This window comes from Mucilaginibacter sp. P4_C11 (genome assembly GCF_056402115.1).
The window spans coordinates 1-53,986 of record NZ_JBFUIA010000043.1 but is presented as its reverse complement, the minus strand read 5'-3'; the positions used below and the strand labels follow the sequence as shown (position 1 = coordinate 53,986).

The window sequence follows — 53,986 nt, the reverse complement described above, 5'->3', positions numbered from 1 at the left end:
TTTCACTCGTTCTTAATCAAGAATATTCGTTAGTTCGAAATCAACATCAAAAAACTACTTGAAATCGATTTATCCGCCGTAAAATAAAAAGACCGCATCATTTGATTTATGATACGGCCTCTTCTTATTTTAGTAAACAATTAAATCTATAATGGTCCATCATCTTAATTTCTATACATCGCATAATCAATTCTATATTTTTGACAAAGGTTCTGAGGGCGATACTGCATCTGATAATTTTTGGACAGCGGAAGCTTTTGATGATAGGCTTGCAATTGAAGATGGCGTGTTAGGGGTCAGTACCGAATGTTACGGACCAATAAAAGGCGAATTAGAATTAGTAGATACCAAAAATACATCGTTAGATTTAAGTGACTTTGATCATGTTGTGGAAGGAGGCTTGGTAGTAAAATCGGGGATTATACAAATACTCTATTGCCCAACCTCTGCTGTTTAATTAGAAATCAGGGTGCACCCAGGTACTTATAGCGTAAGAGTATATTCGTCAAACCTTGAGTCGGTAGTTGGAGATGCCGGCGATGATTTTTATAGGATAGAGATTTGGCCGGAAGACAAGATGCACAGAACTGTATTCAAGAGGTATCTTTAGTAATTTGATAAACATGTTAAAACCATTTGCCTTTACCTTATGATCTTCCTTTTTTAAATGCAAAAAACAAACAATGCCTCAGTAATTATACCCGACATTGTTTGTTCAATATTATTTACAGCAGGCTAATAATTAATCCTGAATATGCAACGCCGCTTTCAATTCATTATAGTTTTTCAATTTGACGGCAGCTATGTGTACTCCGCCAGGTATAATCACATACCTGTAACTATGGGCATTTGAAATACTGCCATAAACGTTGTTGTTATTTTTCATGCTGATTTGCACATTACCCAATGTATAAAGGCCCGACCAGATATCAATTTCGGGGGTTGTACCGCTTAAGTAATTAACTACAACAGGCAATGGCGACACCTGGTCTGTTGGCCAGATCACGGGGTTGTAGCCATTCAACTTGGCATAAACCACCACAACGCCTTTATCTAATATATCCTGGGTTATTTTGGGTTCAACAACATTGTATGTAAAGGTGCTTGTGCTAAAAACGGTTGTTTTTACATACGATGGCGGTGTAAACCAATCAGAGTAAATAACATTTGCAGTACCGGGATCGCCTTTTGGCCCTTTCAGGTTAATTGGGGCCGGCCATGTACCGCCAATTTTGGGCCCGTAAAATAAGTAGGTAGCAGTGTTCAAATAATAGTCGCCATCGGCACCTACTGCTGCACCGGGTGCAACATTGCCGCTTTTAATGGTTGAACCATCGGCCCCGGCCGCACCAGTCGCGCCGGTTGCGCCTATTGCTCCCTTTAAGCTAAAAGGCGAACCCCAGCCAGCGGCGGTTTTGGGACCATAAAAGCCACTTGTTGCGGTATTGATGTAAAAATCGCCATTGATACCGAGCGTTGCCGCAGGGGCAGTAGTGCCCGAGTAAATTTTGGTTCCATCGGCACCGGTTGCGCCTACTGCTCCGGCAGCACCGGTTGTACCTTGTGAACCGGCAGGCCCGGCAGGGCCTACTGCTCCGTCTTTACCGCAAGAAGTTATTGCCAATACAACAACCGCCAGTAACTGTAATAAATAGATCTTTTTCATTTGGATAGATTTTAGAGATTTTTAATAAATAAACTTATGCTGATTGAAACAAAATTTCTTTATTGTTTAATCAAGGGCTAAAGTCGGCAGGCGCCGAAAAAAATCTATCAGGAGATTCACGCAAACGCGAACGTATTATTACCTGTTTTACATCGCGTATAAGTGCTTGCCTTTTTAGGTAGAATTACCAAAAGGCTTTTTGGGGCAACGAAAACACTATTGACCATAGTGCAATATTATATACAGGAAGACAGTATACTTAAATGTAGAGTTGTGGTTTAAACCTCCTGGCCAACAAGCCTGTAGCTAAATCAGGATCAATGTCGGCAACAATCACCCCTATTTTACCATAAATTTCGTGAGCTACGCATGTACCATCCGGTGCAATAATACAGCTGGCCGAATCGGGATATTTAAATGCGTAGTTCGAACTGGCGAAATAGATGGTATTTTCCATTGCCCTTAGCATAATGGCCTTTTCATAATATGGATTGTCCTTGCTGCCCCATTCCGTAAGCTCAACGCCCTGCATATTACTGCCTGTACAATGCGGGTGAAATACTATTTTAGCATCATTGCGGGCTGCCCACCGTACCGATTCGGGGTAGCGGAAACCTTCGTGACATATGGTGATACCAAATTTAACGCCATTTACTTCAAAAATTTGGCGCTCGGTTCCGGGGATCCAGATGTTATCTTCAGTAGGATCTAACTGGTTTTTGGTTTGATAACCCAACACCTCGCCTGTTTTTGATATTACATGGGCTATGTTTAAAACACCGCCAATGGTATACCAATCCATGGGCATTATAATAGTTATTGAATTTGTTGCCGCCATGGCGCATACTTCTGCTAAAGCCACACGCATTTTTTCGGGGGAACTTGCCTCTACCCCAAATTCTTCAGCAGGGTAACCGGGGATATAAGATTCGGGAAAACAGATGATCTCTGCCTGTTGATTTGCAGCTTCCTGGATCAAAAATTCGGCCTGTTGCAAACCCTCTTTAATAGATGCCGGCATTGGTGGCGAAGCTATAGCAATTTTCATCTTTCTAAATTATATCTTAAAATTAGCAAATCCAATAATGTGTACGTTATACCTTTAAGTAAGCCTATCCCCTTTTTAAATAAGCATTGGGTACATTATTTGGTAAGTAATCAATTCCGTACGCGTGTTTCAACAACAAGCTTACTATTTCCATTACAGTCGCCTCTTTACGGTGAACCTGGGGTAACGAGCCCATCATGGCGTAACTTAACGGGTTAACAGCTGGCATCAGCGTTTCCCACTCATACCCTTTACCCCAAATAAGGCCTTTAACAGTGATTGATAAATCGGCACCATTTTGCAGCAGGAGGTGGAGCATATCAATTGAGCTATTGCCATTTTGATTTACCGTATGGAATATTGGTGTATGGCCGCCAAAACCGTATTGGTCAAGGGCAGCTTTGGCATTAACATCGGCACCGTATTGCAACAGCACTTCGGCACAGGCAAGGCTATTATATTCGGCGCAGTAATGCATCAAAGTTGCGCCGGTAAGTGGCGTATAGGTATTATGGTGTATCGCGTATGTTTTTGTTATAATTTGTGGATCATTAATAATGCACGATTTTAACTTTTCAACATCATGCGCCAGCACAGCCAAAAGCGACTGGTCTTCAAACTCCAAACCGGCATCAATAAACGCCCGGATACAATCTTTAAATTTGGGGCTGCGGTAATACATCTCGACCATGGTGGTAAAAAGCGGCACGCCATCATGAACGTCGTTTGGGCTTCCTCCATCAATAAAATATTGCTTAATTCCTTCAACGGAATGCACTTCGGTGGCGTAAAGGATTTGGTTGTAATCGGGCATAATTCTTTGGTTTTAACGTTTACAATAACAATTTATCCCTGCCGTCTTTTATAAACTCATCAAGCCATACAACAGTAGATAGTGTATTAACTTCCGTTGCGGCCTTAACAAGCGGAACAAATTTTCGAGGTATCCACGCATACAATATTCGCCCCCAATTATTCCTGGCCATGTAAAACCAGGTATCAATGGGCGGACAATCGCGTTTATCTATTATGCCAAGTGATTCCTTCTCCGAAAATCCGTCGACTATTACACAATCTACCTCTGCAACTACTATTTCACCCTGATATACTTCATTTGAATTCAAAATGCTAACGGCTTGCATTTTGTGCGCCAATTGCAGTTGAAACAATTTATCATAAATTATTTCATTCCCGTTTTTTGTGGGATCTATATTCCAAATTACCCTTGTTTCTTCTTCAGAGTTACCGAAGAACCTTACTCGTCTGAAAGAAAAAATAGCTTTTCCATTAATTACGGGGTTAATACTTCTCAATATCTCACCTGCCGGTTTACCTTCGGTGTTGAGTTTCATATCACAATAAACCTGTGTAAGCAAAAGTTTTTTTTGAAATTCGTCCTGGTTTATGTGGATCATGGTATTGATTACTTTAGCAACTTACTATCAAATTTACGAAGTTTAAAAAACTTCATAAGTTTCGTTTTGATATTGTTCATTCTAAAAGTCTAATTCACACAAATTTGGATAAAGGCCCCAGAACTTTATTTTAACCTTCAATCATCTGCACATTTGAAATCTGAAATCTGCACATCTGCAAAACAAACCATCACACAACACTGTCTTTACAATGGCTTTTTGTATTTTTGCCGCTCAATTTAATTATGGAAAATAAACCCATAGCCCGCAAACTTCGTTTACTATCGCCACTCATGGAATTGCATGAGGTTAACCCGTTTAAAATTAAGTCGATAGCTAATGCTGCTTTTAAAGTTGATAAGCTCCCCTTCCCTATTGCCGGTAAAACACTGGCCGAACTGGAAAAGGTTGACGGCGTTGGCAAAAGCATTGCCGGCAAAATCATCGAGCTCCTGGAAACCGGCACCATGGCCGAAATGGAAGAAATGCTTGCCCAAACACCCGAAGGCGTGGTAGAGATGATGCACATTAAGGGCATCGGCCCAAAAAAAGTGGCTATTATATGGAAGGAGCTTGGGATTGAAAACACAGGAGAACTTTTTTACGCCTGTAACGAAAACCGCCTGATTGAGGCCAAAGGTTTCGGACTGAAAACACAGGAAGAAATCCGTAAAGCAATCGAGTTCAGGATGGCCAGCAACGGCAAATTCCTGTTTGCCCAGGTCGAAAAAGAAGCTAACGAACTGATGGACGCAGTGAAAGCTGTATTCCCCGGCGCATTGAAACATTTTGCAGGCGAGTTCAGGAGGCTGAATGATATCATTACCGAACTTGTAATTGTTATTGGCAGTATAGATCAGCAGATTGCCTATGATGCTTTTTTAGCATCGGAAATATTACAAAATGTGGCGCAGAACGAAAATCATATTTCGGGCGAGCTGAAGAATGGCTTACTGGTTGATATTGTTTGTGTAGAAAAAGGTGATTATTATTTAGAGCTTTTTAAAAATACCGGCACTGATGATCATGTACAGGCTGTTTTAGATCGCATTAATACTCCGCTTCAGCAACCCGAGACTGAAGAACTCATATATACCAAAGCAGGCCTGGCCTGGATGCAGCCCGAACTGCGCGAAGGAACCATGTTTATTGAAAAGGCCGAAACAAACACGCTGCCAACACTTATAAACTGGCACGATTTAAAAGGCAGCCTGCATAACCACAGTACCTGGAGCGATGGCGTAAACACCGTGGAAGAAATGGCCCTTTACTGCCGGGATACCCTGAAGCTGGAATACCTGGGCATGTGCGACCACAGTAAAAGCGCTTTTTATGCAAAGGGGCTGACCATTGAACGCGTGCTGCAACAACAGGAAGAAATTGACCACCTGAACAAAAAGCTGGATGGCTTTCATATATTTAAAGGTATCGAATCGGACATTTTGTACGATGGCGCATTGGATTACCCGGATGAGATCTTGAAAAAATTCGATTTCATCGTGGCGTCGGTACACTCCATATTAAAAATGGACGAGGCCAAAGCTACATCAAGGCTGATAACTGCCATTGAAAACCCTTACACCACCATACTGGGCCACCCTACAGGCAGGTTGCTGTTAAGCCGTAAAGGTTACCCTATTGATTATAAAAAAGTAATTGACGCCTGTGCCGCCAACAATGTGATAATTGAAATAAATGCCAACCCGCTAAGGCTTGATCTTGACTGGCGCTGGCACCAATACGCGCTGCAAAAAGGTGTTATGCTATCCATAAACCCCGATGCCCACCGCCTGGAAGGCCACCTGGACATGCATTATGGTATTTTAGCAGCCCGCAAAGGAGGTCTGTATAAGGAAATGTGCTTAAACGCGTTATCATTACCGGAGATTAGCAAGGTATTTGAAAAGAAGAGAAATGGTGAAAGGTAAAGGCGAAAGGTAAAAGGTAAAACGCCAATTGACAGCGCAGCGAAATGACTAATGACATCGAAGCGAAATGACCAATGACAAGCGCAGCGATAATGACTAATGACAGCGCAGCGAAATGACCAATGACAGCGCAGCGAATGACCAATGACAAGCGCAGCGAAATGACTAATGACAAGCGCAGCGATAATGACTAATGACAGCGCAGCGATAATGACCAATGACAAGCGCAGCGAAATGAACCAGTGAACTAATGAACTTAAAAGATAAAGTACACGCTATACAATCATCAGGTGCAAAACCACAAATACTCGTTATAGGAGATTTGATGGTTGACCATTATATAATAGGTGGTGCCACAAGGCTTTCGCCAGAGGCGCCCGTGCCTATTGTAAATGTTAAAAAAGAAACCTACACCCTTGGCGGTGCAGGCAATGTAGTGCAAAACCTGGTATCCCTTGGCGCGGGCGTTTCTGTGGCAGGTGTAATTGGCGATGATACGGCAGCTACACAGGTATTTGATATCCTGGCTAACGAAGGCGTACAAACCCTTGGTATTATCAAGGATAGCAGCCGCCCTACTACGGTTAAAACCAGGGTATTGGCGGGCAGTCACCAATTGGTGAGGGTAGATAGGGAAGTAACGGATACCGTTTCTGCAGCTATTGAAGATGAGCTGATTGATAAATTAGGCAGTTATATTGAACAGGCGGATATGGTAATATTGTCCGATTACAACAAAGGTCTTTTTTCACCATCATTAACTCAGCGGGTTATCATCCAGGCCACCAAATACGGTAAAAAAGTAGTAATTGACCCCAAGGGGCTCAATTACGAAAAGTATAAAGGTGCATTTATTATCAAACCAAACCGCAAGGAACTGGCCGAAGCGGCTAAAGTAGAAAAGATAAATTCTATCGAAAGCCTGCAAGAAGCATCAAATGTTATCTTTGACCAAACAGGCACCGAGTATATAGTAGTTACCTTATCCGAAGAAGGAATGGTAATACTAAGCCAATCAAAGTATACAGCGTTGCCTGTAAAAGCAACCGAAGTGTTTGACGTAACCGGTGCAGGCGATACGGTTTTAGCAACCATGGCTTATTTTATTGCCTCGGGCCTGTCTGTTGAAGAAGCTTGTGAATTAGCAAACCATGCGGCAGCAATAGTGATACGCCACGTAGGCAGCGCCACAACAACCATCGACGAGATTATTAAAGACATGGAAAGAAGCTGAAGGCTTAAAGCTATAAGCAGAAAGCTAAAAGCGAAAGGATTTTTTAGAACCAAATAAGAATATCCGAAAACTAAAAAATTAACAATTCAAAACTATAAAATGGTTTTAAAAGAACTTATAGATCATCAAAACACGATAAAACTGGTTATTGATACACTGCAAAGCGATATTGAAACTGCCTGTGAGATGATTACCACGACTGTCAAAAACGGCAATAAAGTTTTATTTGCAGGTAATGGCGGCAGCGCGGCAGATGCACAACACCTGGCAGCCGAATTAACCGGTCGTTTTGTAAAGGAACGGAAAGCATTACCAGGGATAGCTTTAACAGTAGATACATCAGCAATGACGGCCATTGCCAATGATTACCATTACGATAGGGTATTTGCGCGCCAGGTTGAAGCCTTTGCCAAGCCCGGCGATTTGTTTATAGGCATATCTACCAGTGGCAACAGCCAGGGAATTTTAAACGCATTTGAAACGGCTGCTCAATATGGCTGCAAAAGTTTAGGATTATCTGGCCGGGACGGCGGTAAAATGAACGGAGCCTGCGATTTAAACATCGTGGTACCATCAAACACTACAGCCCGCATCCAGGAAATGCATATCCTGATAGGTCATATTATGTGCCAGGCGGTTGATAACTTGTTTGATTAAAAAATGTAGAGACGCATATTTACGTCTCCTGCCAAACATTCATATTTGCATACGGAGACACAAATACGTGTCTCTACCCCAAAGTAACATCATGAGAATCGACCTCGAAAAAACACTTACCGGCAAAATCAATGACCTGACATCGCTTAAAAGCCTGGTACAAAGTTGGCAAAGTGAAGGACAAAAGGTGGTATTTACCAATGGCGTGTTTGATTTACTGCATATTGGCCACATCACCTACCTGGCCAAAGCTGCCGAACTGGGCGATAAACTGATTATCGGGCTTAATGCCGATAGCTCGGTAAGGCGCATCAAGGGCGAAAGCAGGCCGGTTAACGACCAGAATAGCCGTGCAGCGATATTAGCAGCTTTGTTTTTTGTAGATGCGATAGTAGTTTTTGAAGAGGATACACCGCTAAATTTAATCAGCACCCTGCTGCCCGACTATTTGGTAAAAGGTGCCGATTATTCGGTAGAGAATATAGTTGGAGCAAAAGAAGTGATAGCCAACGGCGGCGAGGTTAAAACCATTAATTTTGTGGAAGGCTATTCCTCAACTTCGATAATCAACAAAATCAGGAGCCAAATTTCCTGATAAGGCAGCAACATGAAGATACTGGTAATCCGCTTTAGTTCGATGGGTGATATTATATATACAACACCCGTTGTACGTTGTATTAAAAAGCAGGTGCCCGATGCCGAGGTGCATTTTTTAACCAAACCGGGGTTTAAGTACATTTACGACAATAATCCTTATGTTGATAAACTACTGCTGCTAAAACCTTCACTTTCAGACACGATTAACGAGATTAAGGCCGAAAAGTACGATCACATTGTAGATTTACACAACAACCTGCGCACCGCCATTATTAAACTGCGCACGGGTATAAAAGCCACCACCTACAAAAAGCAACCTATAAGGAAATGGCTCAGCTTAAAGTTTAAACTGAAGCTTATCGCCCCTACACACCTGGTCGATAGGTACCTGGAAGCCGCAAAGCCCCTGGGCGTTATCAACGACGGAAAGCCGATTGACTACTACATAAAAGCAGAGCATCAGCTAAGCAAACTACTCCCTCCATCTCATCAAAACGGCTATATCGCCTTTGTAATAGGTGCCACGCATTTCACCAAGCGTATGCCTAATGAAAAAATAATCAGTATTTGCAGTCGGCTTAAATTGCCGGTTGTGCTATTGGGCGGTAACGATGTTAAAGCCAATGGCGATATTATCGCCACAGCCATTGATACTCATATTTATAATGCCTGCGGGCTCACCTCGCTGGATGAATCGGTTTACCTGGTATCCAAGGCCGAAACCATCATAGGTTTTGATACCGGCCTTACCCACATTGCCGAAGCTTTTAACAAACCTATTGTATCTGTTTGGGGCGGCACCGTGCCCGAGCTACTGGGCGTGCAACCCTATATGGTTAAAGATGTGCTGGTTGCCGGCATTGAACTTGATTGCCGCCCATGCTCAAAATTCGGGCTGGAGAAATGCCCGCTGGGGCATTTTAAATGCATGAATGATATGCCTGATGATGGTATTATTGATTTTATAAACCGGTAAACTCTATCGTCAGTAACTGTAATATCCACAGGCTTCATATTTTGATGGATTGAATAAAAATACGGCTGAAAAGCAACCATCTACCCAGGGAAATCGCTTTTGAACTTTTTCAGCTACAGACGGTTGACCTTTACAAAATAATACACTTTTAAGCTGCCTCGTAGAGGCTACATGTTTGTAGAAAACGAATAGTTCAACCCTTTTTGCTCCTTAGGAGCTACCTTTCTTCAGGATCAACTTTTAAAAGCGATTTCCCCGACCATCTATCCTAATTTTTTATTTAGTATTATTTATACATTTGTTTTAACCTGTAAACCATTGCCGCTACATGAAAAAAACTTTCCTTGCCCTGTTTTTATCTTGCTCGTCATTAGTCGCCTTTGCGCAGCTGCCATCAATCGGTATAAAGGGAGGCGTAAATTTTGCTACCATGAGCTCATCCGGTACCCCGGCAAATATGGTTGCAGGCTCTGATATTTACGCCCGGTCAAAAGCGGTTACATCTTTTAATGTTGGTGTTTTTGTGGATGTTAAACTGGGGCATTTCTCATTACAACCCGCCGTTAATTTTACCGGCAAAGGTGGTAAATTTGATGGACCAACCGGTCAGCTTCCAAATGGTTCTGTAAGCCAGGTTGGTACAAAGTATAATTTATATTATGTGCAGGTGCCCGTTAATATAGTTTACCATGTACCTTTTGTGGTAGGCGAATTTTATATTGGCGCGGGCCCTTTTGTGGGTATTGGGGTTTACGGGCGCAAAAATCTATCGGCAGATAACAATAATAATGGAGTACATACAGCCATTTCCAGCAGCAATAAAATCACCTTTGGCGATAATGGCGATATCCGATCTGACGAGTATGGCGCCGGTGCCATCGCGGGTATCAAACTGAAGGGCGGCCTGCTCTTCAACCTCAATTACGACCTGGGCCTATCAAACGTGGCACCAGACCAGGCTGGCAACAAATTCAAAAACCATGTTTTCGGTGCCTCAATTGGTTTCGTTTTTTTATAATTTTCCGCAGCCAAACGTCAAACAAAAAACAACCTCAATACTTTAATAAATAAAAGTAGAAATCCAGTAAATTCGTTTTGTGATGAAAAAATTGTTGCTTATCCGCCATGCAAAAGCCACCCATGAAAGTGGCTATGTTGATTTTGACCGACCATTAAAACAAGTGGGTAAGGAGGATGCCTTACTCATGGCATCGATATTAAAAGGACAATCCATTATACCGCAAATAATAGTAACCAGTCCGGCCCTCCGTACGCAAACCACAGCCGATATTTTTACCGCACAAATGCAGCTGTCCAATGCCGGTACCGATAAAAGAATTTACGAAGCTAACGAATACACCTGGGTAAAAGTGATTAACGGCCTGCCCAATGAGTATGATTTTATTGCTGTTGTAGGCCATAACCCCGGCATCAGCCAGGTATTATATTACCTTACCGGCCAATACCGCGATTTGCCAACCTGCGCCGTAGCACTCATCACTTTTGATAACGACACCTGGGAATCAATCAGCGGCGAAGACGGCCATTTAACTTTTTTTGATTCGCCGAAGGGATGATCCGAGTGTATATTCGGTGGAAGTGAGAGCCTTAAGGGTTCCGTAATATCTTCTCCATCTTCCTTCCTTTCGCTAACTCATCCACCAGCTTATCTAAATATCTAACTTGCTGCGTCAAAGGATTCTCGATTTCCTCCACACGATACCCGCAGATTACTCCGGTAATGAGGTGTGCATTTGGATTTAGCGAAGCCACCTGAAAGAAGGCTTCAAAAGTCGCTTTTTTTTCAATCAGGTCTTTTAGTTTGTCGTTATTAAAGCCAGTTAGCCAAGCTATAACCTGATCTAATTCTTCCTTTGTTCTACCTTTCTTCTCCACCTTTGCCAAATACAAAGGGTAAACCGAGGCAAAGCTCATTTTTGCAATACGCTCATTGTGTATATCGATCTTGTTCATATCTTATATCAAGCGACTTATCTTCTTTATACCAAAAATATCCATAAACTTTTTTCTATTCGCCGAAATGATGAAGAAGTTCTACGTTGAACGTTATAAGTTGTACGTCGATTTGTACTATAAATAAAAAACGTATAACGTATAACGTCCCACGTATAACCTAAACGCTCAATTCACCCTATAAGTCTTCCCCGGTAAACTGCGGATATAGCCCTGCATTTCCATGTTGAGCAGGTTCATGGCCAGCGAGCTCATGGGCATATTGGCCTTTATGGTAAGTTCGTCAATAGCCAACGGGGCTTTATGTTGTTGTAAAATATCAAATATCAGGCTCTCGTCTTTGGTTAAATCCAGCGGCAGCATAAACTGTTCGGTGGGTTTCAGGTTTTCGTCCTTTTCCCAGCCAAGGCTAAAGGCCAGGTCGGCCATGCAGGTAAGCAGTGCGGCTTTATTGTTGCGGATCAAAAAGTTACACCCTTCGGAGTACACATCATCCAGCCTGCCGGGGAATGCAAAAACATCCCGGTTGTAGGAGTTGGCAATTTCGGCGGTTATAAGTGCACCGCCCTTAAGGCCTGCCTCAATTACTACTGTGGCATCGGCCATGCCGGCAACAATGCGGTTTCGCTGCGGGAAGTTTTCCCTGTCGGGGATAGTGCCGGATGGGTATTCGGTAAGCAAGCCACCGTTCTCCAACATTTTATCGGCAGTTGCACGGTTTTGGCTGGGGTACATCCTATCGAGGCCGTGGCCCAACACTCCTACCGTTGGCACATTCAGCCGCAGGCACTCTTTATGGGCAGCCACATCAATGCCGAGGGCAAGACCACTGGCTATCAAAACGTTGTATTGCTGTAATTCCTCTATCAGTTGCCTGCATAATTGTTTGCCATAATCTGTAGCGTTGCGGGTGCCAACTATACTGATCACTTTGGGCATGTTAAGTTCCATTTTACCCTTACTATATAATAGTATAGGCGAATCGCCACAATTTTTTAACCGTCTTGGATACCGGGCATCGGTATAAAATATCAGTTCGATGCCTTGTTTAGCGGCAAATTCTAACTCCTTTTCGGCCAGGCGCAAAGCTTCATCAAAATCCCATTGGCTTGCCCGTTTTTCGCCAATACCGGGTATGGTAGCCATTTTTGAGGGCGATGTTTTAAAAACYTGATCGGCGCTGCCTAAATAGGCCATCAATGATTTAGCCGCAACAGGGCCTAAGTTTTTAACAAATGATAAAGCGGCGCCGTGCAATGTGGTCATTTATATGTGCAGATTAAGTACAGATGTGCAAATTTCAAATGTGCAGATATGCAAATTAAAACCCGCTATCGATGCCACGAATATACAAATCCTAAAAATATTAGCAAATATTAATTTCAGATGTGCAGATTTCAGATTCCAAATGTGCAGATGTTGTCTGAACCTGAATTCACCGAATTAGTCGAATTTTCAGAATTTCAAAATTCGACTAATTCAATTAATTCTAAAAATTCAGGTTCAGACATCTGCACATCCGCTAATTCATTTTCAAATCTTCAAATTAAAAAATAAAAAACTATAAAAATAGTTTGCAAACTATAAAAATAGTTATACCTTTATCTAACTATAAAAATAGTTTACTATGAATGTTAAAGAACTAACCAAAGCCGAGGAACAGATTATGCAGATTCTGTGGCAGTTAAAGGAAGCTATTGTAAAAGATATCATTGAGCAAATGCCCGATCCTAAGCCAGCTTACAATACCGTATCAACCGTGGTGCGTGTACTGGAAGGCAAAGGTTTTATCGACCATAAGGCCTATGGCAACTCGCACGTTTACTTCCCGCTTATCAGCGATGACCAGTATAAAAAGTTCACGTTTGATAAGATGATGAAAAACTATTTCAGCAATTCGTACCAAAGCCTGGTATCGTTTATTGTAGACGAAAAGAAGATCAGCGTAAAAGAACTGGACGAATTAACCTCACTGATTGATAACCTTAAAAGCAAAAAACAATCATGAACTGGCTACACTACTTACTGGAAGCAAACATATACCTGGCCGTTTTTTACGCCTTTTATTGCCTGTTTTTAAATACAGAAACGCACTATACCCTTAACCGGGTATACTTGTTGTTAAGCTGCACTATGGCATTTATTTTACCATTGATACAGGTAAGCGCACTTAAACCCGCTGCCGAAAGCGCCCAACACACCTATATAACCATTGCCGCCAACAGCCACAATAACACGGCACCGGCCCTGGTAAACTACCGGCCACTGGTAAGCCATTTTACCATGCAGGATGCCATTTTATACCTGTATATAACAGGCATGACGGTAATGGCCTTGCTACTGCTTATCAAAATTGGAAAACTCATTAAAATGACCACCAGGGGTAACACCATACTGAATGATAAATACAAGTTGGTAGGTATCGAAAGTTCAAACACTGCTTTTTCATTTTTCAATTACTTGTTTATCGGCACAAAAATAAACGGCAGCGATACCATCATCCGGCACGAGCTGGTACATATCAAACAAAAACACTCGGCCGATATTATTTTCATGGAGATACTGAGGATCATCAACTGGTTTAATCCCATCATTTACCTTGTGCAGATAAGCCTTAAAACCGTTCACGAATATATTGCCGACGAGCAAACTGCCGCGCATGAAACCGATGCCATCACCTACTCGTCGTTTTTGGTTGATAATGCTTATGGCATAAACGGCTCATCCATTACACATTCATTTTTCAATTATAATCTACTAAAAAAGAGAATCATTATGTTAAACCAAAAACGTTCGGGGAACTTAGCAAGGCTAAAATACCTGGTGGCTGTGCCTATTTGCGCAGGGATGCTTTGTGCATCAACCCTTGCCTTCAGCAAAAATTACGCGCTGATTGACCTTGCGCCCGGGCACCATCAACCAGCTTTACCCACCCTGGCAGATAGTATACCCAAGGTAAAATTGCAACAAAACGACACGCGCCTGCAGCCTCCGCCTCCACCGATAGTTGTTAAGGATACTTACGTCGACCTTTTCAATTATCTGAATAAAACCATAGTTTATCCTAATGAGGCGTTAAAAAGCGGCAAAGCCGGATTGGTTGGTGTAAGCTTTAATGTTAAGGCCAATCATAAAATTACAGATATCAAAATCACCAAAAACGGCCCTGCCGAATTTAACAATGAAGTTTTACAGGCCCTGAACGCATATAATGGCGTGGTTAACGAAACAGCAGGCTCACATAAAATGATAGTTTATTTTTGCACCGACTATTACAAGTTTGTAAAAACGCCCGTTGCCGCAGAGCTAACAGCACCTGGGTACGATTTTAATATGATGGTTTTTGGGGCCAACAAATATCCTGTAATGGCACCGTATAAAGCAGATAAAAAAGCTGCAAATCTGCCTGCTGCCCCGGTTGAAATTAAAGATGCCACCAAACTCCCCCCTCCACCGCCGCCTGCACCACCGGTTAGTATGCAGACCGATACATCAATCCGCACAACAACCGATGTTTTTTGCAAATATGTAGCCAGGAACGTCCGATATCCTGCTATCGACCGCGATAAGAAAATCGGCGGCAGGGTAATTGCAGCCTTTGATGTGGTTGATGGCAAAATCACCGATCCTCAAATTGTAAGGGGTGTAGAACCGGTGATGGACGGGGAGCTTTTACGTGCTATTAAGGCATATGACGGTACACTTGATTTAAAAAACGGGCATTATTCAATCCCTACGTTATTTCAGGTGGTTGATTATAAAGGCAGCAATCAGGTGGTGGTTTCCCATTTACCAGAAGCGAATACCGCTGATAAACCTATCAAACAATCCGCGGGCTTTTCAACTGCGGTTAGTTTAAATGAAGTTGTGATAGTTGCTTATCCTTCACAAACTAAATAAAAGCACTATGAACTGGCTGCATTATCTCCTGGAGGCAAATATTTACCTGGCTGTATTTTATGGCGGCTACTGCCTGTTCCTGAAAAAGGAGACCCATTATACACTTAACCGGGTATACTTGTTGCTAAGTTGTGTGCTGTCGTTCGTACTGCCTGTTATGCAGGTAGGTGCGTTAAAACCAGCAGAAAAGGTTCAGGAAATCACACTTGCCGCCGGTACAAACCCGGCGCTAACCATAATGGCAGCCGGTTCAGCCACCGTGCAGGAGAATGCAGCTGATTACATTACCTGGGATAATGCTTTATGGGCTGTTTATATTGTTGGCATATGGGTATTAGCTTTATTACTGGTTATCAAATTGTTTAAACTGGTAAACCTAACTACATCAGGTAAAAGGCTTGTTGATAATAAGTACAAGCTGATAGATATTGAAGATGCAGATACAGCCTTTTCATTTTTTAACTACCTCTTTATCGGCACAAAAACCTGCGCCAGCGACATTATTATCCGGCACGAGCTGGTACACATCCGCCAAAAACACTCGTTTGATATTGTTTTTATCGAGGTTATTAAAATCGTAAACTGGTTTAATCCCATCATTTACCTGTTGCAAATAAGCCTTAAAACCGTACACGAGTATATTGCCGATGAGCAAACCGCAGCGCATGAAACAGATGCACTGGCCTACTCGTCGTTCCTGGTCAACAATGCTTACGGGCTCAATGGCTCGTCAATCACGCATTCATTTTTCAATTATAATTTGTTAAAAAAGAGGATCATTATGTTAAACCAACAACGTTCGGGCAATTTAGCAAGGCTAAAATACCTGGTGGCCGTACCCATATGTGCGGGGATGCTTTGCGCATCAACATTGGCGTTCAGTAAAAATTATGCCTTTATTGACCTGGCGCCAAAAACCGCAAAGCCAACCCTTACAGCGCCTAAAACAGCCACAGCCGATACATCTAACCGCAAGATGAGAACAAGGGCCACTACATCAAAAGGCTATGCTTATGATGAAACCGGCTACCTTATTAATAATAAAACCGATTTCAGGGTAATTATTACCGATAAAAACGGCGATCAAAAGGAGTTTTACAAAAGCAAGGCAAAACCAACAGAACTGGCCATGCTGAAGGAAAAATATGGTTATTCGTTTCCTAAAATGATGATCTACCCTAAACTTCCGCCACCGCCGCCCATGCCACCCGGCGCGCAGCCAGACATGGACAGAATGCCACCGCCGCCACCACCTGCACCACCAAAACATGGGACTAAACACCTGCGCATGCCGCCCCCGCCGCCGCCCACCCCACCGGCTGGAGGAGCAGATGTAAACAGGACGCCACCTCCTCCCCCGCCTGCGCCTCCGGTTGTGTCACGAGATATCAACAAAATGCCGCCGCCACCACCGGTGCCTCCGGTTGGATCAGGAGATATAAACAGAATGCCGCCGCCGCCGCCAGTACCGCCTGTTTACTCAAAAGATACAGTTGGAATGCCTGTAGCGCCTCAGCCCGGCACACAGCCACTATCACCAAAACCTGCTAAAACTTTGAAGTTGAAACCGGTATCAACAAGCCTGAGCCCTAAAGTTACAGGGTTAAAGTTTGCTAAATTGAAGTTAAAACCAATGTCGGTAATCTTCTATCCGAAACCAACTCCAGCTGTGTCCCCCGCTGAGGCCACACCGGAGGCAAATTAGCCATCAGGAAACAAACTAATTACCCTCGAACCCAATAGGTCAAAAATTGCTGAACGGTAAAACCCGCTTCGGCATTTTTCTGTGTAAAGCACTTCTACTTTTTAGCAATCCCCCGCTGTATGATTTCCTGATTACAGAATAGCTAAAACCAACAATCAACTCAAGCGTATCCCTGCCTTTTACATCTGCTTAAATAATAATTAAATAAAGTATACACTTACCGTTTAAACTTATTAAATTTGATATACTACTCAGTTGATATACAGTGCCTAAAATACCGATTGGGTATATCATTTAAATTTAATCATCATGAAAAAGTTTGGAATTATTGTAGCCATTTTGGGTATTGCGCTGTTTATTACCAGCAACTTTTTTTACAAAAAAACATCAAATGCTGTTGATAGCGGCGGCAGTAAAGAAATTGTTACCGGCCCCAATGGCAGCTGGACATTTAAACTACCAGTGTTTGCCGGCGGTGCGCTGTTTGTAATTGGTTTAATATTCTTCGCCGCATCGCGAACTGATAACCAACACCACGATCACTTGATTTGAGCAAAATCAAGTGAACTGTTCCTCCCATCAACCGGGAAAACATCCCGAATAAGCTTGCTATGCACTTTTTTGAATTTTGACTTCTAACTTTTGACTTAAATATGGCGTTGCCCCCACCGGTAGAAGTGTGGGCCGCGCTTTACGCTTATACTACACAGGCCTTAGGCGCGAGGCTGGTATCCGCTGCAATCGCTAACGTGAAAAGTTGCTGATGTTCGAAGCCTCAGAACAGCAGCGGTAAATTAACCAAACCCCGTTTCTGATATTCAAATCTGTGGAAATAGATTTATAAGCCATTGTCTCGGCCTAAAATTATTAAAACAATTTAATTTGACTTTTTGAATCTTTTCTTACCTTTCACTAATACACACACCCTATATTAAAGTCACCGGAGGTAGTTGTGTTCTTGTTGCTTCTTTTGATACTACTGATAATGTTTCTGAATAATCCCAATTAACGGACTTCATAAAGCCACTTGTGCTTCTATTACTATTTATATGACTTTATCAACTTATTGATAATAAAGCCATTGATACTATTCTACCTCAATTAAGAGGTTTTCCTATTTAACAGCTAAATATTTTTACAACAATTTTAATGTGATACTTACTTCAAGTAAAAACATTTGATATTACTATTCTTTTTGCCGTACTCAAAAATTTCAATAAAATAATTTGTATCATGACCTCAATCAATGTAACCATCACATCAAAAAGTTGTGATAAAAAAGGCGCCGTTATAGGTGCCTTTAAAAATGGTCGTTTGGATATTAGTTTCTCCAGCTTCCTGAATTTATATATATTTTAACAAGTAAACCTTTTAGTGCTAATGAGGGTGAACTATGTCTTGGACTACTTCGCGAAAAATTATCCACTTGCGAAGAGTTACTTGTGCATGGATATGTTATGAAGTATCATAATCATTCTCCATCAGATTATTTTATTGGAGGACTAATAAAAGAAACGTTAGATGAATGCTTCAAAGCAATACACTATCACATAACCTATTCATTACATAAATTGAATTAGACGTTTAGTTCTTTCTAAATTTCTCGCTAATAAGCAAAAACACATTGTTTATTAGCGAGATTATTAAGCAATCAGCCCCAGCGGAGTAGTTTTTTTACTTAAATCAATAAAAGTCAAACAATCCCGTCCCAAACTCTACCGTAGAATTTTTCTCCATTGGTTACAACTCATTTCCAAAGTTATTGATGTGTTTGCTCCACTTGTGCTCGACAAGTTGTAATAAACAATGTGTGGTCTTTTATTAAAATGCTTGTCAAATAAATTCACTGCTTTACCCCCATTGAGTCCGATAACTCTAATTTTCGGATGGTCATTCAATAGTTTATCGAGGTCGTTTGGAATTTCGTTGAACATATTTGCATCCAAACTCCCTTCTCTATCTGCCATTTTTGCAATGTCCCAAAGGCCAATTTTTTGTTTAATCAATAAATTCTTTTTCTCTTCATAAGAAGTTGGCATCTTGCCATTGGTAATTTTAGCAATGATTTTCCAAAAGCGATTCCCTGAATGATTATAATATTCGCCAGCAGCAAGAGAACGCTCGCCGGGCATAGTTCCTAAAATTAGAATCTCCGTTTCTTCGCCAATAAGTGGCTCAAAAGATTTTTTGCTGTACTGAATTAAAATATCGTCTTTAATGCTTTTGGCAACCTGCTTACCGCCCTGTTTTGAAGTTTCTGTCGAAAATACCGGTTGAACATCGTCTCCTATCACTTTAATTGCACCTGAACGAATTATAGTCTCAAAGTCTGCGACATTATATCCATCCTTTTTTGGGCTAAAGTCAGAAAAGTGAAATCCAATCTTCCGAATTTCGGCTCTTATTCTTTTTTGTTGGTCAGGTGTAGCACGAAGTTTTTCTGTTATCAGCTTTTTGATTTGCTCAACTTCGGTTTGAGTAAAAGTTTTTCTTCTGTCCATGTCTTTCGGTTATCTATTGGAATTTCGCCGTCGGAGATTAACATAACAACCTTGTACAGCTGAGATTTTGATTTTTGACTTTTAAATTTTGAATTTCGCTACTTCCCCTTCACATAAATCACCTGTTTAGTTTCAAAAAACTCTTCGGTAAAATAATCTTTAAGGTGATATTGCTGCACTTTAAGGCCCGATTCTTTGATCTCCTGGTCAAGGTCGCCGCCTTTTAAATACAGGATGCCGTTAGGCAGTTTATTGCCCGATTGCTTTTTGAATTTGCTGCGCACCCAGGGGTAAAAATCTTTTAACTGGGTTACCGCGCGCGATACTACAAAGTCAAAATTCTCGTCAATTTCTTCGGCGCGGGCATGGGTAGCCTTTACATTGGTAAGGCCCAGTGCTTTGGCAACTTCCTGCACAACTTTTATTTTTTTGCCGATAGAATCAACCAAATGGAAAGAAGTTTGGGGGAATAATATAGCCAGCGGAATGCCCGGAAAACCACCGCCAGTGCCTACGTCAAGCACACTTTCGCCGGGCAAAAAAGGCATTACTTTGGCAATACCCATGGAGTGTAAAACATGTCGTTCAAACAGCAAATCAATATCCTTGCGGGATATCACGTTGATCTGGCTGTTCCAGGTGTTATATAATTCGGGCAGCTGCTCAACCTGGGCACGTTGCTGCGCTGTTAGTTCGGGAAAATATTTAAAAACGATATCAGATGTCATCCCTGTTAAAACGGTTGATGATGTTGCCAAGCAGGTACCTGGCCCTAAACAATTGCGCCTTTACCGTACCTAATGGCAAATCAAGCTGTTGTGCTATTTCTTCATAGGATAGCTCATCAAAATAACGCAGGGTAATGAGGTTACGGTAGCGCGGCGGCAGGCTTTCTATCAGCAATTTCAGTTCCTGGGTTTGCTGCTTTTTAATGGACGTTTCTTCCGGGTTTAATACATCGGCTTTAATTTGCAACGGCTTTTCGTCGCCATCCTCATCCGTCATGCCGTGGATAGATTGGGTATTGAGTTTCTTTTTACGGATAAAATCAATACAATTATTAGTTGCTACCCTAAAAAGCCAGGTGCTGAAAGCATAATCGGGCTGGTATTTTTCCAGCTTTTCAAATGCTTTGGCAAAGGTCTCTACGGTAAGGTCCATGGCGTCCTCTTTATTGTTCACCATTTTAAGTACCATAAAATAAATGGAATCCTTATAACGGTGCATCAGGTCGGCATACGCCTTTTGATCGCCCGTACGGGCCCTCACTACCAGGTGAAAATCATTCTTGGCGTTTTCGGTAAAATTTGCGTTTATTTCCATTGGGTGGTTTTTAAAAGTAGCCCAACTAATCCAAATCCAATTAAATACATATAATATATGATATCAAAAAATGGTAAATACCAAATCAGATCTTTGCCATCCAGCTTCTTGAAAACCTTATTATAGATTAATAATTGGATAATCAGTCTAAAAAGCAACAAACCTAATGCCAACAGAGGTTCGAATTTACAAACCAGGCATAATATAAGCAGCATATAAAACAAAAAGCCGCTAACGCCATCAAAAATAAGCATTTTACGGTGTCTTCTCTTATATAATTTACCTACGCCTGCATGCCTTTTTTTTTGCCTGTACCATGAGGATAGCGTTGATTTTGCCGCAGTGTACATAAATGTATCCGGGTGTATTTCAATAGCGGTATTATGGGGCGTGGCGTGCTGGTTTACAAATAAATCGTCATCGCCGGATAGTACATGCATGTGCGACGCAAAGCCCTTTTCGCTAAAAAACAAAGTTTTGGTATAGGCCAGGTTGCGCCCAACACCCATATAAGCATCGCCGTTTAATGCACATGACAGGTAGTTTGTGGCCGCCTTTACCGACTCGTACCTGGTAAACCAATTTAAAAAACTCCTGGTTTTATAAAAGGGAGAGTAGCCTAAAACTATTTGAGCCCCGCCGCCAAAATTGGCTACCATGCGGGTTATCCAATTTGCCGATACGGGTTTACAATCGGCATCGGTAAATAACAAATATTCGTTTTTTGAGGCCTTTATGCCCAGTGTAAGCGCGAACTTTTTGCCGGTTTTAAAGCGGTCATGCTCGGTAATGGTAACTACTTTAAGGTTGGGGTACCGGCGCTGCATATCCTCCAAAACCTCGTCAGATGCATCGTATGAGCAATCGTTTATCACCACAACTTCAAAGTCGGGATAGTTTTGTTCCAGTATCGACGGCAGGTTTTCCTGCAGGTTTTGCGCCTCGTTACGGGCAGCAATAATTACCGAAACCGGTATTAACACCGTTGGCAACTCCTCATGGGATTTGTAACCGGCAAGGCTAATATGGCTACTTACCAGGTAGTACAGCTGAACAATAAAACAGAGCTGAAAAAGTAGAAAAAGTACTATTTGTATATAAGTTTCCAATGAGCCAAAAATAATCAGGCAAAGTTGTTAAAATTACACGAATTACAAGGGCTTAATCGGGTTAAATTTGGTATCGGCACCCGATCGAACAAGCGGTAGTTTTCCACACTGTTTGGCTTAAAGGGATTTATGTTGATAAGTTGCCCCCGATAGCGTCATAGGGCTTTTATATCGCTTACTTTTGCCCGGCGCGGGCTATTTCCATCATGGGTGTAGATAAGGAATAAACCTTTATATTTGACTATGCCAAACAATAAACCGCCTGTTACGGGTAAATACATTGACCTTTTAGTTGATTTCGCTTTTAAAAAAATATTCGGCAGTGAACCTAATAAAGACTTGCTGACCGCTTTTTTAAATGAAGTATTCAGGGGGCGGAAGCATATTGTTGACCTGGTTTACAATAAAAACGAACACACCGGCGATTTAAAAGACGAAGGATCGGCTATATTCGATCTGCTTTGCACGGGAGATAACGGTGAACATTTTATAATTGAGGTGCAACGGGCAAAACAAGGGTATTTTAAAGAAAGGGCTTTATTTTATACTTCCCGACTCATCAGCGACCAGGCACCAAAAGGCAAACGAAACGCCTGGGGTTACAACATAGCCGAAGTATATTTAATAGCTTTGTTAGAAGATTTTACATTGCAAGATAGTCCGGAAAATAGCTACCTGCATGACATTTGCCTGTGCAACAGGGATACCGGTGAAATTTTTTACGATAAACTAGGTTATACGTACATAGAATTAGGTAAATTTGTAAAAGAGGATATCGATTTAGACACCGATTTGGATAGATGGCTTTACGTATTAAAAAACATGAGCCGGATGGAAAAAATTCCGGTTTATCTTCGGAAGCCCATATTTGAGAAATTGTTCAGTATTGCAGAATATACAAACCTGACAAAGGAGGAAAAAACAATGTATGATAGCAGCTTAAAATACAAATGGGATAATAAGAATGTGGTAGATTATGCCCGGCAGGAAGGTATTGAAAAAGGCGAGTATAAAAAGGCCCTGGATATTGCACGCGAAATGAAAAAGGATGGTCTGCCGCTTGCCCAAATCTCAAAGTTTACTAAACTTTCTGTTGAAGAAATAGAAAAGCTTTAGGCAAGCGTCGGTCATCCTTTTTTAGATTATAAAAGGCAGAGCGTCTGTGAAACCCATATATTTTGAGAAACCCATAAAAGCCTGAAGAAACTTACTTAAATTACTTGTAAGCTATTGCAAATTAATTAATTAAAGATATAAGTATTTCTCTAAGATACCGGGTGGGGATTGACACGTCTGCCCTTGCTTCACCTATTCCAGAAAATGTACTGGTTACCTTACCGATAGTTAAAAAGCTAAGAGTCCCACCAGCATCATTATCAAATTGCTGTCCTAAAAGACCTTCTCAACTTCAGGTAAAACATCCTAAATTAGCGTATTGGTTACTCCAACTTAACATAATAAAATGCCATCTATTTTTTAGTTTCCATCTGCATAAATAATTCTTTTTTTATCGCCGACCCCTCTTCTTTGAAAAGGGCCTGGATAAGGCTTTTTTTTGCTGTTGCCCCCCACTCAAAATGCTAATTAAATTAACGGCACAAAATCCCCCTCAAAGATTGCACATAACATCGTGTAAAAAATGCCATTTATAAACAGAGCTTCTGTAAATCGGATAAAAGGATACGAGCTCTATCAGCTATCTTAATAAATCGCCCCAAAATGGCTGCCTCCCTATTGATGAGATCCCCCCTGAAATTTTCCCTTTAAGTACCCGTTAAATATTCAGAAATACCGCCAGGTTCTATACGTTTTTGTAGCTAAAAATCCCCCCACATAAAAGCTGTTTCGGCCCTGCTTTCCTTTTATCAATTGCCTGAACTTGCGTAACGAAACGACTCCCGATATCGATGTTATAAACAAATAATTTAAAGGGTCCGGGCATTGCACGGTCTGTCAAGGTATGTTTTTAGCAACCGGTATCTGTTAACGTTTTAAATACAACAATTAACACCATCAATAAACCAAATTTAACTTACAATTTTATGTCAACAACAATCGATCTTACTCCGCGCGACCTGGCTAAAGGCACCACTTTCGCGCTATCATCCAATGAGTGGCTATCAATACAGGTATTTGTTACCGGTGCCATGCTATTGCCAACAACCACAGCGCTTTTGCAAAAAACGCTACCTGCCGTTCCGTCGGGCGGGATTGAACAGTTTCAACCCCTTGTTGACGGGTACAAAAATCTATATGATATTTGCCAAACTTTTGATTCCGTTACCAAACCCGACAGCGTAAAGTGCGCTTCAGATCTGATTGCTTACAATGTTTCAGTCCCGATATTTTACCGGGCTATTTTAGGGTTGCTGTTAAAAATTGAGGCCGACCCCACTGATACCGTATCAATTGATCACCTGAAACAAACGCTGCACGTAATGATCAACAAAGCGCAGGCTTTTTCAACCCATGCTACCAATGTTGCGGCAGCCATGCAAAAATTCTCTTTAGATACATCAGTTAATGAAGCTGCTGTCGGCACTTTGTTTAAAACTTATAGCGACAAGATATCAGGAACAAGCGGAACGATTAAAACAATGCAAGATCGGTTGGCCCAGGATAAGGCCGATCTATCTGACGCGGAAGACGAATACAAGCATGATATCATTGTAGCTGCCACATCAGCAAGCTACGCCTGGATTTGGCCATGTGGCTCAATCGCGGCAGGAATTGTGGCCGGAATTTATGGTAAAAAAGCAACCGATGCAAAAGCAAGGATAGACGCGCTTAGCGATCTGGTGAACAACCTTGAGGCTAAGATTGCTGCCGACGCCACACTTGTGCTTGATTTAACCCGCATTAATGCCGATATCACCGGCATTACTAAAAAAATAGATGGCGCTCTTCCGGCCATTCAGAAAATTCAAGGTATGTGGAGCGCGCTAAAGGATGACCTTTCCAGCATCCTGACCACTATTAGTGGCGAAATTGTAGATATGCCATCATTTATTGCAGGGCTAGGAATTGAGGAGGCTATTGTATTATGGCAAAAAGTAGCCGATGAGGCTGATAACTATCGCATTAACGCTTATATTACTGTTGTACCCAACCCAACTGTGGCTTTTTATGCTGCAAAGGATCTTAAAAGGTTGCTGACCCGCAAAAACAGGGTGAGCATACACCAGTCAGAGGATGCAGTAGCATAAAAAAACAGGATATTTTTATAAACACAGGCCAGATGAAACATCTGGCCTGTAAATGTTAACCTATATTTTACTTTTCAATTCCTTCAAAATGGCAATTTCAGTAAATGACAAAAAAGACTGGGCCGATTATTATAAAAACGCCCAGGCATTAAATAAAATACCTTGCACAACTGCTACCATCCCCTTTAACGGTCAGCTTATTTTTCGTGATCTGGTTGTGGATATGGACGAAGTACTGGCAACCGCCGATAAGCACAAATCGGTTATTGTATACATCATTGCAGATATTGTAAAGATGCCGGCTGCAAATATCCAGCTTTTTAACCGCGGTATATTTATCATCAGCCGCAGGCTGGTTTGCAATTCATCCTCCGTTGTTACCATGGATTTCAGCTCAAACAACGCAGCAACTTTTATGCTGTTTGCAACAGAAATTAGCGGCGAACTAAAAATAAACACCCTGGGCCCAAAGGCCGATGAAAACAAGAATTTTGCCCTCACCGATTTTCCGGGCTTAGGCATTCATGTTAAACACGCGAATTATAAAACCCAAATTGTCGACCTATACTCAAAAGACCTTAAACTCATTACAGATAATCCGGCACATCCACTGCCTGGTACCGAGTTGCAGCTCACCCTATCCTCTCTTTACCAGTTTAGTACGCGCCTGATAGATGCTGAACCAGGTGCTGCAAGGGCTATACTTGCGTGGGTTAAGGCTGCTTCTCAAAATAATATTCCCCTTGCCGATCTTTACTATCAAAGTTCGGCGCTGCTGGGCGAGCTTACCCTTGAAGCAAGTAATTTAAATTTTGTGCCGCTGCTTAGCGCCGATATTTACGAAACACTTGCCGGGGCCTATCTGGCATCTGTTGCCAATTATGAAACCCAGTACAACCTGGTAACCCAGGATGCGGTAAGTAAAGCCGATCAGATCAGGGCCGGGAATCAAATGCTTACTTATTTTAGCAATACAGATACATTTACCGACAGTTTAATAAAACAAGCCGTATCTAACCTTGATGCTGCAAAAAATGCTTATGACCAGGCACAAGCCAACATGACATCGGCAAATTTAGCCAGTATGCGGGCTGCTGCCGACTTTCAGGCAGGCATCGCGATATGGAAGCAGGACCAAACATTAAAAGCTGCTTTTGATATCTGTATGGCCGTTGGCACTTTTGCTGCATCTATAGGGGCAATGTGTGTTGGCGATGTAGCCGCTGCAGGCGCTACTGCAGGTGCGGTGGCCGAGGCAGGAAAAGCCGCCGCCGCCGCGGCAGATTCGGCAAAAACCGTATCAAAATTTGCAACGGCTATTGGTAACCTGTCCAAAGCCATGTCAAAACTCGAAAACATAGCCAAGATGCTGCAGAACACCTTTAAATTCATGAATGATTTAAGAGAAGTTGCAAAAAAAATGGATTATACCAAAGCGGTTACCGACTTTGAGATACCTGATGCTGCTGACATTTCAAGCCAGGCCGAGTGGGATATTTTTCGGCTACAGGTAGATGATATGATGAGGGGCGCCGAAGATGCAAGCATTGCCGGCGCTGCAGAATACCGCCAGCAACTGGATATCCTTTCTATATACGGAAAGGCGCAATCAGCCGCTCAGGCAGCCATGGTACAGGTTACCCAGGAATTGGCCAGGCTATACATGCAAAAAAAGGTAAGCGCAAATATGATAGAATCATATAAAAATTACCTTAAAGCGCTTGAAGGTGATATCGCGACAGATAAAAATACCCTGCATAACGTTTATGTTTTGCAGATGAATATGAAAACCTATATGTACCTGGCCATCAGGAATTATACCCGGGCTTATAAATACTGGGCCCTGCAGGACTCCTCGGTTACCCCATCAATTTTAAAAACAGCTGCTGTACTTACAACAGATGTGGCCAATATGAAAAAAGACCGTGCTGAAGCCCTGGAGAAATTTAAGCCGAAGCCGTCGGATTTTAAAGCATCAGAAGAAGGTTATAGTGTACATATAACAAATGCCGATGCAATTGCGGCATTTATAAAAGATGGGCAAATTACCATAGCTGTTGGAATGGATACCGAAGTATTTGAGAACATGCACCGGGTTAGGTTAAACAAAGTACAGGCATGGCTACATGGCATTAAGGCAACTAAGATGATTACGGTAACCATTTGCAGTTCTGGCATATATGCCGACCGGTTTAATAACGAGAAATTCAGTTTTAGCAGCACCCCTGCAGAGCTGACATTTGCCTACCATGAAGAGAATGGCGAAATTTTCATCGATACCCCTGGAGCCATCAGTAAGGAATTGCAAGCAGCCTACTTTCAACCCACCCCCTTTACAGAATGGACTATCTCGGTAAATAAAAAGATGCCCCGGAGCCAGGTGAACAAAATAACGCTGTCATTCGCCGGAACTTCAATACATACTAAATCCGCGAAAAGAATCGCATAAAGACATGGCAATTACAGAACGATCACTAACGGCGTTTAATATGGGGGCGCTGTTTACCATACCCAAAACGGATATGAATGCCATTAAAGCACGTGTAAAAACCTGCAAACAGGGCGCGGCTATTAAGGATACCATTACGCAGCACCTTCCTCATTTTCCGGATGCGCTTGCTGCCGCCTACCTGTGGGACACTGACATTGCCCCGCAAATGAAGACTCAGTGTAATTTGCTGATGGCATATGCAACAAAAGCCAAAGCTGATTTTTCGGCGCTGAATATTGCGGTGCAGCAATTAGTTACCAGTGAGCAGGATATGACACCCGCGGTACAGCAACAGGCGGCAACAGCGGTAGCTGCTTTATATGAATCAACCAAGGCCCTTTCTGCTTCTTTTATCAATATTGTGAATCAGGTTTTTACCTTCAACAAGGCCAACAATAACCTTGATAGTGATATTGCCGGTACAGAATTTGGTTTTATGAAAGAAATAACCGCAAGCATAGCCGTGCTTGACCATGCCACCGGAAGTATCCGGGGGGCATGGTCGGCACTTGCCGATGACCTGGAAGCCATTGCAAAAACAAGCCAGGTTGATTTTTCAATTCCTTTTATAGCGGGCCTAAGCCTCTCTGTGGCAATAACAGCATGGGATCAGCTTCAAACAGAGTGTGATGCATTTTTGAAGTCGCAATAAACGGGCACGGTATTTTGAAAAGGCCGCATGCGGCTGATAACGAAACAATTTTATTTATTACAAGCACATTTTACTTTCATAAACCAATTTAACCTAAAAAACCATGCCCCCTATTAACTACGCTAACCCCATGCAGGGAAAACTATTTTCGCTGGCACAAGACAAAGGGAGTGTAAGCGGCGCTTTTCAGGATGTTGTTATCATTTACCCAATGCCTAAGCCTGGTTATCCACCAATCCCGCCTCCGGCACCCATAGATCTCGGGATAGATAGAATTACAGATATTATGAGTAATAATATAATTGACCATTGTATACAATGGTCATTCATCAGCCTCACTGATAACAAATTTATGCTCACCTGCAATAGCCCGCGAACAAGAAAAACCCATGTAATGACCTGTAGCGAGTACCCCAATATTTGCAAAACAGTTAAAGTAAATAATTTTGACCTTCCTGCTAATACAGAAAATGTAAACCGGGATAACCAGTTCACTTTAACCTATGTTGAACAGAGCCCCTGTTTCTTTTATTTAAAAAATGCTGATAATTTGTACCTGGCCACAACCACAGAATCTGTACAGATATGGGGACTAACCATCGGGATATTAACTTTTTTTACCGAAGAACAAAAAGACAACCCGGCTCTCAATGCTAATTGCGTTTGGTTCATCGATACCGTCGTCGACAAGCTCCGCAAGGTAGCCGACGATATTGTATTAGTTGACGAGGGCGATATTAAACGGCCTGTTTCATTTGCCGATATCTCAAACAAAGTGAACAAAACCATTGATATAGCTTATCTTAATAAGTTGATGGGAAGATGAGTTAACATAAAGATGCGGGCGGGGGTGTCCCGCCAAAGCGCTGCTATATACCGCACTTTTTCGATCTCTTCAATCAATCGCCCAGATTGTCATCGATTGGACGGGAGGGCGGAATGGGCAGGGGAAATCTTCGGTAATATGCCATGCAACGATGCTTGGTTAATACCCTTCGCATAAGATTTTCGCCACGCTCGAAAGATAGTTTTCCCCTCCTTTCCGCCCAAAACTCTTTTTTAAATTCAGGATAGTTAAGCCAGCCCGATTTTCTTAAAACCGGCGAACTTGTTCAAGCAAATAGATATATTTACTGTTTAGGAACCCATGAATAAACAACCCCGGTATATTGACCCCATGACCGACTTTGCCTTTAAACGGCTTTTCGGCAGCGACCCCAATAAAGACCTGCTCATTGCTTTTTTAAATGAGGTATTCCGTGGGCGAAAACTCATTGCCGATTTGGTTTACAATAAAAATGAGCACCCTGGTGAAACAAAACATGAAGGTGGGGCAATATTCGACCTGCTTTGTACCGGTACCGACGGAGAGCAATTTATTATTGAGGTACAACGCGGCAAGCAAGAAAAGTTTAAACAACGAGCATTGTTTTATACCAGTCGTCTTATTAGCGAACAAGCGCCTAAGGGTAAGCGAAGTGAATGGGCTTACAATATAAGTGGTGTTTATTTAATTGCATTATTGGAAGATTTTGTTTTGGATGATAGCCCCGCTGCTGAGTATCTGCATGATATTTGCCTGTGTAACAGAGATACAGGTAAAATATGTTACGATGAATTAGGCTACACCTATATTGAATTGCGTAACTTTGTAAAATTGGATAGTGAACTGGAAACAGATCTTGACCGATGGCTTTTTGTGCTGAACAATATGAGCAGCATGGACAAGTTACCGGCTTATTTGAGAAAGCCGGTTTTTGAAAAACTATTTAACATAGCAGAATATAGCAACCTGACAAAGGAGGAAAAAATGTTGTACGATAGCAGCTTAAAACAAAAATGGGATAACAAGAATGTGCTTGACTACGCGGTAAAAGAGGCGGATAAAATTGCCCGCGAATCTTTTGTTAAAAACCTTATTCAAGATACCGACTTTGATGACCAGAAAATAGCCTCATTAGCTTCAGTTGATGCAACTTTTGTTGAAAATGTGCGAAAAGGTTTAAAGTAATATTAATTCCTAATCTTGCCATCTCAATGTGTGATGCTATATAAGGCATTAATATCGTAGGAGCATTTACTTTTAACTATCTTATCTGTGCCTGATAAATCGCAAATTACCATTGAATATTTTTTATAAGCGGCAAACATCTAATTTAATTTTCAGGATTTCATCTGGCTATTTGGAAAATGAATCATTAATGAAAAAACCGCTCTGTAACGTATTATTACTACTATTTTTTGCAGGCAGCAGCTACGGGCAAAGGCAAGACGTTATACAGCAAATAAACAAAATTGATACCTATGTTTGCAGTATCGATTATAACTTAGCTTCGTTAAAAACCATATGGTATGTAAACACACTATGCGTAACGGTTATAATGAAGAAACCTACAATGAATTAATTGTCGGTTTTTTGAACAAAATAAACAGTTACGTATATAGATAAAGACCGCCATTCTGCCGGGGCGAATGCGCTATACCCCTACTTAAAGCAATTGAATAATTGATATTTTCGGGCCAACATGTTAGCCCGAGGTGCTATTCCCTTAGCTACCATGCTTCTAAATAAATCTTTTTTAACTCCCTCTCCTTTGGAGAGGGCCGGGGTGAGGCTTTTTTTGCTAATTTTACACCCTCAAAATGAAATTTAAATTAGCAGCACAAGACACACTTTCAAAGGCCCGCGCCGGTGAAATTACCACCGACCATGGTACTATTGAAACCCCCATATTTATGCCCGTTGGCACAGCCGGCACCGTAAAAGCGGTGCACCAGCGCGAACTTAAAACGGATATAGAAGCACAAATTATTTTAGGAAACACCTATCATTTATACCTGCGACCAGGACTAAATACCTTGGAAAGCGCCGGCGGCCTGCATAAGTTTAACGGCTGGGACGGCCCCATTTTAACCGATAGCGGCGGCTACCAGGTGTATTCGCTTACCGAAGTACGTAAGATTAAGGAGGAAGGCGTAACCTTCCGTTCGCATATTGATGGGTCAAAACACCTGTTTACACCCGAAAATGTGATGGATATCCAGCGTGTTATTGGTGCCGATATCATCATGGCTTTTGACGAATGCACCCCCTACCCCTGCGAGTATGGCTATGCCCGGCGGTCGATAGAAATGACGCATCGCTGGCTCAAAAGATGCTGCGACAGGTTTGATAGTACGGAGCCAAAATACGGGTACAGCCAAACACTTTTCCCGATTGTACAAGGCTCGGTTTATAAAGATTTAAGGGTAAAATCGGCCGAGGTTATCGCTTCATTTGAGCGCGAAGGGAATGCCATAGGCGGCCTTTCGGTAGGCGAACCAGCCGAAGAAATGTACGCGATGACCGAAATTGTATGCAATATTTTGCCCGAACACAAGCCACGTTACCTGATGGGCGTAGGCACTCCCATCAATTTATTGGAAAATATCGCCCTTGGAATTGATATGTTTGACTGCGTTATGCCTACCCGCAATGCCCGAAACGGCATGCTTTTTACCAAAAACGGCATCATAAATATCAAGAATGAGAAATGGAAAAACGACTTTAGCGCGATAGAAGACGATAGCGATTTATTTGCCGATAAGGAATACAGCAAAGCTTATTTACGCCATTTGATCCATTCGGGCGAGATGCTTGGGGCACAAATTGCCACACTGCACAACCTCCATTTTTACCTTTGGCTGGTTAAAGAAGCGCGTAAAAAGATCATTAGCGGCGAATTTTATGGCTGGAAAAACAGGATGGTTGGCCGCCTTGGCCAGCGATTATAATTGCAGGTTAATCAAATAATGCACCATAAAAAGCGTTGCTTACATAATATAAACCATGGCTTTAAAAAACATTTAATCTGCCGATGAGGACTTTTATACACCGGTACCTGATGGTTATCGACAGGTTTATTATCAAAAAATACCTGGGCACATTTGTGTTTACGATGGCCATTTTCGCGGCTATTTCGGTAGTGTTCGACATCTCCGAGAAGCTGGATAACTTCACCAGCAGGCATGCCACGCTGCACGATATTGTATTTAAATACTACGCCGGTTTTGTGCCTTTTTACCTGAATTTACTATCGCCGCTGATTAACTTTTTGGCGGTAATTTTCTTTACCGCCAAGATGGCAAACCAAACAGAAATCGTTCCGATACTGAGTGGCAAGGCCAGTTTTAACCGCTTTTTAAGGCCCTATTTTATAGCTGCATCGCTCATATTTGTGGTATCGTTTTTTGCCAATGTGTACCTTATCCCGTATACAAACCACCTCAAAAACGATTTTGAAAACGCCAACGGCATCACCGATAACGACCCCACCAAGAGCGAGGTGCACATGCAAATTGATAAACACACCTATGTTTACCTGGCCAATTATGACCCAACAGTGCACACCGGATACACCTTTATTATGGAGAAATTTAACGGTGATACCCTGCGCGAAAAGCTGATTGCCCAGCAGGTAACCTACGATTCTGTAAAAAGGATCTGGGCTTTAAAAAACTACGACGTTAGATATATTAAAGGGTTAAAGGAACAATTTATCCACAATCCGGGCCAAAAAGATACCGTACTGGACATGCACCCAACCGACTTTATTGTGTACGATAACGTATACGCGGCGATGTCATTAAGCGAGCTGAACAAGAATATTGATAAGGAAAAGCTACGCCGGCCTGAGGTTTTAAACAACCTTTATTACGAAAAATACCACCGCTTTGTGTACCCATTATCGGCATATGTTTTAACCGTTTTGGGGGTCGCGCTGTCGTCCCGCAAGGTGCGTGGCGGCGTAGGATTACCACTTGGGATTGGGATTTTGTTGTGTTTCACCTACATCATTATTGAGAAATTCTCGATCGTATTTTCGATAAAAGGCGGTGTCCCGCCAATTTTTACGGTGCTAATTCCTAATACATTATTTGGTATATTAGGCTATTACGTGTTGTTAAAAGCACCTAAATAGTGTTAAATAGTATTGAAAAAGTATTAAAAAATTGAAATAAATTGTCAAAAAATTGGATAAAAATACCCCAAAAGCGCTCAATAAGAACCTGATTATACTCCATTTTACAGTTTTTATCTGGGGTTTTACCGGTATTTTGGGTCAATTAATCACCATTTCGGCAGTACAATTGGTGTGGTACCGGGTGTTAATAGCCTTTGTTTCGTTGTTTTTATACTTCAAATTCAGCAAAACAGACTTCAAAGTAGAGCGAAAAATCATGCTAAAAATGGTTTTTACGGGCGCTTTGGTGGGCGGCCATTGGATACTTTTCTTCGCTTCTATCAAGCTTTCTACCGTTCCGGTGTCGTTAGTTTGCCTCTCCAGCATCACTTTATTTACCGCCATTTTTGAGCCGCTGATTAACAAAACCAGGATCTCCAAACTGGAAATCATGGCGGGTTTGTTAATCATTACCGGCATCGTATTAATTTTCAAATTCGAAACTAAATACACTAAGGGGATAATAGCCGGGCTGGCAAGCGCGGTTTGCGCGGCCCTTTTTTCTATCATCAACTCCCGGTTTGTTAAAAAAAGCGAAGCACCTATCATTGCATTTTATGAACTGACAGGAGCATTTTTTTGGATCTCGGTTTATCTTTTTGCAACCAACGGCTACAACCAAAAACTACTTTTAAAGCCGGCAGATATTGGCTACCTGGTACTCCTTGGCACGGTGTGCACGTCCCTTGCTTACGTTGCCGGGGTATCCGTTATGCGCGAACTTTCGGCGTTCCGGGTAGCGCTTATCACCAACCTCGAGCCGGTATATGGTATCATCATGGCGTTTATTTTCTTTGGCGATATGAATAAAATGTCCATCGGTTTCTGGGGCGGATCGGTGCTTATCCTGTCCACCATATTCCTTTACCCGGTTGCCCAATCGCAAATTGCCAGGCGTAAAAATCGCAGCTAATCTTTCTATATTCTTTGCGATGTTCTATTTTCCTTAACCGGTTCCCCAGGTTAGTTTTATATCCTGCCCACAATCCAGCGTCCAAAAAAGTTGCCACTCATCCAAGTATTTCCCGCCCCGAAAGTGGCTGAATAGGGGATAAATCCGCATGCCATAAAACGCCATTTTTAAGCCCTGTGAGCGATTGTAATTTTTCGGCACGTTCCTGCCTGTTTAAATCAACGCGCGTCGATTAGCGGCAAAATCCGGTTTTTAGTTAGTGTATTTAAATTTAAAAACGGAAAACTTTATCAGAAGCGCAAAAGGGAGATTCACGTCTGACAATTTCGTTAATAAAAATTAAAAAACGAGTTTTATAATAAATTTTAGTTAATTAAAAATCAACAACTTATATTATTTATCAGAAGTAAAAATTAAACAAAAGAAGACTAAATCAAATTGCAAAAAACTAAAAAAATTAGCAAGCAAAAACATACACCAATTAATATACATTTACCAATCAATAAATGAGATACTTAATCAACTTTATTTAATTAAAAAGTACAGATTTGAATTTGAGAGATTGCCAAACAACAAAGTGTACTGAATGAAAAAATGAGGATTCTAATTAAATGAGAGCAGACATCTGTTTTGTATACTGGACTGAAAAATGAGCAGGAAAAATTTACTTCTCATCAAAGAAAACAGTGAGTGAATCTGGTTTTAAAAAACCGCGAAATATTAAAGTTAAGGCCGTTCATCGTCATTAACCACGTCGATCAAAATTGGCCGGCCATTGGTAACTGACCGACCACTTCCCCACCAAAAAATCTATCGTTAATAACAAGCATTTTTTTTCGTGACGGAATTTAACTCCAAAATTTTCAGGGTAAAAAAGACAGGTATAGACAGAAAAATCAGATCGGAGATAATCACAAATTTGGAWCATCAAACCACCGGCCGTCTCATGTCTCAAATCTCACATCTAATATCTCAAATCTCTCTCCTATTTAAAACACCCTTTTATTTCAACATTAAAAACTGCATCTTGTATTAACTGTTAACTTTAACAAATCAAAACATCATGAGCATAAAAACCATCACCATAGTTATCATCACTATTTTGCTTACGGCCGCGCTTGCCCAAAATACCGACAATGTAACTTTCGCATTCTTGTTCATGAGTTTCAGGGTCTCCAAACTGGCCATCATGATCACCATGACCCTTGTAGGGTTTGTCCTGGGCTTTATGGTTGGCCGCCCCAAAAAAGCCAAATATGACATTGAAGGTTATCATGACAACATCCACCAAAAAGACGATAAAAATACACTAAGTGACGAAGACAGGGAATACATTAACTAAAACTATGAAAAATAAAATCGGATTTATCGGCCTTGGCAACATGGGCATCCACATGGCCAAAAACCTCATCGACGCCGGCTACCATCTACAAGTCCATAACCGCACCCTCAGCAAAGCCGACGAGCTAGACCAGGCCGGCATCACCAAATGCCAAACACCAGCCGAAGCCGCCGTCGGTGTACCTATCGTGATCACGATGCTATCGGAAGATGATGTGTTGCGAGAATCGGTTACAGGCCCCGACGGAATTTTAAAAACGCTACAGCCAAATGCTGTGCACATATCCATGAGCACCATATCGCCCGAAACGGCTGTTGAGCTGGCAAAAGCCCATGAGCAGTTGGGCAGCTATTACCTGGCTTCACCCGTTTTCGGAAGGCCTGAGGCAGCAGCAGCAAAAAAACTTTTCATCTGCGTTTCCGGCCCTCAGCAGGTAAAAGATGTTGCCAAACCAGTGCTCGACTGCCTGGGCCAGGCCATACATGATTTTGGCGAAGAAGTTGGCGGCGCCAACGTGGTGAAGATAGCTGGCAACTTCATGATCATGGCATCAATGGAGATGATGGCCGAAGCTTACACCCTTGCCGAGAAGAACGGCCTTGACCGTGCGCAGGTGGCCAACTTTTTTGGATCAACGCTATTCAACGCCCCCATTTACCAAAACTATGGAAGGCTAATTGCAAACAAGCAATATGAACCCGTGGGATTCAAAGCCAAATTAGTCTATAAAGACGCCCGCCTTGCCTTTAAACTATCACAGGCGAGCTACACACCCATGCCACTTGTAAACGCCGTGCACAGTCGCTTATTAAGCGCCGTAGCAAAAGGACTCTGCGACAGGGACTGGGTAGAGGGTTTTGGTCGGGGTGTAAGCGAAGATGCAGGACTTTAGAATTTCGGAATTGGGATTTCGATTTCGGATTTATTTCGATTATAAATTTGAATTGAGATTTTGACTTAGAGTTTAGGCCTTAGAAATTTCCGTCTTGATTCTTAACTCTAAGAAAATCTCAATAAAATCCTAATTTCGCCGTTGTTGAATTAATTAAAAAATTATCTTCTATTTATGATAAAGAAAACTTTTGTATGGATGGCAGTTTGTGCATTGGGCGCAACCATGTCATGTCAGGGAAAACCAACCGATAAATCGGCCAGTACGTCCGCCACAAGCCCTACGCCTACCGCAGCAGCCTCAGTAGATAACAAAGCTGTGATGGCCCGTAAGCAGGTGCCCATTGTTTGCTATCACCAGATACGCGATTGGAAGCCTACCGATTCAAAAGGCGCCAAAGATTACATTGTTCAGGTTGCAGCGTTTAAGGAGCATATAAAAATGCTGGCCGATAGTGGTTATCACACCATCCTGCCCGATCAGTTGTACGCCTACCTTACAACAGGTGCAGCGTTGCCCAAAAAACCAATTATGCTTACGTTTGATGATACCGACCTCGATCAATTTACTATTGCCAACCCTACGCTTAAAAAGTACGGTTTTAAGGCAGTTTATTTTGTAATGACAGTATCACTTGGCCGCCCGCATTATATGACGGCAGACATGGTTAAAAAGCTATCAGACGAGGGTAACGTAATTGCCAGCCATACCTGGGACCACCACCGGGTTGATAAGTACTCGCATAACTCAGAAATTAAGATTAAAGGCAAAAATGGCAAAATAACCACCAAGCCGGTTGACGACTGGGTTACACAGATTGACAAGCCTACCAAAAAACTGGAAGAAATAACCGGCAAAAAAATCGACTACTTTGCCTACCCTTTCGGTGTATGGAAAAAACCGGTATTGCCCGAGATTCAAAAGAAGGGTTTCAAAATAGCATTCCAGCTTGCCGACAAACGCGACCCTGATTATCCGCTGATGACCGTACGCCGTATTTTAGATAGTGGCTACTGGACAACAAAGACTTTTAGCAACAGCGTAAGAAATAGTTTCTAAGCCCCCTAACCCCCTGAAGGGGGAACGTAAAACGGCCTGTCTTTTTTTGAAGATAGGCCGTTTTTGTTTGGAATAGCATTTGAAAATAATTTTCAGTAAATTCGTTTATGGCCACGCTAACCGTAAACATCACTGACGATAAAGACCTTTTTGTTTTACAGGAGATCCTTAATCGATTTGGTTTAAGCTACTTCAATAGACGCAAATAGCGGACAGCTATTTTCTGAGATTGAAATAAACGGCTTTATACAAACAAGGCAGTGTTTTTTTAGACAGGAAGAGGACAGCACGAAATTGGAGTGACGTTGAAGATGACTTGAACCGTGCCTCGCCAACGAAGACTTACGAAGTTTTAAAAACTTCGTAAGTCTGGAATTTGCGACCTGTCGTAGCAAGCACAAAGCAATGACGGTTGATTACTTTTTCCCAGCCAAATATTTATCTAAAAACGCCAGCGTTTTGTTGGCTGTAGTTATCTGGTCTTCTTTTTTGGTAAAGCCATGGCCTTCGTTAGGATAGGTGACGTATTCTACCGGCACGCCATTCTTTTTTACACCATCCACAATTTCCTTGCTTTCAATAGGCAGCACCCGCACATCATTCATCCCCTGAAAAACAATCAGCGGCTTGTTGATGGTTTGGTAATGAAACAAAGGCGAAATCTTTTTCAGGTGTACACTATCCGCCGTGTACGGGTCGCCCAGTTCCTCGTAAAGGGCCTTGCGCTGGGCCTCCCAGTACGGTGGGATACTTTTGAGTGTCCGCATCCAGTTGGCTACACCAAAAAGGTCTACACCCACTTTAAATTCGTTAGGATGAAAGGCAAGGGCACCCAGTACCATGCAGCCGCCGTAACTACCACCCAGTATGCCTATTTTGGCGGTATCGATATAAGCTTGTTGCTGTAACCATTTTTTACCCCAGATGCAGTCCTTTAAATCGCCGTTGCTGTGGTCTTTGTTATCCAGCTTGTAAAAAGTTTTACCATAACCGCTGCTACCCCGGTTGTTAACAGCCAGCACCGCGTAGCCATGGTTAACTAAAAATTGAATTTGGTTACTAAAGCTGGTTGTGGTTTGGCCGCCCGGCCCGCCGTGTATCCAAAGTATAGCTGGCACCGGTTTATCTTTGCCGGCATTTTGGGGTTTGTAATAAATCGCCGGAATTTCCAGCCCGTCAAAAGATTTAAAATGGACAACTTCTGCACTTACCAAATCATCACTGCTTACCGCCGGGTTTAGTGTGCGGGTTATCGGTTTTAATTCCTTCCTGTCAAAATTGTAAACGTACAGGTTATTCGGGCTTGTGCTGCTACCTACCGTAAGCATTATGTTTTCCTCGCTTGGCGAAAACACTGCCGACTTAGCCTCGCCATCTTTAATTTCCGGAAAATCCATTTGCTTACCGGTACTATTATCAAACAGCAAAACTTTGGTTTTGCCATCGGCATTTACGTACACGGTGTAATATTTTTCCAGGTCGCTTAGTTCCATGCCAACAACGTCCCAGTTGGTGCTGTAAACTTTGGCGGTCGCCCCGGTTGCCAGGTTATATTTTACCAGGTAACTAAACTCGCTTCCGTCGTTGGTAATATAGTAAAGACTCGAATCGCCTTTGGTGAAAGCCGCCGGGTACCAGGTTGCATCTTTATCGTTACTTAATTTTTTGGTCGCTTTTGTCGTCCTGTCATAAAGGTACAACTCATTTTTATCGGTAGTAATAGATTTGGTTAAGGTAATATACCGTTCGGATTTTGAAACAGGGCCGGGCGAATAGCCTTCGTTGTTTTGATATAGCAGCTCATCTTTCCAGTTTTCTACATCAAGTTTATAAACGTCAAAAAACTTAGGGTCGCGCTTGTTACTTACAACGTAAAGGTACTTTTTATCGGCACTCCAGCCGTTTGTACTATTGGTGGTATTTGCCCATGGTGTAAGATCCTTCACCGGCGAGCCATCGGCTTTTTGCAGGTAGATGTGACTATTTTCGTTACCACCCTGATCGGCGCTGTATAAAAAATCGTTGGTGCCCGGCACGTAGCCTATAGAAAAATAGGAATCTTTGGTTGAATGGGTGAGCTGTTTTGATGAGGTATCGGCCAAATTAATGGCATAGATATTAAATATCCCGGTGCTGTTATCTTCAATCAGCACCTTGGTTTCGTCGGCATTAAAGCCCGCCCCGCCAATTGATTTATTATTATACAATTGCTCAATGGTGTATGATTTTACAACCGTAGGCTTGTCTATGTTTTTGCACGCGCTGAACATTACAGCCACGGCCAGTAAGGATAAATATTTCATTTTAGGTTTAATTTTCAGCAAGTTATAGCAAATATTTCGCAAAAACAAAAGAGCCTCACCCTACTATTTCCAACAAAGACGGCTTTTAGTTTGCAACCTGATTTTATTAATCCGGGCGTTGCCTGCGGCCGCGCTTTACGCTTATACTGCACAGGCATTAAGCGCGGGGCCGGTATCCGCTGCAATCGCTAACGTGAATTGTCTGAACCAGAATTTCCAGAATTAAAGGATTAACAGAATAAAAAAACAGTTGCGTTACACAACATTCATAACTACAGGCCACAAAAAAAGCCCGCTATTCACATAACGGACTAAAATATTAAAAAGTCTCCCCCTTCAGGGGGAGATTTAGAGGGGGCTATTAATGAGCGTGGTGGCCATCCGGGCCATGCGCGTGGCCGTGCGATAATTCTTCTTCGGTAGCCGGGCGTACGTTCAGGATGCTGCCTTTAAAGTGCAGTTCCTGGCCGGCCATAGGATGGTTAAGATCAACAATTACCGAATCTTCGGCTATTGATACTACCTGAGCCTGGAAACGGTTGCCATTATTATCCTGTAATGGTAAAATACTGCCAATTTCAGGAAGTTCTGCACCCTGGAACATTTCCTTCGGCAGGTTGGCTACAGCTTCTTCGTCATACTCGCCATAAGCATCGCCTGCAGCTAAACGGAATTCATAAGTATCACCTGTTGACAGGCTGCTTAAGTTTTCTTCAAATTTGGGCAGCATCTGGCCGGCACCAAACAAAAAGGTTAAAGGTTGTTCTTGTGTGGCACTTTCTGTTAAAGTTTCGGTACCATCCTGGTCAACATACAAATCGTAAGTTAATGACACTACGTGCTGTGGTTCAATCTTCATTGTTACTGTTTTTATAAATAAGCAATCAGGCCTGCATTTGTTTTAGTGCGTCGGCCGTGTTATTAGCAGGTAATCCGCAGGTTTTATCTATACAAACAAATATTTGTGTTGATTTACCAAACTTATCCTGTAACAAAGGTAAACTTCCTTTTGTACCTCCCAATATAATTTTATTGGGTATGTAATTATTTTCAAGTTCCTTTCTTACAGTTTCGGCTTCGGGCCCCGTTACGGCAACTTCATAAATACCATACACTTCATCAAGCAATAACATAGTCCAGTTTGAATAAGCTGTACCATACTTTGCAAGCTGCGGCATAATGTTGCGTAACAGCTGTGCCGAAACCGCTGCATAGCCTTCATTATCAAAAAGCAGGCCCAATTTTTTAAGGTTGCGCGCCATTGCCGAATTACTGGCCGGCGTAACCCCATCCATAATTTCCGATTTTCGGGCTATCAGCTGCTCATCATCATCGGCAGTATAAAAGAAAATACCGTTACTTTCGTCGTAATAATGGGCCATAGCAGTATCTGTAAGTGCTTTTGCCTGCTGCAGCCAAGTTTCATTGAAGGTAACTTCATACAAAGCGATGAGGCCATCTATGATATTGGCATAATCATCCAAAAACGCAACAGGGATACTATCAATCACCGGGCTGCCGTACACACGTGAGAGCCTGCCATTTTGACCTATAAGGTTATGCAGAATAAAATCAGCGTTCCTCAAAGCCAGTTTCAGGTACCTCGGTTCATCAAAAGCCCGGTAGGCTTCGCACAGGCCTTTTAACATTAAGCCGTTCCATGATGCCAGTATCTTGTTATCCAAACCGGGCCTGATACGGTGGCCACGGGCTTCGAACACTTTTTTGCGGGATGCTTTTACTTGCGTGAGCAAATCATCCACCCCTAAGCCCAGTTTTTCCGCCAGTTGCCCGTCCGTTTCTTTTTTGAAGAGCACGTTGGAGTGTTCTTCTTCCCAGTTGCCATCTTCGGTAATATGGTAGTAAATGCAAAACAGGTCGGCATCGTCACCTAAAATCGCTTCAATCTCGGTTTTAGTAAAAATGTAAAATTTACCCTCTACCCCCTCGCTATCGGCATCAAGGGCCGAGTAAAAGCCCATATCCGGCGATGCCAATTCAGTTGTGGCAAAATGGATGATCTCATCAACCACTGTTTTGTACAATTCATCGGGCTGCCAGGTGTGGGCTTCGGAGTACAAGGTTATGAGCTGGGCGTTATCATACAGCATTTTTTCAAAATGCGGCACATGCCAGCGGCCATCAACCGAATAGCGGGCAAAGCCGCCACCTACATGATCGTAGATACCACCGAAGGCCATTTTATGCAACGTTAACTTTACCTGCCTGGCAATTTCATCATCGTTGGTTAAATGCGCGTACCGCATCAGCAATTGCCAGTTATTGGGCATCGGAAATTTTGGCGCATTGCCGGTCCCCCCCTCGTGCCTGTCAAAATATCGTTTCCAGTTATCGCCAATAACTTTCAGGTCGTCCTTTGTATAATCCGGCTGATCGGCTATAAATTGGATCGATTCATATTTTTGGATCCCGTCTGTCAGGCGAACGGCGTATTCCTCCGCTTCTTCCGGTTTTTGCTTATAAAAATCGGCCAGGTTAAACAGCAGCGATGTCCAGTCGTTTTTACGAAAATAGGTGCCGCCATAAATTGGCCGCTGATCGGGCAGGCAAATGCAGTTTAGCGGCCAGCCGCCACGACCGCTCATCAATTGCACGGCGCTCATGTAAATCTGGTCTACATCAGGCCGCTCTTCCCTATCTACCTTAATGCAAACAAAAAATTCGTTCATTACTGCAGCCACGGCTTCGTCCTCAAAGCTCTCGTGCTCCATTACGTGGCACCAATGGCAGGCCGAGTAGCCAATGCTCACCAATATCAGTTTATTCTCGGCTTTGGCCTTATCCAAAGCTTCTTTACCCCAGGGGTACCAGTTTACAGGATTATTAGCGTGCTGCAATAAATAGGGAGAAGTGGAATTTGCGAGTTTATTCATGGCAGATGGTATTGCGTTATCAATGCAAGGTGCGAATATAATTGTACCTGTAGTTTAAAGCGGGATTTAATGGGAAAGTTTTACAGGCGGGATGTTAAATTTGTAAGTATTAGTTGGCGTCCACCTCTCGGTATTCCTCAAATCAAAAAGCAGACTGTACAAGTTACTTAATCCAAAGGTGCCTATCATGCCATAATCGTTCACCGCTTTAACGCTCCCATCGCTAAATTCAATCTTTATATAAGCGGTTTGATCATCGCTCCAACTTACCTCGTAATCATCTTTTAGTTTCTTTATATCAATATAGTTAACCAATGAAAATAGTTGAGAAACTTTGTCACCTGATATAATTCCTTTAAAATTTCCAGCTTTAGGGTTATATTGGTCTGCGTTGTATACCGCATTTCCATCAGCGAAAACAGTAAGTTGAAATATCGGACATGTACCATAACAGCCCGTAGTTTTTATAAAAATAGATTTAATATTATAGTTTGCTGGTTCGGGACTAAATTCTATAAAGTCATCGTATAAATATATAAGTGTATCTATTTGCTCAACCTTTTTCGTAAAGTCAAACCTATTTCCATCAAACCTGAATTTTTGCGAATAAAAAAGAAGCATTTGTTTGTTGTCGATAACAATGGGCTTTGCCATCTGGCAATCGCCAGAGAAACCTCGCGACAAGCGAAGCAGCTTTAGCGCGCCATGGCCATTATCAATTATGGCGTATACATAAGCCGATTCGCCATTTTTTACGGTTACCAGTAAATCGGTTAAGCTATCCATATTGAAATCAACCTTTTCCCAGGTTTTAATATCCCATTGCCGGGCTACATCACCACATTTCAGGGTAGGTATTAACTTATTGGTCGGTAAAATTTCTATATTTGGTTTTCCATGGCTTAAAAAATTAGTATCAAGTTTTACCAACAAATTTAAGACGTCGCTATCCGTTTTCAGATCGTCGATAGCGTTGGCCGCAACAAATTGCGCGAACAACAAAAAAAGTAAAATCAATGGCAGATATTTTATTGGCTTAGGTTGACGCATCAGGGTTACTAGTTATTAAATATTACTATAAAGGTATAAATAAACCTACCAGAAGTAGCTTTCATTAACTTGCTAAAAGAACAAAGCATGAATAAAATATGAATATCTCCACATTTATAGCCACTTTAAACCAGCCTGTTACCAACTTCACAATTTAATTCCCTTTATTTGCGGTTTTATTATTGACTGACAAAATGCGCTATTTAAAACTGATCAACATTTTATGCGTTGGTGGCTTGTTTGCTATCGTAAACACGGCATCGGCACAAACCGACTCCATTAAGTACAATCACCAGGAATCATTTGGCCCTATTACCTGGCCGGTAACCGGGCAGGGCACACGCTCAAACGCCGGCAAACCATCGCCAACTTATTGGCAAAACCGCGCCGACTACCTGATTAAAGCCGCCCTGAACGAAGGCAAAGACACCACCATCACCGGCGAAGTTACCATTACCTATACCAACAACAGCCCCGACCAATTGGACTACCTGTGGCTGCAGCTTGACCAAAATTTATTTAAACCCGACTCGCGCGGCGCGGCGGTAACCCCCTACACCGGCGACCGGTTTGATGTGCGTGGCTTTAGTCGTGGCGGTTATCACATCGGTTCGGTTGAGGTTACCTACAAAGGCGAAACCTATAAAGTTGCCCCAATTATTACCGACGCCCGGATGCAACTGCGCCTGAATGCTCCAATGGATGGCAAAGGCGAAAAAATAAGCGTGAAGATCAATTATGATTTTGCCATCCCATTTTATGGTGCCGACCGTATGGGCCGCAAAAAATTTAAACAGGGTTACGTTTACGAAATTGCCCAATGGTACCCACGCATGTGCGTTTATGACGATGTAGAAGGCTGGAACACCCTGCCCTACATGGGCCTTGGCGAATTTTACTGCGAATACGGCGATTTTGACTACTACATAACCGCCCCTGCCAATATGGTGGTTGTAGGATCGGGCGATTTACAAAACCCCGAGGATGTATTATCACCAGCGCAGCTTAGCCGCATGACGGAAGCTAAAAGCAGCGATAAAACAGTCATGCTGATTAAGCAGAGCGAAGTTGGCAAATCGTCAACCCGTCCGTTTAAGGGAAGCCTTACCTGGCACTATAAAATGCTAAACAGCCGCGATGTTGCCTTTGGCGCATCGGATGCTTTTATCTGGGATGCTGCGAGGGTTAATTTCCCATCGGGCCGTAAGGGTATCGCTATGTCGGCATACCCTATTGAGAGCGCCGGTATAGATAGCTGGGGCCGGTCAACCGAGTACCTGAAGAACAGCATGGAGATTTACTCTAAAGCTTATTTCGAGTATCCGTGGAACTCGGCTGTGAACGTATCTGGCGTTGCCCTGGGCATGGAGTACCCTGGTACTATATTTTGCCTTGGCGGCCTTAAAAAAGGGCAGTTATGGGGAGATGTTACCCATGAAATTGGCCACAACTGGTTCCCGATGATTGTAGGCTCAAACGAGCGCAAATACATGTGGATGGATGAAGGCTTCAACACTTTTATTAACGAATATGCCTCGCAACAATTTAACAAAGGCGAGTATAACGATACCACCAAACAGGCGCAGCGCATTTTAGGCCAGTACCGCAACAGTAAAGACCCATTGATGACCGCGCCCGAAGCCATCGGCCTTAACGACTATGGCCAGTACTATGTTAAAACCGCTTTGGGTATGGATATTTTGCGCAACGTGGTTTTAGGCCCCGAGCGCTTCGACTATGCATTTCACGAGTACATTAAAAATTGGGCATTTAAACACCCGTTGCCGTATGATTTATTCCGCGCGATGAACGATGCCAGCGGCGAAGACCTGAACTGGTTTTGGAAAGGCTGGTTTACCACTACCTGGAAAATCGACCAATCGATCACCGGCGTTAAATATGTAGACGATAACGCCGTAAATGGCGCCCTGATCACCATTACGAACAACGAAAAGATGGCAATGCCTGTCGACCTGAAAATTACCCAGGCCAATGGCAAGGTTGAAACCTTACACCTGCCCGTAAATGTGTGGCAGCGCGGCGGAGTATGGACGTTTAAATATCCATCAACATCAAAAATAAAACTGATGGTGATTGACCCTGAACACGAACTACCGGATATTGATTTAAAAAACAACGTGTATTACGGGGAATAAGTTTAATTACTGAATTATTGATTTTTAGTGATTTATAAGAATTTTGAATGGCGATGGCTGGTTTAGCCTATCGCCATTTTTTATATGTATGGCAACAAATACACTGTGGCCGAAGAGAACTGACTTGTTTTAATTAAAAATGCAACAAAATCAATTCTATGTCGTATTAGATTATTTTATAACATTAATGTTGTTTAATAGTTTATCGGCCAATGGGTATTATTGATTCAGGTGTCAGCATTCTTGTCATTGATGACGAGGAATTGGATTGTGTCATCGTGAAAGCCTTGATAAAAAAATACTTAATGAATCCCCAAATTGACTCTTGCCAAAACGGCAAGAGCGCAATAGACCACCTTAGCAAAATCAATGACAGCAATCCCGAGCATCTTCCGGATTATATTTTTCTAGACCTAGCTATGCCGGTAATGAACGGATGGCAATTTTTGGTCGAATTTGACCGGTTGAAGATCGATTCGTTAAGAAAAAGCAAAATTTATATACTCACCTCTTCTGTAAGCATCGACGATTTAACCAGGTCGAAACAAAGCCCGCTTGTAACCGACTTTATAAATAAGCCCTTAACTTTTGAAAAAATAAAAAACATTTTTGCCGATTTCTGAATTTAAAACCTCTAAAAACCAACGGTTTCGTAATATACCAGGAACCATTTGCCATTTATTTTTTTTAATCGACTTTTTTGAATAACAGTTGGATCAACGGGCGTTGTTATTCTTTCGTTGGCTTCATCATCTGATTTTGTGGTTTCAATACGCGATAGGCTTTTATCCAACATTAAATTTAGTTCCCATTGCCCTTTTTGCAGGTAATCGGGTTTTACATTCTGTCCGTCATCTGTCTCTCGGTAAACTTTTGGTAGCGGAAACTTAATCCGGCTTAACTGAAAAGCGCTATCTGTATAAAACTTATTGCGAAAATCGTCAAAGGTTTCTCCAGAGTCCACAACCTTACCTGGCGCATTAACCGAAGACACTTTAACCTTGGATGAAAAATTGCAGGAGGACAAAACTGCAAGCGTTATAACGATAAATATAATTCTCACTATGACAGGTATAAATTAATCAACAGGCTTAATCTGCACTTTTGTCCCATCAGGTAAATCTTTAATTTGTTCGTGAATTATACCTGTTAATGTAAAATGAACACTGATATCAGTAGCAGCTATATTATCTACCGAATATTCGCCGCCAATGATAGGAAATTCTTTGAAGCTATAAACTTCATTTTTGCCCAAATACTTATTTGCAGTTAACAACTTGCCAACCAGCGACGGCAAAAACCAGTTATCTATATTGGCTTCATCCGCCAACATTTGCTCAAACCCGGCTTTGCTATCTGCTATTTTAGTCAACGATCCGTCATCGGTAGACAGCCAATATACGCGACCGTTATTCGCTAATAAAAACATATCGCCCATTTTGGAGATCAGCAATGTTTGTTTAAAATCGGATATCAACCAAAGCCAATTTTCTACCAGTTCGCTTTGGTTAATATTTGAAATATTTATGGTAAGATCGTCTAAAAGGAGATTCATAGGAAGGTTTCTGTTCTATCAATTTACACGTCATCATTATAGCCAGGCTTCAAATCAAATCATGGAAAATATACTGTTCTTCATAAGCTACTTTAAACTTTTTTAAAAAGTCAAGATATTCTTCCCTGAATGTTTGCTTCTTATGATGCACTTCCTGGTTTTGGATATATTTATAAACTTTATCAACCTGCGATTGACTATAGGAAAACACACCATAACCATCTTGCCATTCAAAATGCTTATGGGTTAGCAAATGATCATTAATATATTTAGATGATTTGGCTTTCACAGTTTGCATCAGTTCTGATACTGAAACAGCGGGCCTTAAGCCGATAAAACAATGTACATGATCTTCCACACCATTTACAATAATGGTTTTGCAATTGGTTTCATTGATTAGATTGCCTATCACGCCAAACAGCTCGGCGCCCCATTTTTTTTCAATCACCGCTTCCCTGTACTTAACGGCAAAAATTGTTTGAATGTAGATTTGGTGATAGGTATTTGCCATTTTATCTGGACCGTTAATATTTGCTATTTTTATATGAGCCGAGCCTACGGCTCTCATTCTTCTTTTATTCGTATCCCACGGGTTGAAACCCGTGGCTACAATATAAGTCGGGGCTACGCCCCTGGATTTGCAAGTTAATAATTAACCCATTTTACTACAATATGGATCGACGCTACGCCTCTGGATTCCGCGTTTAAATTATATTTCTGTTCCTCTTATACCACGGGTTGAAACCCGTGGCTACAATATGGATCAAGGCTACACCTCTGGATTGTGCGTTTAAATTATATTTCTGTTCCTTTAAAAATACATCTTTCAGGCCGGCGATATTTGTTATTTTATTGTTTGTTAAATCTGCTGTTTTATATATGTACCGAGCCTACGGCTCTCATTCTTTATTTATTCTTATCCCACGGGTTGAAACCCGTGGCTACAAAATGTATAGAGGCTACGCCTCTGTATCGTTTTATCCATATTTCTGCTCCTCCAGTCAAATGCAGCTAAGGGCCATCGGCCCGAAACATATTGTAGCCCCGGGTTTCAACCCGGGGTACGCAGACATAAACAGTCAAGAGTGCCGTAGGCACGGCCCATATTATCAGCCTGGTAGTTCTAAAATATTTAGATCGCTAACCTACTTCACCCCCATCGCCAAATACCCCGCCAATGCATTTATCCTGCCGGCTACCACCCCTATCTGCTGCTTCACCTCGTCCCAATTGCGTTGTTCAATTGCTTCGCGGATGCCGGGAATGGTTTTAACACCGTAACCGGTATAAAAACCGGGTGCATAAATGGTGTGTTTGTACCAGCCTCGGCGTGGCAGGCCTTCGGCGGCAAGCAATTGCTGCTCGGCATGGTACAGGAGTTTGTTTAGTTTATCGTGGTCGCCATCTTTTAACGCGGCTGCGCTCCAATAGGCGGCCAGTTTATCGGCGCTTTTCTTTAGCGAGTCCAGCGCGCCGGTTAGCGGTTTAAAATCAATTGGGGGCACGGTATCTTTGGCAACCGGCGCTTTGTACAGGTGGGTTGGGTCGGCAGCCAGGGCGTAATCGTTAGCTTGTATCAGTTGGTTATCAATTTTGGTGGCTTCGCGGGTGTCATCGGTCAGTTTGGTAAGTTCGGTAGCATATTTAGCAATGGTTGCTTGCAGGCTCCTGAAATCAAATGGCAATACCTCGGCATCAGCCATGCGCAATACCGAGTGACCGGCAGTTTGGGCCAGGGTAACGCCGTAAGCAAAGTCAGGATCTTTAAAACGTTTGTAGTCATCAAACGAATCATAAATAGAATGATATTCGCCGCCGCCATCTTCACCGCCAAAACCAAAATCGAGCGTTGGGATGCCCAAATGCTGCAGGAATGAAGAAAAATCAGATCCTGAGCCCAGCGCCTCCAGCTTTTCGCCTTTGCGTTCCAATATCTCTTTCTTGTCGCTGGTTGATTTGGCATTGACCAGTTGCATCGCCTTTTTCCTGTCGAACACACTTACTTTCGTTTGTGGGTCGGTTATACCATTTGTTATCTCGTCAATAAAGCTTTCCAGCGCCTGCGAACCACCTGCACCTAAAAAGCCGCGGCCATTACTATCCGAGTTGATATATACCACTGTTTTTTGCTGCAGTTCTTTATCGTGAGCCTCGGCATACTCTGTCGATCCTAACAGGCCTGGTTCTTCGCCGTCCCATGAGCAATATATAATGCTGCGTTTGGGTTTCCAGCCGGTTTTTAGCAGGTCGCCAAGGGCTTTGGTTTCTTCAATCATGGCAGCCTGGCCACTTATAGGGTCGTTGGCGCCGTTAACCCAGGCATCGTGGTGGTTACCACGCATTACCCACTCATCCGGGTAAGTTGATCCTTTAATTTTGGCAATTACATCATAAGCGGGCACCATATCCCAATCAAATTCCATTTTTAAGTGTACCACGGCCTTGCCGTCACCGATGTGGTAAGTTATAGGCAACGAGCCGGCCCATCCGCTGGGTGCAACGGGGCCATCAAGCGCGGCCAATAAAGGTTGCGCATCATGATAGCTTATAGGAAGCACCGGTATTTTTAATATCGTGGTTGCATCTTTTCTATCTAGGCGTTTGGCATCTTTTGTTGCGCCAACGCCCGGTGTAAGCGGATCACCGGGATAAATCACCATATCCATTACCGAACCGCGCTGAACGCCAAATTCATTCTTGTAAGCTCCTTTGGGGTACACATCGCCGGCAGAGTAGCCGTCATCAGCAGGATCGGAGTAAATAATACACCCTATAGCCCCGTGCTCATAGGCTACTTTGGGCTTTATGCCACGCCATGAGCGGCCATATTTAGCAATTACTATTTTACCTTTAACATCAATGCCCATGGCAGCCAGTTTAATATAATCATCGGGCAAACCATAGTTTACAAATACCAATGGACCACTAACATCGCCATCGGCACTCCAGGCGTTATAAGTTGGCAGCTGATTGGGCTGGCCCGATGTGGCATCTTCAGGCAGGGCCTGCTCTTTTAACACGGCTGTATAAGCTGTTGGAGCGGTAAGCTCAAGCACCCGCGTTTTGGGTGTTGGGTAAAGTACCGTGTAAGTTTCTATATGTGCATCCAGCCCATAGCTTTTGTACATAGCCAATATCTTGTCGGCCACGGCCTTGCTGCCCGGCGAACCGATGTTATGCGGAAATGCCGAAAGTGCTTTAATGGTTTCGCCAATGCGCTGCGGGCTTAAACCTGCATCAAATGTTTTTTCGGTTTCCAGTTGCTTTGCGGACGATGCCGGTGTAAAGCCAATTAATATTTTTTGCTGCGCGAAACTTGCCGACGACAGCGCCAATAAGCCAAGGGTAAGGGTTTTCTTCATGACAGTGTATATGGTGATGCGTGAAGATAATAAAAATGTTCATTGGTTCATTGGTTCATTGGTTCATTGGTTCATTGGTTCATTGGTTCATTGGTTCATTGGTTCATTGGTTCATTGGTTCATTGGTTCATTGGTTCATTGGAACGCGGGCATAGCGGAAAAATAGCTTTTTGGCTGAATACCTTTTATCCATCTGGCAATCCAACCAGACAAGACCAATGAACTAATGAACGATATGGGCGTTCCCTGCGGGCGGGCTTTACTCCGCAATCCCTAACCCTTTTTGCCTGAACTCGGATTCATCTGATTTCAGGATTAACAGGATTTTTTGATTTGCAAGGAAAATCCCAATAATCAGAAAAATCTGCTTAATCCGAGTTCAGGCAAAATACTGGCAGTTCTAAACAAATCAAAATTATTTGTTGTCGCTTTTCTTCCCCGTCATTTTCTTTATCTCATCTCCAAAGACGGCCCCACCCAGTAATAGCACCAACAACATTGAGCCAGCCATGGAAATATCCTCCCCAACATAATACGATGCCGGGTGAAACACAAATTCCACCTTATGTTCACCTGCCGGGATTGAGGCCGCCCGGAGCAGGTAATTGGCCCGGAAGTATGGCTTCTCCATCCCGTCAATCAGCATTTTCCAGCCCTTATCGTAGTATATTTCGGAGAAAACAGCTACGCCGCCAGTTTTCGAAACCGATTTGTACACCATATGGTCAGGGTTATAGCTTGCCAGTTTTATGGTCGATGTGGAGTCGCCCGCCTGTATATTACCGGCTACGCTTTGGTAGCTTTTATCGGCAACAGCATCATTTTTTGGCGACAGGCCATTGAGCGATTTCATTTCAGCATCGGCGCCGTCAACATATTTTATGCTTTTTATAAACCATGCATTACCACATGCATCGGGGTTGGGCAATAACATTTGGCCCTGTTTAGATGAATCGGGTACGATGACGTATTTGGCATTCAGCATGTTCAGCACAGCCGGGTTTGCGCCCCTGGTAAATTGATTATCTATCAGTTCGTCGTATCGCTTCATTCGCGCGGCCGAGTATCCACCTAAAGTTTTGTGGAAAAACGGGTTCTGTACATCTTGTCTTATATTAATAGCTGCTGTGGCATCGTACACCCTGAAATCAGGATCCGCATCTTTAGCTATCTCTACGTCAACAGGTCTTGGGGGTACTGCCGATTCTTGTTTGTCGGTAAAATTGGTATCCTTTAAATAGCGCTTATCTACCTGCCAAAGGTCAACCAATATTATGGCAAACAATAGCAAAGAAACCGTTGTGAGGCTTAGTTTTTGTTTTATAAGCGCCCAAACAATACCAAAAGTAAGAAGCACAAATACCAGCGAACGAATGGCATCAGCACGCTCAAGACTGGCCCTGTCTTTAACCACCGCATTGGCAAAAGCATTGGCCATTGCTGCGTCGCCCTTTAATGCCTGTGTTAAACTGGCAACGCCGCTTAGCTGGTCGCTCGGCCTGAAACTTAGCAGCAATTCGGGCACAAGAATTAGTATCAGCACCAGTCCACCTATTATATAAAAGGCAATTAACAGTTTTTTAAGCAACACCTTTTTATCGGCAGTAACAATAACCTCCTGTATAGCCAGGAAGGCCAATACCGGAAAGCATAACCCGGCCACTGCCAAAATAGATTCGACAGCACGGAACTTATTGTATAGTGGAAAGTACTTTAAAAATATATCGGAAACGTATGGCCAGTTGCCGCCAAATGATAGCAGCATAGTTAACACCACTGTACCCAGCAGCCACCATTTAAGCCGACTCTTTACTATAATGAGCCCGAATACAAACAGAAAGCAGATACTTGCACCAAAATAAAATGGGCCGCTGGTACCCGGCTTCTCGCCCCAATAAAGCGACAATCCGGGGAATGAAGAAATTTGCTGCGCGTAGTTTAAAGCCTGCTCCGGCTGCTCGCCTTTATCTGTAAATACTTTAACGGTTTCTGAATTTTGATCAATCAATTCCGGCCCGGATGCTCCACCCGAAGCATTGGGCACCAAAAAGGTAAGGCACTCGGCAACGCCCTGGCTATATTGATAAATATAATCTTTAGACAGGCCATTTTGCGGCTCTTTGGTGCTGGTGGTTAAATTTGATTTGCCACGATAGCTATCCTTGCCGTATTCATAAGTACTCCACAAGGTTGATGCATTTACTGCAAAGGCCAATAGCGATGCAGCAAGCAAATACCCTAACGATTTGAGAAAAGATGCTGTAGTTTTATTTTTAATAGCGTGATAAAGCTCGATACCCAGCAAAATCAAAACGGCCAGCATTAGATAGTAGGTCATTTGCAGGTGGTTCACCTTAATTTCGATAGATAGGAACAAAGCCAGTAAAGATGCCCCCAACAAATATCGCCCCCGTAATGCCAGCATAATACTTGCTATTATAGGCGCAAAAAAAGCAATGGCAAAAGCCTGGTTGGTATGCCCGGCCGCCAGCAATATCATATTATAGCTGGTAAAAGTAAAAGCCACGGCACCGGCCGCCGCCAGCCAGGGGCTAAGCTTTAGCACATTAAACAAAAAGTAGGTACCAAACAAAAATACAAGCACCATACCAACCGGGTTGGGTACAGCATAACCAATAACGGATATAATATGCGTGGCAATGTTGGCGCTGTAAGGCGCCCAGATCTGGTATGCGGGCATACCGCCGAATATCTGGTTCGTCCATAAAATGGTGGTATCGCGGGCGCGGTAGTCCATGATCTCCTTTTGGGTGGATTGCGCACCAAGCACGTCCCCTTGCCCCAGTGTTTTCCCCTGAAATGCAGGCGAAAAATATAAAAAACACAATACCAAAAAAACACCCGCAACGGCAAAATGTATCCCGTTACGCTTTAGCCAATCCATCATAAGCAACAATAATTATATATTTTTTAAAAATACAATTATTATTGGTCATTGGTCATTGGTCATTGGTCATTGGTCATTGGTCATTGGTCATTGGTCATTGGTCATTGGTCATTGGTCATTGGTCATTGGTCATTGGTCATTGGTCATTGGTCATTGGTCATCATTTA

47 protein-coding genes are annotated in these 53,986 nt (G+C 42.5%); 28 read left to right on the top strand and 19 right to left on the bottom strand.

The window, feature by feature from the left end; all coding sequences use genetic code 11:
- Positions 1–151: 151 nt before the first annotated feature.
- A complete protein-coding gene (locus AC1DU2_RS27515) occupies positions 152–457 on the top strand; it encodes a hypothetical protein (RefSeq protein ID WP_477388474.1) in 306 nt (101 codons plus the stop codon).
- A 285-nt stretch (positions 458–742) separates the two neighbouring features.
- Here AC1DU2_RS27515 and AC1DU2_RS27510 read toward each other — a convergent pair whose 3' ends face one another.
- From AC1DU2_RS27510 to AC1DU2_RS27495, 4 genes are all read right to left on the bottom strand, one after another.
- Complete coding sequence (locus AC1DU2_RS27510; RefSeq protein WP_477388472.1) at positions 743–1,666, bottom strand: hypothetical protein; 924 nt, start codon at positions 1,664–1,666, stop codon at positions 743–745.
- Positions 1,667–1,925: 259 nt separating this feature from the next.
- Positions 1,926–2,714 carry a carbon-nitrogen hydrolase family protein gene (locus tag AC1DU2_RS27505; protein ID WP_477388470.1) on the bottom strand — a complete coding sequence of 263 codons (789 nt, stop codon included), beginning with the start codon at positions 2,712–2,714 and terminating at the stop codon, positions 1,926–1,928.
- 64 nt (positions 2,715–2,778) lie between these two features.
- Entirely contained in the window at positions 2,779–3,528 is a 750-nt protein-coding gene (locus tag AC1DU2_RS27500; RefSeq protein ID WP_477388468.1) for an ankyrin repeat domain-containing protein, read from the bottom strand.
- Positions 3,529–3,547: 19 nt separating this feature from the next.
- A complete protein-coding gene (locus AC1DU2_RS27495) occupies positions 3,548–4,129 on the bottom strand; it encodes a hypothetical protein (RefSeq protein WP_477388466.1) in 582 nt (193 codons plus the stop codon).
- A gap of 245 nt (positions 4,130–4,374) precedes the next feature.
- On the opposite strand from AC1DU2_RS27495, the gene AC1DU2_RS27490 reads away from it, so the two are divergent.
- From AC1DU2_RS27490 to AC1DU2_RS27460, 7 genes are all read left to right on the top strand, one after another.
- Complete coding sequence (locus AC1DU2_RS27490; RefSeq protein ID WP_477388464.1) at positions 4,375–6,057, top strand: helix-hairpin-helix domain-containing protein; 1,683 nt, start codon at positions 4,375–4,377, stop codon at positions 6,055–6,057.
- Positions 6,058–6,307: 250 nt separating this feature from the next.
- Positions 6,308–7,291, top strand: coding sequence for a D-glycero-beta-D-manno-heptose-7-phosphate kinase (rfaE1, locus tag AC1DU2_RS27485; protein WP_477388462.1), 984 nt, complete (start codon positions 6,308–6,310; stop codon positions 7,289–7,291).
- A gap of 99 nt (positions 7,292–7,390) precedes the next feature.
- Entirely contained in the window at positions 7,391–7,948 is a 558-nt protein-coding gene (locus AC1DU2_RS27480; protein WP_477365840.1) for a D-sedoheptulose 7-phosphate isomerase, read from the top strand.
- 91 nt (positions 7,949–8,039) lie between these two features.
- Positions 8,040–8,543 (top strand): D-glycero-beta-D-manno-heptose 1-phosphate adenylyltransferase, encoded by a 504-nt coding sequence (rfaE2, locus tag AC1DU2_RS27475; RefSeq protein WP_477388460.1) that lies wholly within the window; start codon positions 8,040–8,042, stop codon positions 8,541–8,543.
- Between the two features lie 12 nt (positions 8,544–8,555).
- Entirely contained in the window at positions 8,556–9,521 is a 966-nt protein-coding gene (locus tag AC1DU2_RS27470; RefSeq protein WP_477388458.1) for a glycosyltransferase family 9 protein, read from the top strand.
- Between the two features lie 328 nt (positions 9,522–9,849).
- The gene (locus AC1DU2_RS27465; RefSeq protein WP_477388456.1) at positions 9,850–10,539 is read left to right on the top strand and encodes a porin family protein; all 690 of its coding nucleotides are present in this window, start codon (positions 9,850–9,852) and stop codon (positions 10,537–10,539) included.
- A gap of 82 nt (positions 10,540–10,621) precedes the next feature.
- Positions 10,622–11,098, top strand: coding sequence for a SixA phosphatase family protein (locus tag AC1DU2_RS27460; RefSeq protein WP_477388454.1), 477 nt, complete (start codon positions 10,622–10,624; stop codon positions 11,096–11,098).
- Positions 11,099–11,129: 31 nt separating this feature from the next.
- Here the strand turns inward: AC1DU2_RS27460 and AC1DU2_RS27455 are convergent, their stop codons facing one another.
- On the bottom strand, positions 11,130–11,495 hold the full coding sequence (locus AC1DU2_RS27455) for a DUF2200 domain-containing protein (protein ID WP_477388452.1): 366 nt from the start codon (positions 11,493–11,495) through the stop codon (positions 11,130–11,132).
- Positions 11,496–11,663: 168 nt separating this feature from the next.
- A complete protein-coding gene (dprA, locus tag AC1DU2_RS27450) occupies positions 11,664–12,761 on the bottom strand; it encodes a DNA-processing protein DprA (RefSeq protein ID WP_477388450.1) in 1,098 nt (365 codons plus the stop codon).
- A gap of 361 nt (positions 12,762–13,122) precedes the next feature.
- Between dprA and AC1DU2_RS27445 the strand changes: the two genes are divergently transcribed.
- From AC1DU2_RS27445 to AC1DU2_RS27425, 5 genes are all read left to right on the top strand, one after another.
- Positions 13,123–13,503: a BlaI/MecI/CopY family transcriptional regulator gene (locus tag AC1DU2_RS27445; protein WP_147052154.1), complete on the top strand. Its 381-nt coding sequence runs from the start codon at positions 13,123–13,125 to the stop codon at positions 13,501–13,503.
- Positions 13,500–15,395, top strand: coding sequence for an energy transducer TonB (locus AC1DU2_RS27440; RefSeq protein WP_477388448.1), 1,896 nt, complete (start codon positions 13,500–13,502; stop codon positions 15,393–15,395). Before AC1DU2_RS27445 ends, AC1DU2_RS27440 begins: the two co-directional genes overlap by 4 nt.
- Positions 15,396–15,402: 7 nt before the next feature.
- Positions 15,403–17,100 (top strand): M56 family metallopeptidase, encoded by a 1,698-nt coding sequence (locus tag AC1DU2_RS27435; protein WP_477388446.1) that lies wholly within the window; start codon positions 15,403–15,405, stop codon positions 17,098–17,100.
- A gap of 309 nt (positions 17,101–17,409) precedes the next feature.
- The gene (locus AC1DU2_RS27430; protein ID WP_477365866.1) at positions 17,410–17,652 is read left to right on the top strand and encodes a hypothetical protein; all 243 of its coding nucleotides are present in this window, start codon (positions 17,410–17,412) and stop codon (positions 17,650–17,652) included.
- Positions 17,653–18,333: 681 nt separating this feature from the next.
- Positions 18,334–18,459 carry a hypothetical protein gene (locus AC1DU2_RS27425; RefSeq protein WP_477388444.1) on the top strand — a complete coding sequence of 42 codons (126 nt, stop codon included), beginning with the start codon at positions 18,334–18,336 and terminating at the stop codon, positions 18,457–18,459.
- A gap of 356 nt (positions 18,460–18,815) precedes the next feature.
- Here the strand turns inward: AC1DU2_RS27425 and AC1DU2_RS27420 are convergent, their stop codons facing one another.
- From AC1DU2_RS27420 to AC1DU2_RS27405, 4 genes are all read right to left on the bottom strand, one after another.
- Positions 18,816–19,601: a DNA-deoxyinosine glycosylase gene (locus tag AC1DU2_RS27420; protein WP_477388442.1), complete on the bottom strand. Its 786-nt coding sequence runs from the start codon at positions 19,599–19,601 to the stop codon at positions 18,816–18,818.
- 98 nt (positions 19,602–19,699) lie between these two features.
- Complete coding sequence (gene rsmG, locus AC1DU2_RS27415; protein ID WP_477388440.1) at positions 19,700–20,329, bottom strand: 16S rRNA (guanine(527)-N(7))-methyltransferase RsmG; 630 nt, start codon at positions 20,327–20,329, stop codon at positions 19,700–19,702.
- Entirely contained in the window at positions 20,319–20,924 is a 606-nt protein-coding gene (locus AC1DU2_RS27410) for an RNA polymerase sigma factor (RefSeq protein WP_295713138.1), read from the bottom strand. The genes rsmG and AC1DU2_RS27410 overlap by 11 nt, the downstream gene beginning before the upstream one ends.
- Positions 20,915–22,033, bottom strand: a complete 1,119-nt coding sequence (locus tag AC1DU2_RS27405) for a glycosyltransferase (RefSeq protein ID WP_477388438.1) — start codon at positions 22,031–22,033, stop codon at positions 20,915–20,917. The genes AC1DU2_RS27410 and AC1DU2_RS27405 overlap by 10 nt, the downstream gene beginning before the upstream one ends.
- A 243-nt stretch (positions 22,034–22,276) precedes the next feature.
- On the opposite strand from AC1DU2_RS27405, the gene AC1DU2_RS27400 reads away from it, so the two are divergent.
- From AC1DU2_RS27400 to AC1DU2_RS27340, 13 genes are all read left to right on the top strand, one after another.
- Positions 22,277–23,149, top strand: coding sequence for an Rpn family recombination-promoting nuclease/putative transposase (locus AC1DU2_RS27400; RefSeq protein ID WP_477388436.1), 873 nt, complete (start codon positions 22,277–22,279; stop codon positions 23,147–23,149).
- A gap of 926 nt (positions 23,150–24,075) precedes the next feature.
- Positions 24,076–25,239: an alpha-xenorhabdolysin family binary toxin subunit A gene (locus AC1DU2_RS27395; protein WP_477365875.1), complete on the top strand. Its 1,164-nt coding sequence runs from the start codon at positions 24,076–24,078 to the stop codon at positions 25,237–25,239.
- 88 nt (positions 25,240–25,327) lie between these two features.
- Positions 25,328–27,688: a hypothetical protein gene (locus AC1DU2_RS27390; RefSeq protein ID WP_477388434.1), complete on the top strand. Its 2,361-nt coding sequence runs from the start codon at positions 25,328–25,330 to the stop codon at positions 27,686–27,688.
- A 4-nt stretch (positions 27,689–27,692) separates the two neighbouring features.
- Entirely contained in the window at positions 27,693–28,382 is a 690-nt protein-coding gene (locus AC1DU2_RS27385; protein WP_477388432.1) for a hypothetical protein, read from the top strand.
- Positions 28,383–28,485: 103 nt separating this feature from the next.
- Positions 28,486–29,208 (top strand): hypothetical protein, encoded by a 723-nt coding sequence (locus tag AC1DU2_RS27380; RefSeq protein WP_477388430.1) that lies wholly within the window; start codon positions 28,486–28,488, stop codon positions 29,206–29,208.
- Between the two features lie 321 nt (positions 29,209–29,529).
- Complete coding sequence (locus AC1DU2_RS27375; RefSeq protein ID WP_477388428.1) at positions 29,530–30,393, top strand: Rpn family recombination-promoting nuclease/putative transposase; 864 nt, start codon at positions 29,530–29,532, stop codon at positions 30,391–30,393.
- A 190-nt stretch (positions 30,394–30,583) separates the two neighbouring features.
- The gene (locus AC1DU2_RS27370) at positions 30,584–30,787 is read left to right on the top strand and encodes a hypothetical protein (protein WP_477388426.1); all 204 of its coding nucleotides are present in this window, start codon (positions 30,584–30,586) and stop codon (positions 30,785–30,787) included.
- A 238-nt stretch (positions 30,788–31,025) separates the two neighbouring features.
- A complete protein-coding gene (tgt, locus tag AC1DU2_RS27365; RefSeq protein WP_477388424.1) occupies positions 31,026–32,156 on the top strand; it encodes a tRNA guanosine(34) transglycosylase Tgt in 1,131 nt (376 codons plus the stop codon).
- An 83-nt stretch (positions 32,157–32,239) separates the two neighbouring features.
- The gene (locus AC1DU2_RS27360) at positions 32,240–33,343 is read left to right on the top strand and encodes an LptF/LptG family permease (RefSeq protein ID WP_192910121.1); all 1,104 of its coding nucleotides are present in this window, start codon (positions 32,240–32,242) and stop codon (positions 33,341–33,343) included.
- Between the two features lie 52 nt (positions 33,344–33,395).
- Positions 33,396–34,298 (top strand): DMT family transporter, encoded by a 903-nt coding sequence (locus AC1DU2_RS27355; protein WP_477388422.1) that lies wholly within the window; start codon positions 33,396–33,398, stop codon positions 34,296–34,298.
- A gap of 1,063 nt (positions 34,299–35,361) precedes the next feature.
- Positions 35,362–35,640, top strand: coding sequence for a LapA family protein (locus AC1DU2_RS27350; protein WP_477365902.1), 279 nt, complete (start codon positions 35,362–35,364; stop codon positions 35,638–35,640).
- Between the two features lie 4 nt (positions 35,641–35,644).
- Positions 35,645–36,532: an NAD(P)-dependent oxidoreductase gene (locus tag AC1DU2_RS27345; RefSeq protein WP_477388420.1), complete on the top strand. Its 888-nt coding sequence runs from the start codon at positions 35,645–35,647 to the stop codon at positions 36,530–36,532.
- A 174-nt stretch (positions 36,533–36,706) separates the two neighbouring features.
- Positions 36,707–37,591, top strand: a complete 885-nt coding sequence (locus AC1DU2_RS27340) for a polysaccharide deacetylase family protein (RefSeq protein WP_477388418.1) — start codon at positions 36,707–36,709, stop codon at positions 37,589–37,591.
- 416 nt (positions 37,592–38,007) lie between these two features.
- Here AC1DU2_RS27340 and AC1DU2_RS27335 read toward each other — a convergent pair whose 3' ends face one another.
- From AC1DU2_RS27335 to AC1DU2_RS27320, 4 genes are all read right to left on the bottom strand, one after another.
- A complete protein-coding gene (locus AC1DU2_RS27335; protein ID WP_477388416.1) occupies positions 38,008–39,894 on the bottom strand; it encodes a S9 family peptidase in 1,887 nt (628 codons plus the stop codon).
- Between the two features lie 361 nt (positions 39,895–40,255).
- The gene (locus tag AC1DU2_RS27330) at positions 40,256–40,753 is read right to left on the bottom strand and encodes an FKBP-type peptidyl-prolyl cis-trans isomerase (RefSeq protein WP_477365914.1); all 498 of its coding nucleotides are present in this window, start codon (positions 40,751–40,753) and stop codon (positions 40,256–40,258) included.
- Positions 40,754–40,778: 25 nt separating this feature from the next.
- A complete protein-coding gene (locus AC1DU2_RS27325; RefSeq protein WP_477388414.1) occupies positions 40,779–42,788 on the bottom strand; it encodes a thioredoxin domain-containing protein in 2,010 nt (669 codons plus the stop codon).
- A gap of 66 nt (positions 42,789–42,854) precedes the next feature.
- Entirely contained in the window at positions 42,855–43,838 is a 984-nt protein-coding gene (locus tag AC1DU2_RS27320) for a DUF6438 domain-containing protein (protein ID WP_477388412.1), read from the bottom strand.
- Positions 43,839–44,032: 194 nt separating this feature from the next.
- Between AC1DU2_RS27320 and AC1DU2_RS27315 the strand changes: the two genes are divergently transcribed.
- Positions 44,033–45,994 (top strand): M1 family metallopeptidase, encoded by a 1,962-nt coding sequence (locus AC1DU2_RS27315; protein WP_477388410.1) that lies wholly within the window; start codon positions 44,033–44,035, stop codon positions 45,992–45,994.
- Between the two features lie 212 nt (positions 45,995–46,206).
- Positions 46,207–46,617, top strand: coding sequence for a response regulator (locus AC1DU2_RS27310; protein WP_477365926.1), 411 nt, complete (start codon positions 46,207–46,209; stop codon positions 46,615–46,617).
- 11 nt (positions 46,618–46,628) lie between these two features.
- On the opposite strand, the gene AC1DU2_RS27305 is transcribed toward AC1DU2_RS27310, so the two are convergent.
- From AC1DU2_RS27305 to AC1DU2_RS27285, 5 genes are all read right to left on the bottom strand, one after another.
- Positions 46,629–47,057 (bottom strand): DUF4348 domain-containing protein, encoded by a 429-nt coding sequence (locus AC1DU2_RS27305; protein ID WP_477388408.1) that lies wholly within the window; start codon positions 47,055–47,057, stop codon positions 46,629–46,631.
- Positions 47,058–47,072: 15 nt separating this feature from the next.
- A complete protein-coding gene (locus AC1DU2_RS27300) occupies positions 47,073–47,549 on the bottom strand; it encodes a T6SS immunity protein Tdi1 domain-containing protein (protein ID WP_477388406.1) in 477 nt (158 codons plus the stop codon).
- Between the two features lie 49 nt (positions 47,550–47,598).
- Complete coding sequence (gene tnpA / locus AC1DU2_RS27295) at positions 47,599–48,117, bottom strand: IS200/IS605 family transposase (RefSeq protein WP_477388404.1); 519 nt, start codon at positions 48,115–48,117, stop codon at positions 47,599–47,601.
- Between the two features lie 577 nt (positions 48,118–48,694).
- The gene (locus AC1DU2_RS27290) at positions 48,695–50,911 is read right to left on the bottom strand and encodes a transferrin receptor-like dimerization domain-containing protein (RefSeq protein ID WP_477388402.1); all 2,217 of its coding nucleotides are present in this window, start codon (positions 50,909–50,911) and stop codon (positions 48,695–48,697) included.
- A 415-nt stretch (positions 50,912–51,326) separates the two neighbouring features.
- On the bottom strand, positions 51,327–53,819 hold the full coding sequence (locus AC1DU2_RS27285; RefSeq protein WP_477388400.1) for a YfhO family protein: 2,493 nt from the start codon (positions 53,817–53,819) through the stop codon (positions 51,327–51,329).
- Positions 53,820–53,986: the final 167 nt, after the last annotated feature.

Bases quoted from the DNA above. Each gene is read 5' to 3' on its own strand.
- AC1DU2_RS27515 (WP_477388474.1), top strand. From the start codon at position 152: ATGGTCCATCATCTTAATTTCTATACATCGCATAATCAATTCTATATT.
- AC1DU2_RS27510 (WP_477388472.1), bottom strand. From the start codon at position 1,666: ATGAAAAAGATCTATTTATTACAGTTACTGGCGGTTGTTGTATTGGCA.
- AC1DU2_RS27505 (WP_477388470.1), bottom strand. From the start codon at position 2,714: ATGAAAATTGCTATAGCTTCGCCACCAATGCCGGCATCTATTAAAGAG.
- AC1DU2_RS27500 (WP_477388468.1), bottom strand. From the start codon at position 3,528: ATGCCCGATTACAACCAAATCCTTTACGCCACCGAAGTGCATTCCGTT.
- AC1DU2_RS27495 (WP_477388466.1), bottom strand. From the start codon at position 4,129: ATGATCCACATAAACCAGGACGAATTTCAAAAAAAACTTTTGCTTACA.
- AC1DU2_RS27490 (WP_477388464.1), top strand. From the start codon at position 4,375: ATGGAAAATAAACCCATAGCCCGCAAACTTCGTTTACTATCGCCACTC.
- rfaE1 (WP_477388462.1), top strand. From the start codon at position 6,308: ATGAACTTAAAAGATAAAGTACACGCTATACAATCATCAGGTGCAAAA.
- AC1DU2_RS27480 (WP_477365840.1), top strand. From the start codon at position 7,391: ATGGTTTTAAAAGAACTTATAGATCATCAAAACACGATAAAACTGGTT.
- rfaE2 (WP_477388460.1), top strand. From the start codon at position 8,040: ATGAGAATCGACCTCGAAAAAACACTTACCGGCAAAATCAATGACCTG.
- AC1DU2_RS27470 (WP_477388458.1), top strand. From the start codon at position 8,556: ATGAAGATACTGGTAATCCGCTTTAGTTCGATGGGTGATATTATATAT.
- AC1DU2_RS27465 (WP_477388456.1), top strand. From the start codon at position 9,850: ATGAAAAAAACTTTCCTTGCCCTGTTTTTATCTTGCTCGTCATTAGTC.
- AC1DU2_RS27460 (WP_477388454.1), top strand. From the start codon at position 10,622: ATGAAAAAATTGTTGCTTATCCGCCATGCAAAAGCCACCCATGAAAGT.
- AC1DU2_RS27455 (WP_477388452.1), bottom strand. From the start codon at position 11,495: ATGAACAAGATCGATATACACAATGAGCGTATTGCAAAAATGAGCTTT.
- AC1DU2_RS27445 (WP_147052154.1), top strand. From the start codon at position 13,123: ATGAATGTTAAAGAACTAACCAAAGCCGAGGAACAGATTATGCAGATT.
- AC1DU2_RS27440 (WP_477388448.1), top strand. From the start codon at position 13,500: ATGAACTGGCTACACTACTTACTGGAAGCAAACATATACCTGGCCGTT.
- AC1DU2_RS27435 (WP_477388446.1), top strand. From the start codon at position 15,403: ATGAACTGGCTGCATTATCTCCTGGAGGCAAATATTTACCTGGCTGTA.
- AC1DU2_RS27430 (WP_477365866.1), top strand. From the start codon at position 17,410: ATGAAAAAGTTTGGAATTATTGTAGCCATTTTGGGTATTGCGCTGTTT.
- AC1DU2_RS27425 (WP_477388444.1), top strand. From the start codon at position 18,334: ATGACCTCAATCAATGTAACCATCACATCAAAAAGTTGTGATAAAAAA.
- AC1DU2_RS27420 (WP_477388442.1), bottom strand. From the start codon at position 19,601: ATGGACAGAAGAAAAACTTTTACTCAAACCGAAGTTGAGCAAATCAAA.
- rsmG (WP_477388440.1), bottom strand. From the start codon at position 20,329: ATGACATCTGATATCGTTTTTAAATATTTTCCCGAACTAACAGCGCAG.
- AC1DU2_RS27410 (WP_295713138.1), bottom strand. From the start codon at position 20,924: ATGGAAATAAACGCAAATTTTACCGAAAACGCCAAGAATGATTTTCAC.
- AC1DU2_RS27400 (WP_477388436.1), top strand. From the start codon at position 22,277: ATGCCAAACAATAAACCGCCTGTTACGGGTAAATACATTGACCTTTTA.
- AC1DU2_RS27395 (WP_477365875.1), top strand. From the start codon at position 24,076: ATGTCAACAACAATCGATCTTACTCCGCGCGACCTGGCTAAAGGCACC.
- AC1DU2_RS27390 (WP_477388434.1), top strand. From the start codon at position 25,328: ATGGCAATTTCAGTAAATGACAAAAAAGACTGGGCCGATTATTATAAA.
- AC1DU2_RS27385 (WP_477388432.1), top strand. From the start codon at position 27,693: ATGGCAATTACAGAACGATCACTAACGGCGTTTAATATGGGGGCGCTG.
- AC1DU2_RS27380 (WP_477388430.1), top strand. From the start codon at position 28,486: ATGCCCCCTATTAACTACGCTAACCCCATGCAGGGAAAACTATTTTCG.
- AC1DU2_RS27375 (WP_477388428.1), top strand. From the start codon at position 29,530: ATGAATAAACAACCCCGGTATATTGACCCCATGACCGACTTTGCCTTT.
- AC1DU2_RS27370 (WP_477388426.1), top strand. From the start codon at position 30,584: ATGAAAAAACCGCTCTGTAACGTATTATTACTACTATTTTTTGCAGGC.
- tgt (WP_477388424.1), top strand. From the start codon at position 31,026: ATGAAATTTAAATTAGCAGCACAAGACACACTTTCAAAGGCCCGCGCC.
- AC1DU2_RS27360 (WP_192910121.1), top strand. From the start codon at position 32,240: ATGAGGACTTTTATACACCGGTACCTGATGGTTATCGACAGGTTTATT.
- AC1DU2_RS27350 (WP_477365902.1), top strand. From the start codon at position 35,362: ATGAGCATAAAAACCATCACCATAGTTATCATCACTATTTTGCTTACG.
- AC1DU2_RS27345 (WP_477388420.1), top strand. From the start codon at position 35,645: ATGAAAAATAAAATCGGATTTATCGGCCTTGGCAACATGGGCATCCAC.
- AC1DU2_RS27340 (WP_477388418.1), top strand. From the start codon at position 36,707: ATGATAAAGAAAACTTTTGTATGGATGGCAGTTTGTGCATTGGGCGCA.
- AC1DU2_RS27335 (WP_477388416.1), bottom strand. From the start codon at position 39,894: ATGAAATATTTATCCTTACTGGCCGTGGCTGTAATGTTCAGCGCGTGC.
- AC1DU2_RS27330 (WP_477365914.1), bottom strand. From the start codon at position 40,753: ATGAAGATTGAACCACAGCACGTAGTGTCATTAACTTACGATTTGTAT.
- AC1DU2_RS27325 (WP_477388414.1), bottom strand. From the start codon at position 42,788: ATGAATAAACTCGCAAATTCCACTTCTCCCTATTTATTGCAGCACGCT.
- AC1DU2_RS27320 (WP_477388412.1), bottom strand. From the start codon at position 43,838: ATGCGTCAACCTAAGCCAATAAAATATCTGCCATTGATTTTACTTTTT.
- AC1DU2_RS27315 (WP_477388410.1), top strand. From the start codon at position 44,033: ATGCGCTATTTAAAACTGATCAACATTTTATGCGTTGGTGGCTTGTTT.
- AC1DU2_RS27310 (WP_477365926.1), top strand. From the start codon at position 46,207: ATGGGTATTATTGATTCAGGTGTCAGCATTCTTGTCATTGATGACGAG.
- AC1DU2_RS27300 (WP_477388406.1), bottom strand. From the start codon at position 47,549: ATGAATCTCCTTTTAGACGATCTTACCATAAATATTTCAAATATTAAC.
- tnpA (WP_477388404.1), bottom strand. From the start codon at position 48,117: ATGAGAGCCGTAGGCTCGGCTCATATAAAAATAGCAAATATTAACGGT.
- AC1DU2_RS27290 (WP_477388402.1), bottom strand. From the start codon at position 50,911: ATGAAGAAAACCCTTACCCTTGGCTTATTGGCGCTGTCGTCGGCAAGT.
- AC1DU2_RS27285 (WP_477388400.1), bottom strand. From the start codon at position 53,819: ATGATGGATTGGCTAAAGCGTAACGGGATACATTTTGCCGTTGCGGGT.